The following is a 57,671-nucleotide window of genomic DNA, read 5'->3' as shown; positions in this document are numbered from 1 at the left end:
GCGTCAGGGGAGTTATCCACACTGGTCACGCTGCGGGCGCCACTTTTAAGAAGCATGACACTACTATGCCCACTCCCGCACCCTATTTCAAGGACATCATTATCTCGCATTAATTCGCGAGCAAATTTGTAACGGGCGCGTTGCTGCCCTTCACTATTGAGCCAACTATCCGAAACCTCAACAGTGGGTTGTTTCGGGGAGGCAAACTGGCTTCCCTGCCAGTAGGCTTGCTCAATTTTTGTAAACATCCATTATCCTAAAGCGCTAAATGGTGAAAATCTCAAGTTACTCCCAAAATATTATTAACATGCTACAATTGGGTAGCAAGTTTGTCAATGAATATTTGTTTTAATTTTTCACCAAATATTTACAAATAGTGAGAATTATAATTGTAGTCTAGGCTATATTCTGCTTGTAGTTCCACATGCTACAATCCCTTAGATAGAATCCGGTTAAGTAAGCCTGATACGAGGAGATATAATTTTATGATCGTACTTGACACTGCTTTTGTGACTGATCCTACCGCTGTAAGTTCAATAAGCAGCATTACTGTGATTGGCGCGTGGGTAGGTGGTCTAGGCATTATTTTTGCCGCGCTTTCCTTCAGCTTTGGAATGATTAACCCACGTTTATTTCGTGTTGGGTTGACTTGGCTAATTGCCGCCGATGCCGGAATTTTCACAATGTTGGCAACTCTAATCTTGTTAATTGAGAGTGCCACAATCTGGATATTTACTGTAGCAGGGGTAATTATACTAATTGCGCTCACTGTGTTTGTGGTGATGGTGTTGCGCTTGTATGCCAGCAAAGGCGCGGATGCTTTAGAGGATACCAGACGGCGCATCGAGTTCTAAGAATTGCCATAAAATTGCCCTAGATAGTCGATGACTGCCAGTTCGAGGTGTTCCATATCGTCAGGTGGTGTAGGGTGATTACCTGATTTGATATACCGATTTACAAATTCGCTCATCCCAGCGGTTGTGCCAGTCTCCACCAGATATTGGATGAACCGCATGATTGGACCAGCCTCATGTAGGCTGGTATTTTTTTTGATTGCTTTCAGGGCTGCGCTTCGGTTATATGCAACTCTCCTATGTTGTACCTCCCAATCCTCCCCATTCCACTCTGCTATGGCGTAGCATGAGCGGGTATCGCCATCAATCGGGTAGCCAACCGACCCGCAATTAACTATAGTCATGTCCCGCCAACGTATGAGAGTAGGACGATGTGTATGACCTGCTATAACTAATCGGCGAAGTTGCTTTTCGCCTTCAAACATTTCTTCAAGCAGTTCATCCGGTATATTCGGATATATTGGTTCGTTGTCCCGGCGCGGTGAGCCATGCACCACCAGCACATTTAGGGATTCCCCGTAATTTAATTCTACGCGAGTGGGGAGTTCGGCTAACCAATTTTTTTCCTCAGTATTAAGACACGCTGCCGCCCATTTACCCGGTGCATAGAGGGCGCGAAAGGGAGGGTGTTCGTATTTATCGCTGAAAATATTGTCCAATATATAGCCCTCATGATTGCCCCTGATTATTACAGGATTGAGGGCGCGTAACCTACGGATTGTTTCAGCCGGAAAAGGGCCACAATCTATGAAATCTCCTGCAACTATCAACCTGTCACAGTTCTGAATGGAAATATCTTCAAGAACTGCATCCAGCGCATGCAAGTTAGCGTGAATATCGGAAATAGCGGCAATTTTCATAAATTGTTATTGGTATGGAATTTCAGGCTTGTTTTCAGGTTCGACAAAGTGATAAATAGTTATACTTGATTGTCCGCCCGGCTTGGGAAAGGATTTTACAAGTTTAAGATAAGGGCGCAACATCTCATCGGGTTGGACAGTGGTAATGTAGTAAGTATTGCGCTCGCCTCTGAAATTGCGAGTTAGCCAGTTCACCTCAGTAGTACGTCCAAAGAAAACCCAGCCTTTAAGTTGGCTTAATTTGGTCATATAATAAATTTCAGGGGTTACGTTATCCTGATCTATGTATATCAAAATCGGGGCGGTGGCAGCTAAATCACGCAGGGTATTTAGTGATTCTTCTAGTCCGTAACCACTGGGCCAGCCTTCAATGTATTGCCAGCGGTCACGAGTGGCTAATTGTGCCTCAGCCGGGCGATTAATAATTTGGTCGTCCAGCTTGACCCAAGGTGCGATAGTTATTAGAACCAAACATATCCCGAAGGCTACTCCAACCGCTCCAGACCAACCCATTCTTTCGCGGCTTACCCTAATCAAATATCGCCCCAGCCGATAAATTGCGAAGGCTGCCAATAGAAGCATAGGTGGACCAAACGGCGTTATATAGCGGGAAAACCAGTGTTGCCTTGCCAGAATCATTTGTGCAATAATAGGAAGAATCGCCCAGCAAATCAAAACCAGTTCAGCATGCCCCCAGCGTGGACGTACAATCGCATAACCAAAAGCAGCCAGCGCCAGCACTAATAACGGTATATTGTAGTAGATTAGCCACCATTCCCAAGTTTGGCTAAAATTTGAATGCCATAAATCCAAAGGGAAGGCTAAAACCTCTTTAAACGTAAGCGCATAGCTAGTATCGGTGCTGCTCAAGTAGGCGGCATCTTTGCTGGTTTGCAGCGGTAAATAAGCTGCCCCTGCTATGGCAATTCCTAGAAATCCAATCAAAGCCATATACAGGAAACCGCGTAAATTTTGCGACCGCATTTTAAAAAGGCGTATTTTGTAAAGACGTGCAACCTTTAAGAAGTTCGCGCTTTTTCTTTCATTAATTAGTTGAGATGCTTGCATAGCAGAATTGAGGGCTATCTGTGGGAGATGTCGCACCCGCATTCGGTACCACCATAGCGAAAACTTTCTCAGAAAGCTTAGCTGAGGATTTTTTAACCGCTCCCATATATCCGGTCGGCGATGCAAAATAAAAGCTACAAGGGGAGCAAGACCAATCGCAAACAATGCCGTTTGTTTTACAAACATTCCCAATCCTAGAGCCGCTCCCAATCCCAAAGCGTAAAGAGCGCGGGGTTGCATTGCGATGGAGCATGCGAAGTATAGTGCCGCCATCCCTGCTGCCGACTCCCAACTGCTATGTACTGCCAATCGGTTATGCAATACCATGAGGGGGCATAGGATGTAAAACAGGGTAGCTATAAATCCTGCCACCGGAGACAAAACCCTTTTTCCTATTAGATATATAAAGATGCAAGTTACGCCACCCCCTATTACCGATAGCATTCTTGCTCCGGTCAAGGGGTCGTCAAACCAGTTCCAAACCCAGCTTAAAGCCCAGACAAACAGAGGCGGTTTGCCATCGCGTTCGGCAGAAATCAGCAGATTTCGCTGCGGGTCGAGAATATATTCACGGGCATAAGATAGGTAGATTGTTTCATCGTAGAAAACCGGAAGCGCCATCAGATTAGGCAAGCGCATCCACAGGTAAAGGGGTATCAGCATTAGCACGCCCAGCGTATTGCGAGCAGCCCAAAATAGAGGGATGGCTTTTTTCAGGGCATATATTCGCCCTGATTTGCTTGATAATTTACGTCCCTCCAAGACGCTGGCAGGGTTTATAAAGTGCTGTTGCATGCTTACTATTATATTTGGCAATTTACCAAAACGCAAAGTATTATGAAATGAAAGAACGCTGTCTGCTCTACAGCGTTCTTTGAGGAGTATTGAGAAGATTCTAGTGAGAGGATTTTTGAAGATTTTTGCAAGCATTAATGCTTACATCTCTATTAACCTATATAAAGCCGTTTTTCTCTATGCTATTATTCACTTTTTTGGAGTGTTGCTTATCACAGGGTTTGAGTTGATATATCCCTTATTATATTGCAATCTGTTTTCAATCTGCTATACTAAGTTTTGAGAAGTATTTTGTATTATGTAAATCAGGTATTGCATGGATAAATCTATTTGGCGTTTTTTTGATATTCCCCTATTCATCGGTGTAGTAATCACAGCCTTTTTCGGTGTATTGATGGTGTATAGCGCCACTCACACCGACCCAGCCCTTAGCCCCTTGAATATGCACATCAAGCAATTAACTGTTGGTGTTGGTCTAGGTGTAATTTTGCTATTTTTGATGGCTAGGTTGGATTATCATTTTTTTGAGTATGTTACCTTTCTGATATATGTACTTTGCGTGGGGTTGCTGTTTTTAGTACGTATAATAGGACAGACCACTTCCGGTTCTACTCGTTGGATTGATTTAGGTTTTACCGATATACAACCTTCAGAACCTGCTAAATTGCTTATTGTGATTGTGTTGGCGCGTTTCTATGCCACTAACGAGCATCGTATTCAACGCTTTCCAGTTTTTGCTACCTCCATGTTGGTGACTGCGCCCGCCGTGATTTTGGTATTTCTCCAGCCTGACCTTGGCACTACAATGGTTCTAATCGCTATTTGGTTTGGAATGGCGTGGGCGGGTGGCGCTAATCTGGTACATCTATTCGGGCTAATTTTTATAGCTATTCCTATTATTTTACTTATCTGGTTTGCCCCTGACCTTACCAATGGGAAAGTTCAAATCTTCTCCGATTATCAGTATGAACGTTTTCATAGTTTCTGGGATCCGAATTATTTCGACCCAAGCCAACGCCGAAACCTCGAAGTATCTAATAAAGCGGTGGTAGGTGGCGGTGTGTTGGGACAAGGGTATGCCAGTGGAGTTCAGAATACTATGAATTATCTGAGTATTAGGCACACTGACTTTATCTTTTCGGTGATAGCTGAGGAATTTGGCTTTGTGGGTTCAATCGCTTTGCTGGTATTACTGGCACTGATTCTGACAAGAATTTTGCATATTGCTCAGAAAAGTAATGATAGTTACGGGCGCATGATTTGCATAGGTGTGTTTACTATGCTCTTTTTTCAGGTATTTATTAATGTAGGTATGAACTTGGGACTATTCCCGGTGACAGGTATTCCATTGCCGCTGATTAGTAATGGTAATAGTGCAATGTGGACAATGTTTATTTCACTTGGTATGGTCGAAAGCGTTTCTATGCGTCACCAACGCGACACGACTTGGTATTATCGCAGTGGCGCTGTAGCAGATTAAAATTCCCCGGCTTATATAGTTGTAAGTAGTTGAGGTAAATGACATATGCGATGCCGATTCCTCAAAACGCGAGCTTTAATTATTTACCTTGCTGTGGTAGGCATATTGCTGGCTGGCGCGTATTATTCCCCTACCATACTGCGTTCATCCCTTGAAAGCTATTTGCCTTTGGATATACAGGTAACTGCCCCGCATTCTCTTACCGGAACCGATGTTGGTCCTGATTCTCGCCTGGCTGGAACAACCAAACCTCAGAGCGGTAGAGTTGTGCTGATTGTGGTCAACGGTTTGGGGGATGATGATTTCAGAGGCTTACCCGCGCTAAAACGGCTAAAAGATGGTGTAAATGGCTCTACTATTAGCGCCGGGGCGCGTCTTTTCTCCGGTTCTGTTCCGGCTGTAACACCGGGTCTGGTAACTTTACTAACAGGAGCATCTCCTGAAATAACGGGGGGTTACAATCTGGATTATCCCTCTCCGACCACAACTTCACCTTCTCCGGCATATCAACTTGAACAGGTGGATAATCTTTTTGCTGCCGCCTTGCGTAGCCGCAATACCACTGCCTTTTTCGGTTCCCCGCAGTGGCAAAGTGCGCTCAAGCCAGAATGGGGTTATCAAGCAGTTTTTCCGATTGAACAACCCTCAAATGATGTAGCCGATGCGGTTTTGAATTTTCTCAAAAAGAAATCGGCAAATTTTACGCTGGTGCAATTGAGCGCGATGGGTTATGCCGCCAATACTTTTAGCTCAAATTCTTCAGGTTTTTTACAAGCACGCGAAAGTTTAAATACCGCCCTTACCCGCCTTACTAGCGATGACCAAATTGACCTTAGCCGCACTACTGTACTTATTACGGGCGATTGGGATACGCTTATTAAAGCCGGAGATCGCTGGGCAATACCGCTTTTAATGGTTGGTCAGGCAGTTCAACCCGGTGATTGGATTTGGGGCAAACAGGAAGATGTAACCTCCACTATCGCTGCGCTGCTTGGTATCGAGATGCCCCGACAAAACATTGGGCGTATCCTGAGCGGGCTGCTGTCTATTCCGCCTGTAGATATGTCAGAGAAATTGCTCGCGTTAGTGGACCAACGTCAGAATCTGAGCCGAGCGTATCGCGCTAGATTAGGCTTGCCCCTGCCGATTGCGGTAAATGAGCCGTTAGCGGTTGATGCTGAAAAGAGCGTGAAGGTAGCATCTCAGGATTATCGGCTCGGACTATATGATGATATTGAAGGCGTAATTGACCCGGTTTTGCGCTATACCCGCAACGATATGGGTCAAGCACGAGAGGAATGGTATGCACAGGCACGTTTACAAAGGGGCATACTTTCACTGGTACTGGCGCTAATACCGCTGGTTTATCTTTTCTACAGGCGTAGTTTGCTACTTTGGCTTGCATTTGGCGCGGCTCTGGTAGCCACTGCTTTACCCTATCTTTTTTACGCTATTCAGGGTCGTTCCTTTAGCTTTAATACCGCACGGTTGGATGCTTTACGTGATAGCAGCATTTGGCGAGCCGGATTTAGTTTGCTGGTGGCGTTGGTGTTACTGTCTCTTGCTTTCGATTGGGTGGAAGGGCGGCAGCAAAAGTTGGTAGGGCGCGTTGATTTGGATTATACAGTTATAACCGGATTGAGAAAAGCTCCTTTCCCGATAGCGCGACTTTTCATGGTGTGTGTCTATTTGCTGGGCGGATTGCTGTTTTTTAGTGCATGGGTTTGGTGGGCATGGTATTATTGGCGCACCGGAATTTTCGGACCTTTTGGTCAGACTAACCCGCCTTTGCCGCCGGATTTATCTAGTAGTTTCCTACAATTTATGTCTTTGAACCATACTACCGGATTTTTGTTATGGATGTTGCTTGCTCCACCAATCTTTATTGTTATATTCTGGCTCAAGCGACGTTTGCTAGGTGATGGTAATAGCGATGATGAAGCTCAGGATATTCTGGTGAAGTCACGCGCTAGAAGCACCGGCAAAGATATTATAAAAACCTGATTGAAAAAATATAAGGGGGAGAAATGCGCTCCAATTTCGTCAAAGCAAAGTTAAAAAATGGCGAGCCTGCAATTGGTCTGTGGCATAATTTGCCGGGTCTTATCAATGCCCGTTTGCTGGCGCATGTTGGCTTTGATTGGATGGTAATAGATTTTGAACATTCTCCTCAAAATCCCACTCTGCTGACAGATACGGTTGCCGTTATTGCGGGTGCAGGGCTTAGTGCGCCGTTGGTTCGTCTGCCGTTCAATAGCGTAGAGTGGTTTAAATGGTCGTTGGATGCCGGAGCATGGGGCGTAATTGTGCCGATGGTAGAAACTCGTCAGGAAGCAGAACAGGCGGTAAGTTGGAGTAAATACCCTCCGCTTGGCACGCGCAGTTTTGGCGGTTCTATGGCATGTCTTAGCTTTGGTACGGCTGACCGCCAAGAGTATCTCACCAAAGCCAACGATGAAATTCTGGTAGGGTTACAAATCGAGAGCGCGAAAGGTTTGGCGAACGTGGAAGATATTTTAAGCGTTCCCGGCGTAGATGTAGCTTTTGTAGGACCAAATGATTTACATGGTTCGCTTGGTTTGCCGCCTAGCAATGAAGGTGCAGAACCTGAGTTTGTGGCAGCGTTGGAAAAAATTAAAGCAGCGGCGCGTAAGAATAACGTAGCATTGGGCATGTTTTGTAGCAACGGTGATACGGCGGCGCAACGCATTCGGGAAGGCTTTCAAATGGTAAATGCCACCAACGATGCTTCTAGCTTGCTAACTGCGGCAACTCAGAATCTTCAAAAAGCGCGAGGCTAAGCTAAATCAAGCAGGTGGGAGAAAGAGATGCCATTTTATAACCGACTAGCAGCACAGGCAGAGCAGTTATTGTTGTACCGCGATGTTTTCGATGATGCAATTGGGCGAAACTTTCTTAACTTATTGCGGCTTTATTCGTATGCTGACACCCTACCGGATGATGTTGGTACGGTTTATACCGAGCTTTTTGGACTTCTGACCAATGAAGCCGAGTTTTATGAGTGTGAGATTGTCGGGGATGTATGGCAGAATCACCTATTGGATCGAATACTGGACTCTAAAAATCCTTTCAGCCTTAAAGCAGGGCGTGAGATGGCGCATAGCACCCGCTACGCCGCTTTGCGCGATTTGGCTTTACTCCACAAGTTGTTTATTCTCAGTTCTACTGTTATTGCGGATGAAGCCCGCAGTAGTCTCGAAGAACCTTCGCTGCCATCATGGGATTACTTTAACCCGGCAAGCGCCAACCCTACCCACCAAGACTGCCCGCGCTTGGCTTTCAAAAAGAAGTTGGCGGTTAGTACGGATTGGGGCGCGTTGGTAGGCGAACTCGAAAATCATTATGTCCATCAGGGCGTGGATGATTTGGCGCGTTATTATGGCTTTCGCTGGCAACGTCCTCAAGCAACGCTTGAACCTGTCTCCGATATTGACCCGATTCGCCTTGAGGAACTGGTAGGCTATTCCGGTGAGCAGGCGGTGATTGTGCAAAACACGGCACAATTTTTAGCAGGGCTTCCCGCTAACAATGTGCTACTTTACGGGGCGAGGGGAACGGGAAAAAGCTCAACGGTGAAAGGTTTGCTCAATCGCTACGGTTCGCAAGGGTTGCGGTTAATCGAGGTTCATAAGGATTGGTTGAGCGACTATCCACAAATTGCTAAAATGGTGAGAGGTAGGCGCGAGAAATTTATCCTGTTTGTGGATGATTTATCCTTTGAGGAAGACGAAGTTTCATACAAAGACCTCAAGGCGTTGCTTGAGGGTACAATAGAGGCGCGTCCTTCCAATCTGCTGATATATGCTACCTCCAACCGTCGCCATCTTATCCGCGAGCAGTTTAGCGATAACCCCAGCGCCGGACAACAGGAAGAAATTGCAGCATGGGATACAGTGGAAGAAAAGCTCTCTTTGAGCGACCGCTTTGGCTTGATTGTCACTTTTGTAACGCCAAGCCAGCAAAAATATATTGAAATTGTTTTTTCGTTGGCAGCGCATGCTGGTATTGAAATGGAACGAGATGATTTGCGCCGCCGCGCCTTGCAATGGGAGTTGAGCCATAGCGGACGAAGTGGGCGCGTAGCTCGTCAGTTTATAGACCATCTCAATGGACAAATCGTACTATCGCGTCAGAACTTGAAGCAATAAAAAGCCTCTCAAGTGTTATCGGATGGGGTTGCTAAATTTGTTAAATCCCACAAATTCCATATAAATTTTGTAGAACTGTTTTCAATTCGACCTCACCAGTCCATATATGTATAATAAAATTGCTAATGCTGATTGGAAATCTGTTTATGTAAACTTATGGAAGATGCCAATGGAACCGCCGAATAACCAAAATCAAAACGATGAATTCTCGACCTCATCTAAATCTAACCCACAAGAATTCACTTTAAAACATGAAAATCTGCTGTCAGAAGAAGCCAACTATAAATGGCAGCCTTCACAGAATGGGGAACCTAGCATCTCCATTCGCCCTTTTCTAGTACCAGAAGAGCATGTTTCAGAACCAGTTTATAAAAAACCAGAAACCAGAAAATCTTCTGAAACGGAAGAAGCGCCAAAACCACCGGATTATAGCGCTCGTAATACCCGTCGTCTTTGGGTATTAGTTAGCATAGCTGTATTTGCAATCGTTATTGGTGTTGTCGTTCTACTAACTGTGCTGGCAGTACAAACTAAACAAACATTGGTTATTATAAATACCACTACTGCGGCGGTAACTACTACTACTACTACACCACAACCCAAGAGTACGATAATTGCACCCGCTTTAGGCGCCACAACTGCTATCCCCGCTATTGCGTCAACTGCCAGTTCACTTAAGCAAGCGCTTGCTATTAACTGTGGGGGTGGCGCAGATGGCTCTTACGTTACGGACGCATTTTTTACTTCTTCCGGTGTTAGCTATGTAGTTACCAATACAATTAATATGAGTAATGTGCCATTCCCCGCCCCAATTTCGGTTTACCAGAGTCAGCGTATTGGCATTACAAACTATATTATTCCAAACCTAAAGCCAAATTCTCCATATATCATCCGCCTACACTTTGCAGAACTCTATTTAAACAGTCCCGGTATGCGCCTTTTTGATGTGTTTATCAATCAAAGTCAGGTATTGTATAACTTTGACCTTTACAATGCGGCTGGAGGAATGTTTAAAGCGTTTGTTAAAGAATTTCCTGCTCAAGCCGATACCAATGGTCAGCTATTCATCGCTTTCAGGAGAGGGGCAGTAGAATATCCTGTGATAAACGGCATAGAAGTCCTTAGTAATCTAACTCCGACCCCTATTCCAATTACCGCTACTCCCTTCCCGGTGTTGCCGACTAGTACACCTGTTGCAACTCCGTTTCAACCGATTCCAACCCCTACTACTGCCAATTGAGTAAGCCAACTCTTTTGGTAACGGAAAAAGTAGTTTGGTTTGTCAGAAAACATCTATAGTAATCAAAAAAAGGCTACAGGCAGTAAATCTCCTGTAGCCCCACCCTTAATTTAGCGGTATCAGCTTAAACCTAATTCCTGACGGTAAAAGTTCAAATATTGTTGGGCTGAAGAAGTCCATGAATAGTCTCTCTGCATGTTCTTACTGATAAGGTTCTGCCAGAGGTTAGGTTGGTGGTACACTGCTAAAGCGCGATCAATTGCCGATAATAGGTGTATTGGTTCATAGGGACCAAAACTAAAGCCGTTACCTTCGTCAGAATCGGGGTAATACTCCTGCACTGTATCCGCCAAACCGCCAGTATGCCGGACGATTGGTACTGAACCGTAACGCATGGCTATCAGTTGCCCCAACCCGCAAGGTTCAAAGCGCGAAGGCATTAGAAACATATCACTTCCGGCGTAGATTTTTGGTGCAATATCGGCATGAAAGCCCAAAACCGCTCGCACCTGACTATTAAAGCGATGCGATAGCCAGTAAAGAAACTCATGATACCCATACTCACCGGTGCCAAGCACTATCAATTGCACACCTTTTTCAAGGATACGCTCTGCCGATGCGGCTACTAAGTCAAAACCCTTTTGGTCTGCCAAACGTGAGACCATTCCGATTATCGGAATATTGGGGTCAACTGGTAAGCCAAGTCGAGCTTGAAGCTCAGTTTTATTATCTATACGTTTCTCCACTGTAAGGGGAGTATATTGCGAAATTAGATAAGGGTCGGTAGCCGGATTAAAAATATTATAATCAATCCCGTTGAGGATACCCCACAAATGCCCCCAGCGATATTTCAGCAGCCAATCCAAACCCTCGCCGTAGTGGGGCGTGAGTATCTCAAGGGCATAAGTTGGGCTGACGGTGCTAACTGCATCGGCATAAGCTATACCCCGTCCCATCATATTCACCATACCATCTCGGTCACCCCAAACTAACCCTAAGTGTGAAAGACCGGCTTGCCCCAACCAGAACGGACTAAATACGCCCTGATAAGCCAAGTTATGGATTGTAAATACCGCTTTAACTCCGGCGAAGAACGGGTCATTGCTATATATAGTTTTCAGGTAATTAATGCACAGAGCAGTATGCCAATCATTCGCATGAATTACATCTGGTCGCCAACCCAAACTTTTAAGCATAGTCATCACGCCCCGGCAATACACCGCAAAGCGATCACCATCATCCTCGTAGCCGTAAACCTTATCGCGCTCAAAGTGATGCTGATTTTGAATAAAATAGACCGGTACACGCGCATTAGGTTTATCATTGGGCAATTCGCCTTCAAGAACCTGTATTGCGGTAGAGCCTATACCGATGGGTATATCTAGAGTTCCGATTATTTTTCGCAATCCCCATTTGGTAGGGTCAACTACATAGTAGCGTGGCATAGCTAACCGCACATCATGCCCTAACTCCGCCAGCGCTAACGGTAGCGAACCGGCAACATCCGCAAGCCCACCAACTTTAACAAACGGTGCAATTTCAGCTGCAAGAAAGAGAATTTTCATTTTTTTTTCGGTCTGATTTCTTCTTTTGGATAATTTACCTTAACAAGTTATAGTTAGTCTATTTTCTTGTTGTTTGCACTGCCGCAATTACCGTTTCTGCGCTCCCAAGCTCAAGAGATGGGAAATCTTCCGGCTTAACATCAGTTCCGATTTTGCAATTTCGCCCGATTCTGACATTAGCCGGCAATTGGGCGCGTTTGCCAATGATAGTGATGCCTGTATTCAGTTTATGCGGTTCAAACTTATTAGGCGTATTATCATTGCCATAACCGATAATGCTGCCCTCGCCAATAATTACTTCTTTATCAATTACGGTCTTGTCTATTACCGAGCCTTTGCCGATAACTGAATCTATCATAATAATAGAGTCGCGTACAATTGCCCCTTCTTCCACAATAACACCCGGTGATAATACGCTGTTGATAACCTGACCATGCACTTGGCAGCCATGCGAGATAAGGCTGTCTTTCACATTGGCATTTGCTTCAATTATCGCAGAAGGACGTTCTTCACTACGAGTATAAACCACCCAACTACGTTCGTATAGGTCAAGTTCAGGCGGTTCTTGTAACAATTCCATATTAGCTTCCCAGTATGAATGTACAGTCCCCACATCACGCCAGTAGCCCTCGAAAGTATAAGCATAGAGCTTATCTCCAGATGCGAGCATTTCAGGAAGTATGCTATGCCCAAAATCATGCTTGCTGCTAGAGTCCTGTGCATCTTTGGTAAGCTTTTCAATTAGGTGTTTTTTATTGAAAATATAAATACCCATCGAAACCAAGTTGCTCTTCGGTTGCTTGGGCTTTTCCTGAAATTCAATTACACGACCTTCTTCATTGGCTGCCACGATACCGAAACGATGCGCTTCTTCGATAGGTACTCGCATAACTCCTACCGTAGCTTCTGCGCCCTTTTCCCGGTGCAACTGTAGCATAGGGCGATAGTCCATTTTATAGATATGGTCACCGCCTAGGATAAGCACATATTCAGCATCAGTTTCTTCCAACTCGTTTATGTTCTGGTAAACAGCGTCAGCCGTGCCTTTATACCAGTCAGAGTCCTTGCGCCCCAGATAAGGCGATACCATACGAACACCGCCATGCAAACGATCCAAATCCCAAGGTTTGCCGTTACCGATATGGTCATGCAGGGAAAGAGGTCGGTATTGCGTCAATACCAGAATATCGAATAAGCCGGAATTAACGCAATTACTGAGGGCAAAATCTATAATTCGGTATTTTCCGGCGAAAGGCACGGCAGGTTTAGCGCGTTTCTCAGAAAAAATACTCAAGCGTTCGCCCTGACCACCCGCCAAAATGACGGTCAGCACATTTCTATTTGGTCGGCTCATTGTTTTTCCCTCAATTCAGCTATCGAGAATATTAATCAAGAGGTACGAGTTTGGATTTATACTTTATACTATTATAACCGGAAAAAGCTGACTACTCAAATAGGAAAAAGCCGATTTTATGGGTATAATAGCTGCATCCTTCACTAATTTTAATATTACAGTCGAGAGGTTCTACACTTAAATGAGCGATACTATAAAAAATAAAATAGGGATGGTAATAGTAGCTCATCCTGACGATGCTGAGTTTGGTTGTGCCGGTTCTGTGGCAAACTGGGTACTCGAAGGCTGGGAATTTTACTACGTTATTTGTTCGGACGGTTCCGGCGGTGGGTCTGATGATGCGCGACAGGTTGGAGAAGTAGAACGGCGTAAAATCTCCGAAATCCGCAAAAAAGAACAGCGTGAAGCCTGTCGGTTAATAGGAGTAAAAGAGGTTTTCTTTCTGGACTACCCGGACGGCAGAATTGAACCCAGCCTTGATTTGAGGCGTGATATAGTACGAATGTTACGCCACTTCCGCCCTAGCAGAGTTGTCATACAATCCCCTGAGCGTGCTTGGACACCTTTTTATTCTGTAGCGCGGCACCATCCCGACCATCTTGCTACCGGAGAAGCTGCAATTCGGGCAATTTATCCCGCCAGTCAGAACCCGTGGGATTTTCCCGAACTGCTCGATGAAGGGCTTGAGCCTCACAAGGTGCAGGAAATATTCTTCATGGGAGCGCCTACTCAGAACTTTATGGTTGATATTACCGGAACTATTGAGCTTAAACTAGCTGCGCTCAAAGCGCATGCCAGCCAACTTCCAGATTTTGCCCCAATTGAGGAACGAATTAGAAGTTGGGCTACCAGCACCGGCAAAAAATATGACGTATCATATGCGGAAGAATTTCATCGCACCGAAAATTGAGCAGCAAGGAGGTGTTACAATGCAGTATGAAATGATAGAACTGATTTATGATGGGGATTACGCCACTATTACCATGAACTCCCCAGAGCGTCGCAATGCTCTTTCTATGCAACATATGCTTGAGCTAACAGCGGCTTTTAATGAAGTAGGCGATAGCAATGTGCGGGGGGTGTATCTCGCCGCGAACGGGCATGCCTTTAGCGCAGGGCATGACTTCCGGGATATGGCTGGGCAAGACCTTGTTTTTATGCGTAAAATGATGAAAACTTGCGTCAACCTGATGGATACCATTCAGGCTATTCCCCAACCTGTGTTGGCGCGAGTGCATGCGCTGGCTACCGCTGCCGGCTGCCAGTTAGTCGCCACTTGCGATTTGGCGGTTGCCGCCGATACTGTCGGTTTTGCAACACCGGGCGGTAAGGGCGGGTGGTTCTGTTTTACTCCGATGGTAGCGGTAAGCCGTCAGATTGGGCGCAAGCGTGCCGCCGAAATGCTTTTCACCGGAGATGTAATTGACGCTAAAACCGCTTACGAATGGGGCTTGATTAATCGGGTAGTAACTGCTGACAAGCTGCTAGAAGAATCTGAAAAACTGATGCTGGCGGCTACGCGCGGAAGCTTTTGGTCAAAAGGTATCGGCAAACAGGCATTTTACGCCCAGATAGATTTGGAGCAGCCCAAAGCCTATTCTTATAGCATGGAGGTTATGGCGGCAACTTCGCAAACACCGGATGCACAAGAAGGCATGAGCGCTTTCCTTGAGAAGCGCAAGCCTAATTTCCAGCGTTAAGCTAAAACTCGATAGCATCGGGTCTCGCCTCTTGTGAGACCCTTATTTATTTGTTCGGCTGAACAACCAATGAGTAAAATAAGTTACATGAAAAAACTATTTCCCTTAATAATTCTCTTTCTACTACTGTCAGCCTGTGGCGATGCAGTCCTCCCAACTTCGCAAATTACCAAAAGCAGTGGCGGTTTGTTACCCTTTCCCACTCCTTCCTCAAATCTCAGAATCGGCTATGCTATTGGTGCTGTTGCTAAAGTTAATGGGACAGAAATCAGCGCGGACGAGTTTAATCAAGCGTTGGATCAGGCGCGTGTAACTAGCGAGGAACAAAACGGCGGCGTTATTGACTGGGACACCGAAACCAACAAAACTCGTCTGAAAGAATTACGCGACCAAATATTGCAGGGATTAATTAACTACACGGTAGTTGCCCTTGCAGCCCACAAAGAAAATACCACCGTTTCTGCTGAGGAAGTTACCAAGCAGCTTGAAAATTTCAAGAAGCAAATCGGCGGTGAGGAGACCTATAAAATCTGGTTATCGCGCCGCTTTATGAGCGATAACGATAACCGCCACACCATAGAGCAGGGCTTACTTTTCAGTAAAATGCTAGAGCAGCATGCTACCGTGCAAGATAAAGAAGAACAGGTAAAAGTTCGCCATATCCTGCTTGGCAGCGAAAAAGAGGCTAAGGATATTTTTGCGCGTTTGCAACAGGGCGCAGATTTTGCTGCATTGGCAACTCAATTTTCGCTCGATATTGCCAGCGCCAAAAAGGGAGGAGACCTAGATTGGGTTTTCAAAGGACAAACCGAACCAGCTTTCGAGCAAGCCGCTTTTGCTCTTAAAATTGGAACTTTCAGCGGTTCAATTAAAACCTCACTTGGCTGGCATATTATCAAAGTGGAAGCGCGGGAAGTGCGGCAACTTCCACTCGATTTGGTAGAGCAACGCCGCCAGGAGGCATTTGGAGCTTATATTAAAGTTTTGCGTGACCACGCTATAATCGAGGTTTTGCTCAATACGTGAAGTGAAAGTGTCTTGTAAGTATCTTTATCTCATTGACGTTTAGGCTATTATAACCCTGCTCTCTTAATTTAGGCACTTCCAAAAATTGCAATTTCTTGTTAGTTTGGTCTCTGGTCTTTTAACTTTCGGAAAAGCTCTTTTTCTTGAGCAGTAAGGTTGCTGGGTAGCACTACGTTAAGTTTGATATACAAATCTCCTCTGACACCGGGTTGGTTCAAAATGGGTATGCCCTGCCCACTGAGGCGGAAAACCTTGCCGTTTGGTGTTTCTTCGGGTATATTCAAAATGAATTTACCGCCTTTCAGCGAGGTAACTTCTGCTTCCCCACCAAGTATGGCAGTGTAAACCGCGATATTGATGTTAGTGTGAAGGTCATTGCCTTTGCGTTCAAATTGAGGGTGTGCCTGCAAGTGTACTTTGAGAAATAAATCACCACGTTGCCCACCGCTAATTCCAGTGCCACCTTCACCCGCAACTCTCACCCGGCTATTTTCTTCAACACCTGCCGGAATACGAACCTCTAGTCGCTTGGTACGTGGTACTATGCCTAATCCGGCACAATTAGAGCAACGTTGACCGCTTCTCAAGCCTGTACCGTTACACAGGTTGCATATATCGCTCGATTGAATTTGTAATTGGCGCAAAGTACCGTTATAGCATTCTTCGAGAGTCAATTCGATTTGTTGCTCTCGATCTTCTCCTTTTTGAGGACGGGCGGCGTAATTTCTAGGATTTGCACCTTGGCTGTAGGCTGAAGTATTTGCCCCCTGCCCCTGAGTAGTTTTGTTGCGGGTTTTGCCGAAGATTTGGTCGAAAATATCGCCGACCCCGCTATCTTTGGTGTTGTATCCGCTGCCACCCGACCAACCTGAATATGAACCGGCTCCGGCTTTATCATATTTTTCCCAATCAGCGCCCCACTGATCGTATTTGCGTCGTTTTTCGGCATTGCTTAATACTTCGTATGCTTCGCCTATTTCCTTGAAACGCTCCTCTGACTGGTTATCATTGGGGTTTACATCAGGGTGATATTTGCGAGCAAGCCGCCGATATGCACTTTTTATATCTGTTTCGGTAGCGGTGCGTTGTATTTCCAGAATTTTATAATAATCTTTCGATGCCATTCGACTGTGTTTTTACCCTTTGATACTAATCAAATTAATTATTGCTCAGTTTAGCATTTTACCATAATAACTGGTAATAAGCCTGTTTTATCTATGAGGGAAAATGCGTTTGAAAATGGATACTACCTGTGTGTTGCATTTACTTTGAACTCTTATGTATTCGTATTCGGTATAGACGGGATATTTTGTTGGTTTAATCGGGTATGGGTATGAAACCATACAAAGCCTCACAACAATCGACCGGGAAAGAGATTCAGGAAACCCGGTTATCTGAGCAGGCATTTTAGGATAATATCTATATAGTTGACCAAAATGGGGCTTCAGAGACTTTTGGAATTATTTCCCACTGAAAATTAGGGGTTCTGTAAAAACCCCCAAAATGCCAAAATTTACATCTTACGAAATCTTTACGCCTGCGGTTTTTTGGAGCTTTTGATTTGTTCCTGTATAAGTTGCTCAAAACCGCCTGTCACTACTAGCCTTTGTGCTACTGCGCCGAGTGGGGAAAAACCAAACTTGCGCTCCCCGCAATCAATTTCAGAATTTACAAAGTCAAGGCGCGTATTGATTCCGGTGCGAATAGTCAACATGTTTGAAGACTTGAATTTCTCTTTGAGCCAGTTTATCAGTTCGGGACATTCCAGCGCGATATAGCCGTTGTTGAAGGCGTTGCGTTTGTAGGTTTGCGAGTATGATCCGGCAATTACCAGTTGCAAGCCCCGATATTTCAGAGTTGTGGCTGCTTGCTCGCGGGACGAACCGCTTCCAAAATTCCACCCGCCCGCCAAAATATCGCCTTCATGAGCTAATTGCTGGAACTCTGGGTCGTAGTTAAGGAAGGCTTTAGTAGCCATTTCGGCGGGAAGCAGATTATCATTATAGGTATATTCTTTGCCGTAAATCGCATCGGTGTTCATGTTGTCTTTAGGTACGAAAAGCAACTCACCTTCAATAACGGTAGGGAAGCCCGGTAAAATATCCTGCGCGGCGGTGGCGGTTTGCGTTTGACGTTGGCGATTTTCAAGACGAGCCACCACAGGTTTGGAAGGCTGCTTTTGTGACCCACAAATAAAACCTTCCAGCGCGGAAGCGGCTACCACAGCCGGACTTGCTAGATAGACGTTTGCGCCCGGCGAACCCATACGCCCCTTGTAATTCCGGTTGGTAGCTGAAATCGCTACTTCGCCCGGTTCTAAAACGCCCTCGCCTAGTCCGATACAGGGTCCACAACCGGCGGTTAGCGTTTGTGCGCCTGCCTCAACCAGCGTTTGCCAGTAGCCCAATTCTTTTGCTTGTTGCTCAATATAGGCTGATGCTGCTGCCAGATAGAATTTTACACCTGCGGCAAACTTGCGACCCTTTACTACTGCCGCTGCTTCTTCAATATCATCCAAACGACTATTTACACAGCTTAAAAGGTAGGCTTTATCAATTTTGATGCGTTGTTGCTCAATCTCAGGCAAGAAAATCATTGCCTTAACCTCGTTTGGTCCTGCTACTGTTGGAGTAACCGAACCCAAATCAAAAATTATTTCTTTGGAGTAGTAAGCATCAGGGTCAGGCTTCATATCCATGTGGTCAACTTCGTCAATCATGGCGCGGGTGATTCGAGGATTTTGGTCGCCGCGTTTCTCGAAGAATTCAACCCGATTGAGCAAGTAATCGCGTACTCGGCTATCATAAGGGAAAACGCCTGCCAATGCGCCCCATTCGGTAGTCATATTGGCAATAGTTTTGCGTTGGCTCATAGTTAGGCTGGTGATACCCTCTCCGGTAAACTCAAGGCAAGCATTTAGCGCTTCATCATTGGCGAAAGTACCGATTAAGGCAAGAATTACATCTTTGCCGGTTACTCCCAACCCAAGTTTTCCGGTGATTTCAACCTTGATAATTTCGGGAATCTGCCACCAAGTTTGACCTGTCGCCCAAATAGCGGCAGCATCGGTGCGTACTACGGGCGTTCCCACACAGGCAAGCGCACCATACAAATTTGAATGGGAGTCACTTCCTACTACCACCGTACCGGGGAAAACAAACCCCTCTTCTGTTATAACCTGATGTGCAATCCCGGTTCCGGCAGGGAAAAAGGCAACTCCCTGCTTTTTGGCAAATGCTTCAATTTTGGTATATTTGCTGAGATTTTCCTTGCTCTTGTTCTGTACATCGTGGTCGAGCGCGAACACAGGTTGCGTGGAATCAAAAACACCGGATGCCCCCATGCTTTCAAATTTGGGAATAACCGCCCCGGTGTTATCGTGAGTCATGACATGACGGGGTTTTAACAAGACGAAGTCATTAGAGTAAACCTTTTGACCGGGTTTCAAGCCCACGGCGTAGCGTTGCACAATTTTTTCTATCAGGGTCTGACCCATTGATTAGTTTACCTACCTTGTGAAAATTTAAAATGGAATTAAGTTTCGCCTACCGAAAACGGTTAATAATTATAGCATAACCAATTATTTCTTGCGGACGGGCGCGGTTTTAGAAGGTAGCAAATCCTTGCTTTGTTAATCTGAATCGGTACTAGCTTGCTCCGAAATTTGAGGGAGCCACAGTGTAAAAGCGCTACCTTTGCCTTCTTCGCTTTCTAGGCTGATACGCCCACCATGTGCTTCGACTATATATTTTACAATCGGCAAACCAAGTCCAGTGCCTCCACTGGTGCGTGAACGGGCTTTATCCACCCGATAGAAGCGGGAGAAGATATGCGGTTGGTCTTTGGGGTCAATCCCTACTCCGGTATCGGTAACTGCTACTTGCGCCCACCGATTACCGCTATGCAAGCTGATTGTAACGATTCCTTCTTCGGGGGTATATTTAATGGCGTTATTTACTAGGTTTAGAATCGCTCGTTTCAATTGGTCAGCGTCTCCTAAGACCTTGATAATTTCAAAATTGCCTAGTTTGAAAGTCTGGTGACGAACTTGTGCAAGCACCTTCGCCTGTTTGTAAACTTCTAGCACTATTTCGTCCAGATTGGTTGGTGAAAACTCGATAGTCTGGTTGGCATCGGCTTTTGCCAGCAGTAATAAATCTTCTACCAGTTTTTGCATGCGCTTTACTTCGCGCTCAATTGCTTGAAGCGATTCGCTCTGGTTTAAGGGGTCAGGATTTCGCTTTAACAAATCAAGATTACCCCGAATTACGGTCAGGGGAGTACGCAATTCGTGTGAAGAATCGGCAATAAACTGGCGTTGCAACTTGAATTCTTTTTCAAGGCGATCTAGCATTCCGTCAAAAGCGCGTCCCAATCGGCTCACTTCATCATTAGAAAATTGGTCAACCTGAATACGTTGGGTGAGGTCGTTAGTTGCGCCGATGCGGAAAGCCGCGCCAGTTATGTTTTCAATTGGGTTGAAAGCGCGGCGTGTTACCCACCAGCCGAAAATAACTAAGGCGGCTACTGCCGCTATTCCACCGATTCCGAAAGGATAGATGAGGCTATTACTGACCGCCAGCGATTGTTTGATAGAGTTAACTGTCTGCACAAACCCGACAGTTGTGCCACGCAATGTAATACGCTCGGTATAGCCTCTTACCGGTTCATCGGTATCAGGCATTCGGAATGTGAAATAATCACCGGGAAAATATAAATTTTCCCGCAATATTTGTTGCGTCACAGGCTGAGTCATAAGCCGAATATCAGGGACGGAATGCAAGATATTACCTTTGGGGTCAGAGATTTGCACATAATTTAGGGAAGCATCCAAATCGAGACGACTGGAAAGAAAATTATTACTTAACTGAGTCTCAATGGAGGGTGTATCATAATTCGGCTCAATACCGCCAAGCAAAGCGCTTAATTCCAGCAAATCCTGCTCTGTAAAACTATTGCGCGAGGCAACATACTGGCTGATTTCAACGGCACGGTTCTTGAGGTCGTGATCAACCTCATAATTCAGGCTATTCACTACCGAACGATAAACGGACACGCTTAAAATGGCTAGGGTTATACAAACCACCACAGAGAATACTAGGGTTAGCCGTAGCCGTATCGAAAAATTTTGAATGAAATTGCCCAAGGTAATCCATTAAGGGTTGAGAACCGGATTAATCTTCGTGTGAGTTATCCGACTCTTTCATAACATAGCCAACACCGCGCACGGTGCGTATCAATTTGGGGTTGTCGCCTGTATCTAGTTTACTACGCAAATACCGGATGTAAACCTCGATTATATTCGACTCTCCGCCAAAATCATAGCCCCACACTTTATCATAGATTACTTCGCGAGACAGGACTTTGCGGGGGTTTTGCATAAAAAGCTGAAGTAGTTCGAATTCTTTGCTGGTAAGCTCAACTAATTGACCGTTTCGATGTACTTCGTGAGTAATCGTGTTAAGAATCACATCGGAAAATTGGATAAGCTGCTGGCTATCTCCGGGGGCAGTGCGTCGCAAATGCGCTCTGACCCGCGCCAGTAATTCGTCAAAGGCAAAAGGTTTGACGATATAATCATCCGCGCCGCTATCTAGCCCCGCTACTCGGTCGCTCACCGCATCTTTAGCGGTAAGCATTAACACCGGGGTATCGCGGATTTTACGCATTTCGCGGCAAACATCCAGACCATTTTTACCCGGCATCATCACATCAAGCAATACCAAATCGGGTACGGATTCTCTGAAAATCGTAAGGGCAGTGTCACCATCGAGGGCAGTGCGTACATTGTAACCTTCAAAGCGCAAGCCGCGTTCCAGCATATCAATTATTTCGGTATCATCATCTATGACCAGAATTTGCATTTCTACCTCCAAAATTCCCTAACTATTCACTCCCTAACCCCTTCAAGGGGGAAAAGAGAGGAAGTTGTAGCTCGTTGATATTATTACGATAAACCGACTTAATTGTTTCAACTACTCGGCGGGATTTACTGAGGGGGCCAAATGACCCGCCAGCCGTTATCCTGTTGTAATAATACCATTGCTTCAAATAGGTTGAGCTTCTGACCGCTTTGCAGCGTAATTTCAAGCTGGTAAGTAACGCTGGCACGTTTGCCTACAATTGTTGAGTCGCGATTTACCTTCAGGATTTCGGTACGTATAATTCCGCTATCTTGCTTGGCGCGAGCAAGGCGATCTCCAAAATCGCTTCGACTGATTTTCAATTGCGAGTCTCCGGTTAATAATTCATACGCTGAGCTATAATTCCCCTCACGCACCGTTTCGAGGTAGCGTTGGCATACCTCACTTGGTGTCAGGTTATCCGAGCATCCGGTCAAGAATAAGAGCAAAAGCGGTAAAAGCCAGATATTTTGACGAGATTTCATTTCAGCTTTCTTCCCAGCGCCCAACCCGGCGCGCCGATTACAATGTCTTCGGGTTTGAACCCAACCCAACCATCCCCGTTATAATCTTTTTCGCTCAAGGTTTCGGCTATTCTTCCACTAAAATCGGCTTCGCTCATTCGCTGATTGTAACCGTTCTCTCCCAAATAATCTACAATCAAACCGAGCGCAGTTTGTCCGGCATTCGGGAAGGTAGGAGTTGCGATAATTGCTGCCATATTGCCCTGAGCGTCCAGTTTTGCCACAATTTGTCGGTACAGCCCGAATATCCTATCTGAACTACTACTCACTACCTTGTTAGGTGTGCCAACCAAGAGTTGGACGGAATAGTCAAAAATAGCTCCGTTCAAGACAAGGCGCATACGTCCCCAATTAGTTTGCCCAGGCAGAATACCTGCCCCTTGCGCCGCATCGCGCTTAACGCTGATTGCCACTTTAAGTTCGCCATTACCCGAAAGATTTACAAAGCGATCGGGAATCGGCGATAGCCATAAAGGGCTTGAAAAGATGCGACCTTTAATACCGCCGTTTAGTTGTAAAGTTAAGGTTTTGGTCAGGGGCGTGCCGGTTGCTGCATCGGGCGAAGGGATTGTCCCCATCGAAATCAAGTCAAAGGAGGGCGAATTTCTGTCAAAATTGGGAGGCAAAACTTCTTCGGTTGAAAAGGAAGCAGGCAACGAGGGAAATAATAACTGGAGAGGTTGTGGCAAATAATCGCTGGTAGCAGGGTCGGTTTGAGTCTCCTGAGAATTAGAAAGGATAGGTGGTACAAATAATACAAGTAATATCAGTATCACCCATCCGGCGTATCTGGACATTCCTACCTGCTTGTGGTTGGAGTTGTGGACGGCGTTGTGCTGATTACCGGCACGCTACCGGATACAGTCGCCGCTGGCACTCGAAAAATGTAAAATTTTTGGTCGGTTACTACATAAAGTTTCTGGTTAGCTTCGTCCACCAACAGGTCTTTGATGCTATCAAACTCTTTGTTTTCAGCCCGGATTTGCTGAACAAACGCCCCGTTTGATTTCTGGTATTGCAGGATGCGCTTTTGGGTGTCTATCACGAAAATATAAGGATAATCGAAACTTCCGATTTGTAGCAGATAAGGGCTATTCAAAGCGGGACTGACCAATCCACCACTATTTAAATCAATCTGATTGGTAATTTCACCCTTGTTCTTACCGTTTGGTCTTTCCATTTGGTAAAGTACCCCCTCCGAGCTTAACCCGAAGATCCGTCCATCTACTTCCAGCGTGACAGCGCGATCCAGATTTGCGGTTTGCACTGTCTGTTCAGAAAGCCACTCGTCCGGTGTGTTACTGTATGCGCCCGATAGATAACGCAATATCTGACCGCTTCCCGGTGCAACTAGATACAGATTGCCCTGATAGGTAGCCGCCAATCTTGCCGGTTTCACCCACCCGCTTGTGCCGCCTAGCGCAACGGCGCTCCATGAATTGTGGGCGCGGTCATATATCCAAGCATTATTCGCGTCATCTATTATCAGGACGCTATCAAGGCGTTGCGTCATAAATACAGGCTTGGTTAGAGTCTTGCCGCTGGCAGTATCCCCTTGTTTCAGTATAGTTTTAATCTGACCTTGCATATCAAGTTGTAAAACCATATTGCGTCCGTTATCAAGGATAAAAACCACGTCATTTGTACTTGAAAAGAGTGCGCGGCTCATTTTAATGCCCGTCTGATTGCTCAAATCAAGGGTAACTCGAATATCTGCGGGAATGACAACTCGGTTGATGTTGTCCGATGTAACTTTCAGGGCGTTGGAGGTAATGGTAATATCTTTTAATTCAGGCTTTTCCTTACGGGCTTTATCTAGGTCAGCCTGTGCCTCGGTTATTAATTGCCTCGCTTTGGCTGGGTCGGTTATCGAAAAAGTTTGCGCTTGTATCCGCTTGGCTTCAGCTGAACGTACAAACCCTATCGCTTTGTCATTGTTACCACCCATCAAGTTGATTGCCGCAAAAACCAGAAATAAAGCTGCTACGCCCAATAATGCTATAAGCCCACCGATTATTAGGAAACGACTGAAGCGGACTTTACCCTGCCGTTCATCCTTGATATTCTCAAGAGGTGTTCCATAACCGGCTGATACGTCCAAAAATTCAGCGGGTTGTGGCGGGGTGACGGGCTGTTTACCACTTTTCTTTTTGCCGATTTCTCCAACTGGAGGTATAGCGGCGGCTTCCTCAGAGAAGGCAAAATGAGGTTTCGGCGCTTCCGGCGATTGGTAATTATGAGAGCTAAAGGCAGCTTTTTGTGTAGGCGGAACTATACCGGGCGCAGGAAATATGCCAGCTTGTTGTTTCTTAAAGTGGTCGGTTTCAGGGGAGTCGGGGCGATTTCTAAGATAGGGCGGTTTTTCCAGACCGTCCTCCTCACGTCGAATCCAAGGGTCGGCGGCAGGGTTATCATTAATCAAATTAACCAGTTCGGTTATGCTGCCCGGTTTTTGTTCGTCGGTAGGTTGCGCTTGACGTGGCGCGTTATCCACAAACTCGAAATCTTCGTTCCAGCGCACCGGAATCGCTTCAGTCGGCGATAAGCTTGATTCAAAAATATATTCTTCCTTAATCGGTTCATTTTTATCAGGGTTGAAGCGAGCGGCAAAGGCACTCATTGAAACCGCCATATTGTTCATTGCGCCTTTAATCCCGCCATCTTCGCTGCGTTTAGCGTTAGCTTCGATTCTTTCTTGCGCCGCTCGTTCCAGACTTCCCGCGCTATAATCGCCCTTCATTGAAACTGCTAGGGCATAGCCGTTCTCTATATAATGAACTCGCGCAAATTCCGAAAGATTATAAAGCGCTTCGCGGCTGTTGGAGTTGGTAAAATAGCGCTCTAGTTGGTCTTCTTCTAATGCTTGTGCCAACGAGGAGGAGCAAAGCACCAACAAGTCGCCATCGTCAAAGTAGGTGCGGTTAAAAATAGGGTCAATGGTAGCATAGCGACCTAGCGCAGGGGTATAGGAAGAATGCTTGCCGCCTATGCTAATGGGCAAAGGCTGAGTGTCACGCGGGTTTAGAGGGCGGGGACCTTTGCGATAATTATCCGGCATAGGGTAATAACTCATCTGCCCTTGATGTGCTACATAGCTCTGAGTGGGGGGCAATTGCGCTAGGAAAAGTTCGTTATTTCTCACCAAAGCCAAAGTAATACCCACTCCACGCCGTTCTGGCGGAAGTAGTGCGCTATTGCGGTTAAACAATAGTTGGTTTGCCACTTCCAGCGCATGTTTTAAGGCGCTAGTTACAGTGGCGTTCTGATTGAATTCGTAAAATTCCTTGATTATTGCCCTTTGCGTATCGCGAATTAGTTCGTAATCGCCTGAGCGCAAGGTTTGTGAAGGGTCGCGGGTTGCCTCAACTTCGGTCATTATGTAGAGCGTCCCTCGTTTTTGGATTATCGGGGGAGTCATCATAAGTTCAGCATCGAGAAGACCTTCCGCTCGGTCTCGCCGGATTCCACCGCTGATTTCTAGTTGAGTCGCTATTAACTGAAGATCACTCATTCGCCACCTACCGCAAAAACTATGTGACCGTAAAACAGGAAATAGAAAAACCCGACCCCAGCAATACTTATGTCATGTTATTAAGTGAATTATAATCAAATTTGCTAAACTTGACAACATATAAATGGGATAAATCGCGTTTTGGTATTAGATTCAATCGAATTGCTTACATTTTAGGCAAGAGCTTAGCAGGATTAATTTCAAATCTGGTTGTGGAGGAATATGAATCATCCAGATTATTGATTTAGCGCGAGGTTTTCAGGAAATCTGGTTGATTGATTCCCGCACCACTTCGAGCAAACGCTTTTCGGCGCTGGTAAGTTCTTTGTCACGCCGATATATGGCAGTAAAATTGCGGTAGCAAGCCAAGCCTTCAACCGGGATTATTTTTACCATTCCGGCTTTGATTTCGGGGGTGAGCGAAAAAATAGAAAGCATCCCCACGCCCAATCCTGTACAAACTGCCCGTTTTACAGCCTCGTTACCACCCAATTCGAGTGATATTTTTGGTTTGATACCGAGGTTTTGAAGCACCCTTTCAGCATTTAACCGAGTGGCAGAGCCTCGCTCACGCGCTACGAACAGTTGCTGTGCCAATTCTTCTGGTGTAATGCTTTTACGGTTTGCCAGTGGGTGATTTGTAGCTACAAAAACTCCGATTTCATCCTCACATAATGGCACTATCACCAACTCGTCTGACTCAATCTCGTTCCCTATGAAACCAAGGTCAAAATGGCGTTCGCTAACCCATTCTACTACTTTGGTGGAGTTGGCAATTTGCATTTCCAACTGGATAGCCGGATAGGCTGTTTTGAATAGTCCTAATGCATGCGGTAGGATACATTCTGCCACAGTAGTGCTGGAAGCAATGGTGAGACGACCAATCGCCAATCCCTTTAAATCTTCAATTGCACGTTCAAGCTCATTGGCTTGCGCGAAAATCTGTTGGGCGTAGCGTTGGATGAGCTTGCCTGCTTCGGTCAGATACATGATTTTGCTGCCACGCTCGAAAAGCTGGAGGGCAAGTTCCTTTTCAAATTCCTTGACTTGGGCTGAAACGGCAGGTTGGCTGATTGATAGCTTTTCTGCTGCTCTGGAGAAACTGCCACATTGAGCAACTACGTAAAAAAGACGAAGCTGGTGAAAGTTCAAGATTCAATTTCCCCCTACGTATTTTTGACGGTGAATAGCTATAATTATAATCTCTAGTTATAGCACATGCAAATTAATTTAATACACTTTATATTTGCATCTATTTTCAGGAGAAATTATGGTACAAAAAAGCGAGGGCTTGATTTGAAATTTCTTTTATCTTGCCTCTCGCCTTTTCATAAAAAGTCTCAATACGTGGTTTTAGATTCCATCCCGCCGCAAGTGCGCCAATTGCTGTTTGCGCCGTTGTGCCTCCTCGTGATTTTGCAAAACTAGCGCAACCGTACCGTACAAACCTACATCATCCCCTAAATCAGTTGGTACTATCGGCACATTCTCCCGGAAAGCGGGCATCGCTCGTCGGTTTACTTCGGCGCGTAACGGCTCGAATATAAGGTCGCCCACTTGTGAAACGCCCCCACCTATTACCACAATTTCGGGATTAAAGAGATGCAAAATGTTGGTAATACCTACTCCCAGATATACCGCCGTCTCGTGCAAGAGTTCAAGAGCGGCTTCATCACCCAGTTTGGCGGCTTTTTCCACCATTACGGCATTTACCGAGTCCAGCTTATGGTTGGCTAATTCCCGTAAAAGGGTTGGGCGATTGGTGGCAAGTAGGGCAAGCGCACGCTTGCGAATGGCAGTACCGCTGGCTAATGCTTCAAAGCAACCGATATTCCCGCAATTGCAAACGGGTCCATCAAGCTTGATGGTCATATGCCCGATTTCTCCGGCTGCTCCCCTTGACCCATGAATAATATTGCCATCTTCGATTATTCCACCGCCAATTCCGGTACTAACGGTGATATATACCAGATAGCGGTAATCTTTGCCTGCGCCAAAGGTGTATTCGCCCAATGCCGCCAGATTTGCGTCATTGCCGAGATAAACCGGCAAACCGAGTTTGGCTTCGATTAAATCGCGTAAAGGCACATCTGTCCAGCCCGGCAAGTTTGGAGGTGAAAATACCACCCCGATGCGAGGGTTTAGCGGTCCCGGCGCGCCGATTCCAATTGCTAGAACTTCTCCGGGGGTGGATTTGCTCATAACTTTATTTATTACCGCTACGATATTATCTATAACGGCATCTAGACCTTTATCTGCTTGTGTTGGGCGGTCAGTTCTAGCCAGTAGTTTCCCGGTTCCATCTGCCAGAACTGCTCTTACCTTAGTTCCACCCAAATCCACTCCAACAATATTCATGTTTATACACCACTTTTATGTAACTAATGAGAATTTTCGCTACCGGATTCAATTTGTGAGATGGCTATGTCTGTATGCGGGCTACCTGCACGTTTATTCGTGCCTAAGTAGGCATAGCATACCATAAACAAACTTAACAGAAAACATATTATTGCTCCATAACAGAAAACTTTTGCCATGCGCGTTGTTAAACCCAACTGATCCAGCGAAAGCGAGCGGATAACATTGTTATCAGGATTCCAAAATAGCTCAAAATGCGCTCTTATAGGCGAGTAAGCCGGAATAAAAATATAATTGGCATCCCAACCAGGTAGATAGTGGGTTATATTGCCTAGATGTGTATTGAAGTTTACCGTAACGCCAAGCATTTGCACAAATAGCGACAATGGAAACAAGCCTACAAAGAGAATAGCTACCCATTTACGGTTGTTTTCAAGCAACGTACCTAGACAGATTATAGCAAAGGGTAGAACCGGCACCATAAAGCGCGGTCCCCAGCTAAATCCGCCATACCACGCCCACCACGCCCCATAATATACCAGCGTTATCAGTATTATTGCGCCGAAGAAGAATGTTTCTGGGCGAAAACGTTTTGAAAACGGGCGCAGCGCAAAAGGAACAGCTATCAGTATCGGGGAATAGAGAAACACGCTTTTCCCGGTGCTGAATAATAAACCCCATAGTCCTTCCCAAATGGGTGTAGTGAAGCCTTCTCCCTCGTAGCCGCTGCTGAGAGGGTTGCCGAAACGCATCTGGTTAAAAATAGCGGTAAGAGCAAAGGAAGGAAATACCGCTACGCCGAATACCAGACCGTACTTTATAAAATCGCGGGGGCGTTTTGTGCAAATAAGCCATAGGTATAAAGCAAAAGCGGGCAGTAGCGCAATTCCTGAAACTCTTGTCAGGATAGCGTAGCCGAAAGCTAGTCCCGCTGTAATTAAATACAGGTATCTTTGCCAGTTATGCGTTGCTTCTTTGAACTGTAACAAGGTGTAGGCAGCCAATAAAGTACAGAAACAAAATAGCGGCTCGCTGAAAAAGAAATGTGAATAAGGCAATGCGCTCGTACCAAGCCCGTATAATAACGCCAAACCTATGCTAATTTTGACCGAACGATAGAGCTTTCGGGCGATGAGATAAACTAGCCATGCCGTGAGAGCGGTTGCCAGTAGCGGTAGCAATGTGACTGCAAAATGCGCGATTGGCTCATCCCACTTTTCGCGCATAAAGTTGAACCAGAGCCACTTGCCAAAACGGAAAAAGAGCGAAGCTAACAGCGGCTGTCCCAACCCGTATTTACTGTAATAAAGCCCATCGCTTCCCTGAATGATTTGGGAAAGACCGGGCGTAGCGGGTTGGTCTATGCGATTACGCAGGGCGATTTCGCGGGCGGTTTGGTACATCACCTCGCCATCGCTGATGAAGAAGTCAAATGCGTTTGTCAGGAAATAAAACGCGGAAATGCCGATTAATAACCACAAACCGGGAGAGGTCGCCCATTTCCAGAGCTTCAGAGCTAATTTTGAGTTAGGGGTAATAGTGGCTATCATTCCAACCGGAGAATCGCTTTAAAGGACATATTTTTCCATCTCTCCCCAGTTCAAGCCGTATTTGATGTCCACTTTTAGTGGTACGCTTAGTTGTACATCTTCTTCAACCGTTTCCATATGGGTGTGAACCAATGCCGCCAACTCTGATAATTCACTTTCAGGCGCTTCAAATACCAATTCGTCATGCACTTGAAGCAGCAATTTAGCGCGTAGCTTTTGGTTTTTCAGCGCGTCCCAGACACGCCGCATCGCAATTTTAACAATGTCCGCAGCCGTACCTTGTACCGGCATATTAATCGCAGCGCGTTCGGCTTCTTTTCTGAGAATAGGGTTTCCGGCGTTTAATTCGGGCATATAGCGCCGCCGTCCGAATAGGGTTTGCACAAAGCCGGTTTTGCGTGCCTCTTCGGGTGTACTTTCCAGATAATGCCATACGCTTGGATATTTCGCTTTATAATTCTCGATAAATGCGGCAGCTTCTTGGTATGTGATATTAATTTGCTGAGTGAGTCCGAACGCGCTCAACCCGTAGATTATGCCAAAGTTGACGGTTTTTGCAACCCTCCGCATATCGTCAGTAACCTGCTCTTCCGGTATTCCAAAAACATCGGCGGCAGTAGCGCGATGAATATCTTTGTTGGCAAGGAAGGCGCTAGTTAGACGCTCATCTCCGGTCAGATGCGCCAGCAAGCGCAGTTCGATTTGGCTGTAATCGGCAGAAACCAGAATAGCTTTGTCGTTGCCGAACAGTCGCTTATTGCTGAAGTTATCGGCAATAAAGGCGCGTCTTACTTCTCGCCCAATTTCGGTACGAATCGGGATATTTTGCAGGTTGGGGTTATTGCTACTCATGCGTCCGCTACTCGCCCCAATTTGCTGGAAAGAGGTATGCACCCGCCCGGTTTCCAAATTGAGCAACAAAGGCAGGCTGTCCACGTAGGTTGATTTCAGCTTGCCGAATTGCCGATACTCCAGCACCAAATCCACGACAGCATGCGCCCCACGCAACGTATCCAACGTTTTTTTATCGGTTGAGAACTTTTTAGTGGCGGTTTTCTTGCCTACTTGCAAACCCAATTCTTCAAATAAAACCTTGCCGAGTTGGTCAGGCGAATTGATATTGAACTGATGACCCACTTCGTTGTATATATTCTTTTCCAGTTCGCTAATTTTCTGGTAAAGGCTGGTGGAAAGTGTACCAAGACGAGCGGTATCCAGTGCGACTCCCACCAACTCCATTCCGGTCAGCACCGGAATCAGCGGCATCTCTATTTCGTGAAAGACTTTTCCCAGCTTGTTTAGGCTCAAATCCTTTTCAAAGACAGCTACTAATTTCAGGGTGTTATCCGCATCTGCGGCGGCATATTGCCCTGCGGTCTCAATCGGTATTCGATCCATCGTAGTTTGGTTCTTGCCGCTGCCTATCAGGGCATCAATACGGGTCATTTCCACGCCCAACTCTTCAAACGCTAGGTCTTTGAGGCGTGCGGAAGTTTTCCCTGCTACCTGCGCTGCCAGCATCGTATCGAAATTTATATCGAGTCTTTCCAACGCCATGCCATGCCGTTGCAAAACAGCCAAATCATACTTGGCGTGATGGGCAATCTTGCGGATGTGGCTATCGTTGAAAAGCTCTTCTAGTACAGGGCGCATTTCCTCCCATTCGAGTTGTTCAGGCAATAGCTCGAATACTGCGCTAGAAACCGCTTTTACATGTCCTATCGGGATGTAATAGCTTTCGTCAGGAGCAGGCGCGATAGATACGCCTACCAGATTTGCCCTCATAGGGTCTTCGCTGGTGGTTTCAGTATCAAAGGAAAGCACGCCGGTTTGCCTAACCCGCTCCACCAACTTTGCCAATGCGCCGCTATCTCTGACTAGCTTGTACTTCCCTTCTGTTTCGGGTTGAGTTTCCGGCGTTTCAGTCTTCACCTCAGCCATATCCCAAAGGTTTAGCTGCTCGTTTTTCTTTGAAACTTTCGCGCTGGGTTTTACAATAGCCGGAATATCAGGCAAACGGTTTAGCAGGCTACGAAACTCGACTTCCCGGAAAATAGCAACTACCCGGTCGCGATCCATTTGATGTGCTTGCGCCATATCAAGGTCAAGTTTTATCGGCACTTCGGTGACGATGGTTGCTAAATACTTGCTCTTTAGCGCTTGTTCCCGAAATGTCTCCAACGCTGTTTGTACTTTAGGCGGCTTTACCTCAGCTAGATGCTCATAGATATTTTCAAGATGCCCGTACAGGTTAATCAGTTTACGGGCGGTTACTTCACCTAGACCGGGGATACCCGGAATATTATCGCTTTTATCTCCGGTGATGGCTTTATAATCGGGAATATATTCCGGACCAAAAGTGTACTTTTCCCTAACCTTTTCTAGGTCAAAGTAACGTACATCGCTGAAGCGGGCTTTTGGACCTGCTCCCGGCAATGCAGCGTGGGTATGCTTGTTGACCAATTGCAGTAGGTCGTTATCTCCGGTGATAATCAGCACTTCCAAGCCCATCATTTCAGCCTGACGCGCCAAAGTACCGATAACATCGTCCGCCTCAAAACCTATAGCTTCGTAGATTGAAATGCCTAAAGCTTCGACAATTTCGCGGATACGGGCGAGTTGACCGCGCAAATCTTCCAGCATTTCGCTCCGATTTGCTTTATATTCGACATAATCATCGTGACGGAAAGTGCGTCCGGTATCAAAAGCCATCACGATATACTGGGGCAATTCGCGTCTTAGCACCTCCAGCAGCATCGAAGTGAAACCGAAGGTAGCATTGGTCAATTCACCCCGCGAAGTTACTAATCCGGGTGGTACCGCGTGATAAGCCCTGAATATCAAGCCGAAGCCGTCAATCAGCATCAAGCGGGGTTTATTACTCTGGCTGCTCATATATCTTTTCTTGCCTTTTTAGAAAGATTATTAGAAAGATTAAAGGAGCTTTTCAGGAAGCCTGATTATACCAGAAAAACTGGCATTTCTGTTCAGGCTTACTTGAATTAGGCATTGTGGCTATACCTAAATAGGTCTTTAGTCCAATAACAGATACTATATCTACTGATAAAATAAAAGTGGAAGCGAAATAAAAATATTTTGCAACCATAATTGAGAAAAGTTAAAATTTTGCGCGGCTCAACCGCCATCTTTTTCTTAATTAGTTATCCTCTCAAATCTCCTACTACTACTAACACTAACGAAACCAACCATCGAGCCGCTGCTGGCGAGCATAGCGGCTCGAAACATTTTATACTACTCTCTCGGAGAGAGCCAAAATAAAACAGGGTGTTAGATTTACCCCGTTTGTGCAACCTATTAAAAGACCGGCATTATTTGCTCAGAATTATTGCGGTAGTGGTGTATGCCGGGAAAACGTAGTTGAAAGCTGAACCGGATACCGCCAATGGTACGGGCTTTATATTCGCCACACTTCCCGCCACATTCATCGCATCTATAGATACTCCATTTATGGTAACAGGCGCTTTGAGGCTGTCTCCAGAAATATCTGTTGGCTTTGCGCTGTTCATATGGTAAACGCTGCCTGAGCTTGCGCTGAACCCGGCGATATTAATCGGAGCAGTAATATCCGAACCAGTTAGGTTGGTAACCATCAGTTTCAGCTTGGAAGGGTCAGCCGAGTCACGTGATGCCCAGATAGAAATATTTGCAGTATCAAAACTGCTCGATTCTACCATTTGATTCCCGAAATAGTTGGCGTACATTAAATAGGCGTAATATGCAGGGCGGACATAGATATGCGAAGGGCTATCGCCATTATCAGGATATATCATCGAATAGCCCTGAGTGGCATAGCCTTCCCATCGTGTGACAAAATTAACCCCGTTATAACTCAACCGTCCCAAAACGTCTGCTGTCCACAAAGCGTTAAGGAAATTACCGTTCATCGGGTTGTCGTAATTACAAGCGTCAAAGTTTAGCTCAGTTATTCCTTGCGGAATCGCGCCTTTGGTCAAATCTTTTGTAATACGTGGAGGAAAGACATCTGCTTGCTTTCTGGAGTAATTATTACGCCAAGAGTTCTCGGCTATGCCCGCCCAAGTATAGCGGGTCAAGTCTGCGAGGTCACTGCTGTTGCAAGCTTGATACCAATGGTATGACAAAGCCTGTATTTTCGCTCCTTTGGGGCTGGTCATCGCATAAGGCTTGGTCAAATATTCCGATAGGCTTGTTATTTTGTCACTATAGTTCTGGCGGGTGGCTTCATAGGGCGAAGCTACGCCGGAAGCAATTATCTGGATGGAGGGATCTACAGCCAGCATCGCATCGAGGTACTCGCCGGCATATTTTGAATACTCGTCGGGATTCGGACCATCTTTCGCCGCGTCAAGCTCATTGCCCAATTCCCAGTATTTAAATCCGTAGTTGTGTTCCACATTGGCGTACTTAACCATGTCTGCCCACATCGCCGGATCGCTGGTAAAAATATTAACTTCAATCATAACATCCGCGCCTACAGCTTTTGCCAGTTTTGCAACGCTATCAATTTCATCGGGGTTGTACTGGAAAGAATAGGGACCATTTTTCCCATCGGGCCAGTCGTTATATGGAGTTCGCTTTTGGTTGCGATCCCAGCCTACCGAATTACTCCAGTTACCACCGGCATAGCGAATAAGCCCAACATTGGCAGCTTTAAGCGCTTGCGCTAGTCCAGGCACTTCATTGGGATAGGGCTTGCCCCAGCTATGCTCCCAGTTTACGAAGTTTACGCCCAACATCTTGTTGGAAAAGGTGTTTTTATCTACTCCGAAATTTACGTTTAACGCTTTTCCAGCCGGAACTGCCTGTGTTGGTTGGGATGTGGCAGTAGCAGGAGGCGTAATTATGGGGCTGTTGTTGAGAGTGTAGCGCCATTTATAATAGTGCTGTCCTACGTTCCCCATCTCCACTTTAAAACCTACGGAATTGGTAGGAGTATAGGTTAGAACTCTGCGCTCAAATAATTGCACCAGCACTACTCTGTCAATGCCTGCTACCTGTGTCGAAACCCAATAAGGCTCGGTTACAGGGCGACCGAGAACGTAAGTTGGGTTTCCATAGAAAATAGAACCGTTTAGATACGCGCTACCGCTCCACACCTTCCCAACGCTTTTACCGTAATCCACAAAAACATCGGCGATAGTATGCTGTGTTACATCATCGTAACCGCTTATTGTACGAGTTTCCGGCGGGTTGATATTGCTAATATTTCCGGTTTTATCAATACTGGAGGTTATGGTACTACCGTTTGAAGAAGGCTTACCGTTCTGGTTTCCAAAAATAGTTATTACATTTCTAAAACTGGCATATGTTGGCGCATTTGGGTTAGCCGTACCATCGTTGGGGTCACCAGCAACCTGTACCATGCTGGGTGGAAGTTGGACAAAGGTTTCATCACCATCTTGGCGCAACCCTGTAACCAGTTCCTTTACCAGCAACCCGGTAGTTACGTAGAATAGGTCGTTCTTGTTACCCGCCGGATTATTGATTTCCATGCGGGCTTTTTCAAAATACGCAACTTTACGGAAGTTGCCATTATATGACTCGCCTGTAATAGACTCGCTGCCTACAACCACAGGTCCCCAAGTATAACCGCGCCCTGTCTCGGCTTGCTCAAATATGGCTTTATCCAAGGCGTTCCAAGATTTTTCAAAAGCTGGATCAGTGAAAGATAACGTGGCTAAAACAGGTTTCCACAAAAGCAAGCCCACTAGCAGCGCAATAACCACAAATCCTAGACCAAATACCCCCGGTATTAACAGTTTTTTCATTTTGCTCCTATAGTATCCCAAAGTTAAATACTCATTTCTTTTCAAGTATTTACCGCATGCAACATGGTACTAAATGTAGGTTACAAATGAATTAATGCCGGGTAATTTAAACCTGTTATTACCTTATTTCCTATTTAAAATATGCGTGCTAAAAAATGCAAGGGTGCGTTGCCAAGCATCATTGGCGGCTTCTGAGTTGTAATTGTGCCATGTGTCGTTAAAGAAAGCGTGGTCGGCATCTTCATATACCTTTACATCGTGCGGAATACCAAATTCTTTCAACTTCTTTTCAAGTTTCAAGCCCTGTTTGGCAAAAAACTCATCTTTGCTGCCATAACTTGCCATTACCGGGCAAGCCTGCGCCACCGAATCTAACGGACGCGGGTTCATACCATAGAAGGCGCTTACCGCTTTTAGTTGCTTGCTGCTGACTGCAAAAGCCAGCGCGTAGCCCCCGCCCATACAAAAGCCGATAACCCCTAATTTTTCGGGGCTAACAACGGGCAGGCTTTTGAGCCAATTTACCGCTTCATCCAGCGCGCCCATATGGGCGGTTTTACGGGCGCTAATAATCATCCCTGCTACCGTTTTGAAAATGCAGAGTTGCCGAATATTTTCTTTTGAGTACAAATCAACTGCCAGCGCAACGTAACCCTCACGCGCAAAACGCCGAGCAATATCCCGAATGTTTTCATTTAAGCCAAAAATCTCATGAATAATCAAAACACCGGGCAGGTTTTCGCCGCTTTGGGGACGCGCCAAATAAGCCTCATAAACTCCGGCTTTTACGTCTTCGGTAATCAGTTCTTCCTGTTCGTGCATAGCGCTTGCCTCTATTCTTGAGCTAAAATTGGTCGGAATTTATTTGTCGCGGTTATTGTATCAAAGATACGAAGTAGTGTTTGAAATAGCAGGTCTGCTAATGCTGGCGAACTATAGATATTCAGGAAAAGATTTAGAAAAAAGACTTGACAGAAAGGCACAAAAAAAGCATACCGCACTTGCTCACAATGACCAAAAAGTAAACAAATGAGATAAATCTTGGGGATAAGAATACAATAGAAATTAGCTTTGGGCTGCTATTTCTGAGACTTCCTCATAGATATGTTCGTTCTCGCTAGGTTCATAACTAACCCATTTGTTCGCCCAATCTTGGAGCGCATCTAATACTTGCTCCATTGAGCGACCTTTAGGGGTTAGCATATACTCGATTCGAACGGGGGAGTCGGGATGAACAAGGCGTTCTAACAAACCTTCTGTTTCCAGTTCGCGGAGTCGTTCGGTTAGAACCCGATCGCTGACAGTACCCACGATTTTCAACAGTTCATTGAAGCGCAAAGAACCATCCATTAGAGCCTTAATAATAAGTCCAGTCCAACGTTTTCCTAATATAGAAATGGCTTTTTCATATTTAGGGCAAATATGTACATGCTCTGCTGCGTTTATTTTCTGAGTCATAGTATTACCGCTGATCTACTTCAGAACCTTTTTATACAACCTACTTTATACAAGTGAAGATATTTTAGCAACAAAAACCGCTTAAAGCAATAATTTGATAATAGAATGTCGCTTTGCATCTGCTATATAAAGATTACCATCCTTGCCAATCGCTAAACCCACCGGATTTAAAAGGGCGCTATCGTTTATAATTGCTATCTCATGGTCATCTTTCCCAATACGATAAATTGTAGCATTGGCTGAATCGCTGATGTAGGCATTTCCTACTTTATCCAACGTTATATACGGCTCGCTAAGTGGTTGTTCGTGCCAGTAGGGAATTGTAATTTCACTTAGATATTTGCCATCCAAATCAAGAACCTGAACTCGCTTGTTGCGTAGGTCAGTAACATACACTTTACCATCGTCGGATACTGCCACGCTGGTAGGTTCATTGAACTGACCGGGTTCTGTGCCGGACGTACCAAATTGCCTAAGTGGGATTCCATTTTTATCGAAAACCACGATTCGGCGGTTTCCGGTATCTGCCACATAGAGTTCTTTGCGGTTACGGTCATAAAAGAGTCCACGCGGACCGTAAAAGCCTTTGGGATTTCGAAGAGCTTGCGCGGGGTCGTTGCGCGAATCCAAACCCTCTCCCCATTTGAGCAGGAAATTGCCGTTAGCGTCAAACTTCTCAATTCTGTAGCCCCATGTATCGGCTACATAAATATTTCCGTCCTCATCTACAGCAATACCACCGGGACCGCCATCGTTCTGTCCATTGGTAGTAGGCGCACCGGTACTCAACTGAATCAGTGTGAATTGCCCATCGCCAGCACCAGCTTTCCCGAATTTAGAGAGAAATTTCCCATCTGCGGAGAAACGCTGAACCCGCCCATTCCCGCTATCCAGCACCAGAAAATCGCCATTGGGTGCGACTGTAAGGGTGCGCGGCAAACGGTATTGCCCATTATTCGTTCCGGCTTGTTTGGAGGCGGTCATATCGAAAACGCCGCTTGTTGCCGTTTCGGTTGGTTGAGGGCTTGCCGTAGCAGGGGTGGTACTGCTTACTAGCGGCAAATCAGGCTCAAGCTCATTGCGAATGTAATACACCATATTCACTTGACCGGGGGTTGTTGCTAATTCCCGGTACATAATGTAGCGCCACATTTGACCGACGCTGGGCTGTTTGGTGAAAGTGTTCCATAGCTTACCCCAGTCAGTGTTCTGAATTTTTTTCTTATCCAATTCAGGAGTGGTACTTTCCAGTGGGGCTTTGCCTATACTTCCGTAACCGTTATCATCTTCAGGAAACCACCAGCGAAAACGAATCTGGTATCGGGTATATTGACCTTTTAGCGCAGCCTGAAGTTTGGGTTGGTCTTCCGATAGCTGAATCGCAATTACCGCATAAGGATTGCCGCGACTGTCTTTTAAGGGCAACGCTACAACATCGGGTTGAGTGGCATCATCATTGGGAGTAAAATAACCCACGTTGTTATAGCTTCGCAAATACCAAACCAGCGGCCACGACACCTCATTTGAAACTAGGATAGGCAAACCTTTTATACCGGCAGGGTCAGGGGCTTGTGTGGTTGTGCCGGGCGTAGGAGGTGTAATACGGAATTGGTCGCGGGCATCTCGCGCCAGTTTCTCCAATCGTTTGGTGAAAAGTACCACGTCCGGCGCAGTTTGCACCTGCACTAACGGTTCTACTGCAATATCTGGGTGGTCATAAGTAGCCCCAATGCTGGACTTTAACCCATAGCCACCGAGCGTTAAAACCACGAGAGTTAAGATTACCGCCCGCATAGTTTTACCTGTAACACGCCCGCTACGCCAAAGTTTCAGCGAGAAATAGAATAAAAGCGTCAGCACAATCAGTACCAATATAGTTTCTAGGGTACGGTAAAGGCGTGCGCTTTCTATGGTTGTGCCATCTGGTGGGACAATGGTAATACCTAATTCCCCGATGCCGATAAGTTGCCCGATTATCACTGCTACGCCCGCAAACATTAGGATGAAAAGCGCCCCGAATAGTAAGCCCTGCGAAGGTTTGACCACGCTACGCCAGTCAACCCGTTGCGCCGTTCGTTGCACTAATACACTTGCGGCGAGGATAGCAGGTAAAGTAACCTGCATATTAAGCCATGGTACTTTTTCTCCGGCGATTGAATACAGCACCATTGCCAACGCGCTCCACCATAGCGTATAACCTGCGAACAATCCCTTTACACTGAATATAGGTTGTCCTTTGCTCATAGCGCGTCTGAACCACGCCACCGGAATTATAACCAGTGCGACTAGGCTTAACAGAAAAGGCAAAGTTTCATACAACATCATCAACAGCGGGTAATAGAACCAAGGTTGGTCGAGGCGGCGGCTATTATGTACGCTCGCCCAATATTCCACGCCTCGATAGATGCCATCAGCAAGACCCGGAATATAGGTAAAGAAGTTTCCAAATAAAGGTATATATAGTAGAGCAAAGGCGATAAAGAAAGCGGCGATGGCTTTTGGGTGGCGGAAAATGCGGATTGCTCCACGCAACGCTGCGCTACCGGCAAATTTGTCGTCCTCTGCTACGTCCGCCAGCGAAACCAACCAACCCGCAACCAATCCCAACGCGATGCCAAGTAACGCGCCGTTGAAGACATACGCCAGCCACTTATCTACTTCTGGTCCTATTAGCAAAAGATTCCCTTTTGGTATGCCGTTATTAGGCAGGATAGGGTTTTTTGACATAAGCGCAAAGCGTAGGCTTACAAGTGTAGCAAGCAGTAAAGTTCCGGCGAAGGTATAAGAAAAGCCAAACCAACCTGCCTTAGTATAAATCAGCAGAGCTTTCCACCACGAGCGTGTGGCATGCGCGGGAATTTCTTGCTCTACGGACGGTTCGGCAGTGAGCGGTTCAAGTATATGGACTTCTTCAGAAACTGCTAATTCTTGGGGCGGTATTTCAGGCTCATCCAGTTCGCCATCGGTGATGATAGCGCGTTTAGATTGCTCAGGAAACGGCTTATTTTTGATTTCTTGCAATCGTTCGGTAATACGTTTGGCGATGCGGTTTTTAACCACTTTTGGGAGTGTTACCAATTCCACTACAAATGCCAAACCTAGCCACGTTACAAGAATAACAGTATTTAGGAAAACCATTTCGTGGCTGGCATAGGTGATAGCCAAGCCTAGACCAGCCCATGCCATCCAGAGCCATTTGCGGCTTTGTAGAAAGCGGAAAACGCCTATAGCAAAAAGCAACTCACCGAAAAGCGCAAAAGAGTCATGACGTAGGGAGCGATTGAAATACAGAATAGTTGGGGAAATTAGCACCAGCGTTCCGGCAAACAATGCGCCGAAGCGTCCCAAAAGGGGGCGCAGAAACCAACATATAGCGACAGTGGCTACTCCGAAAAGAGCAGGCATCAAACGGGCGGTTGTTTCGTTATCGCCGCCGAAAAGCATGAAAGATGCGCTGACTAAATAATAGAGCAAAGGGCCATGCCAAGTGGGGTCGTAGCGATAAATAAATGTCCCCTTGAACATATCATAGCTCCACTTTGCATGGATGGATTCATCGTGGTGTATGGCTTTCAGATCAAGTGAAGCCAATCGGCTTGCTATCGCCAGCACAATAATTGCTATCCACAGGATACTTTCCCAGTTAAGCCAGCCAAACGCTAATACTCGGTCTAGGGCGCTTTCCGGCTGTAGCTTTTCTTCGGTATCGCCATCAGATTGTTCAGTGGTATCTATTCTGTTTGCGTAAGATTTCGCCATATCCTGCTTCATGAACGGTCTAACGGTCTTTCAACCAAATTACCATACTGGCGGTAAAACGCCAGAATATCCTTACTGATGTATAAATCAAAATTGAGGCTGCCAATTGGTTGTACCACTTCGCGGAAAACCACATAACGCCACAAACGGGAGAAATCATCTCCCTGCAATTCTTTGCTAACACCTGAAACTAACAGGCTGGTGTTTAGAATCCAGCTATTGCCGCCATTACCGTTGTAGAGTTTATCCAGTAACCCTTTGGTGGAACTCAAGGCTTGCAATTTGTCGGCGTTCATCACTTCGCCTTTAGTCAAGGCGACCTGCCCTTCGTTGTCACGCACTGTAGTTTGGTTGATTTTCCCGGTCAGAAACTCGATTTCCTTATCAGCGACAGGAATAAAGTTGCGATAGGTTTCCTCACCAAACCATGCGCGGAAAGAATAGGTGTATCGTTCATAACGACCGCCAAGTTGTGGTTCTAGCGCGGTACGCTTATCGGTCAAAGCGATAATTATCGGATAAGTTGAGAGCGTATCAATTTCAGAAGATGAAAGCGACTGTGCGCTAAAATCTTTTACAGCCTTACGATTGGTAAAATCCCGCAAGTAAAAATCGAGCGGAGTACGAGTCTCATTGTCATACATAATCGGGGTGCTATAACGCTGCGGTAAGACATTTGCGACAGTGTTAATCTCATTGACCACCCGTGCTACATCCGGCGAAGTCTGGGTATAAACTCCGATTTCCTGTGGAACATCCGCATATACATAAGCATAGGCAAAAGCAGTGTGAAGGGTGAAATATGACATTAAACCAAAGGCTACTAAACCCATCGCGTAAAAGGCTATTCGACTGCCTAGCAATATGCTCCCGCTGATGAGCAGAAATATAGAGAGAATTAGCGGAACCCATAGTAGGGCTTGGCTGCTGCGGGGCTGTGAAATTGCCGGGTTCACATTCACATTCATAGTGATTGTGTAACCAAGCACACCTATGAACAAAAGTAAGCCCGTTAATATCCAGAAGAAATGAACGCTGCGAAATTTGTAAATTACCAGTTCGCGCGATTCTGCTCCACTAAGATATTTATCTATTCCACCAAACATACGTTGGCACAAATAGGCGGTTAAAAGAATCAATGGCAATGCTAGATGCAAAGTTAGCCATGGCATTTTTTCCCCTGCCCAGCTTAAAAAGAAGAAATTCCCAACAGCCCATGTCAGCAAAAATAGAGGGGCAAAATAAGGGTGGGGAAGTCTTTGTCTTTCTCCCGGTAAGAGGCTATTACCCTTGATACTGGAACTGGTTTCACGGACTTGCCAACGTGGGCGTGAAACTGCTTCAGTTACTGTGCCAACCGGTGCGTCCAGTTCGTCATCATTTTCTAATTCGGAGAAGTCGGGCGTTGGGATTAATTCTCGCCGGATTTTACGCCGAGTTCCAAAGCGTACCGTTTGCCAAAGGATGAATATGCCACTGACAGAGCCAAATATCAATGCCAGCGGTTCATATAGAGGCAGGGTAAGCATATAATAATACCAAGGTTGCGAGCCACGCTCTACCCCTTGCTGTGCCATCCAATAGAACAGTGTGGATAATAGCCCAACCTCGCCTTGTGCAGGGCTACTGAAAAAGCCAGTATAAAACGCGCTGTAGATACCGAAAGCCAGCGCGAAGCCTACGCCTACTACTTTCCAGCGCCGCCCCAACCAACCCACCGCATAAGCAACTGTACCCGGTTCATAGGGCATGAAAAGAGCAGTGGAAGCTCTATAGGTTGAATTTACCAACCCCATACGGGCGAAATAATTCCGCCGATTTACCGCTACTTCTCTGAAGGCATAATAGACTAGTATCAGACCAATTACTCCTAGTATCAAGGCAGCCCAGATTAAGGGATGTGACAAAACTTGATACAAATAGGTTTTCAAAGCATCGGGGTTAGGATTATCCGTGGGGATTGGAGGCAATCGATAAAAACCTGCCAGAAAACTAAAACTTGCCAGCGCCGCCAGCAAATATATTCCGATTATGACTAACAAGCGCGGGGCGAGTTGCCAGCAGAGCCAAGCGAATAAAAAGCCGCCAAACAAGGCGAGATAAAAGAAGCTGATTGCTTTAGTGCAAAATAGTAATGCTAAGGAAGCCATTAATAGGTAGAAGTGGGATGGGGCGGGCTTACTAATAAAACGGAATATAAAACCTACCAGCAATAATGAGATTACTGCTACGAAAATATCCTCACGAATAAAGCGGCTGTAATACAGGAATAATGGCGAAATCGCCAGCAGAAAAGATGCGCTCAATGCCCCCCAACGTCCCAACTCACGCCGTATAAGTAGGGGTAGCAGCGCCATTATTACGCCTAGAGCGGCGGCAGGGAAACGCGCCGTTGTTACCGAGTCGCCAAAAAGCCAGAAAGTCGCCGCCGTAACATGATAAAGTAGTGGCCCATGTTTCCAAGGTTCTTGTTCGTAGCCCCCGCCAGTATAATATTGATAGGAATAGTAGGCGTGAACGCCTTCGTCATGGTGTAGGGCGCGGCTATCGAGGTCGGCGAAGCGGGTGAACAGGGCGAAAATAATTATTATGAGATACAGCAATACCTCAAGATTTAGCTTGAAGCCAAAGCCACCAAAGCGGCTGGAATAAAATCGCTTAGAGGGTTGGCGGACTTTAGAATAGCCGCTCTCCAGTTTAGATTTTATGGCAGATTCCGCTGGTAATTCGTCGGTCTGCGTGTAGGGGGGGTTATGCTCGTCTATTGCCATTTTTTGCTTGAGTAATTTTCAAACTCGGTTTCAATTAAAACGTTTTTACTCCAGTATTTGTTTCAGCGGATTTTACTATATAAGTAGAGGCTAGTCCAATTTCTGCTAAAAGTATGGGTTAAAGACAAGGATATAAGGCTTGACATTCTATTCCTGTGAGATATAATAAAATTAACTGGTATATACATCTAGTCCACATAATTAAGAATCGACCCAATACATGGGATTGAATATTTCCAAAACTGGTACTATGCCGCGCTATTACCAACTGCGTGAGATTATCCGAGAACGTATTGTCTCAGGGCAGTGGAAAGAGGATGATGAGATACCATCCGAGCGTGAGCTTTCTGAAAAATATGGTTTAAGCCGTATGACGGTACGGCAATCCCTCTCCGAGTTGGTTAAGGAAGGCTTATTATACCGCAAACAGGGCAGGGGTACTTTCGTTTCACGCCCTAAAATTACTCAGCAATTGATACGTTTGACCGGGTTTACCCAAGATATGCAAACCCGCTCTCAGCGTCCCGGCGCAAAGGTGTTAAGCGCAGAAATGTATGTTGCTGACCAGATTGTGGCGGATAAGTTGCGGATAAATCTAGGTCGTCAGGTTTTTAAACTACGAAGGTTGCGCCTTGCCGATGGTGAGCCATTGGCGGTGGAGTTAGCCTATATCAGCTTTATCGGCTGTGAGAAGTTGCTGGAAGAAGATTTTGAGCGCGATTCATTGTACCAAGTTCTTGAAACCAAATACGGATTGCTACCACTTGAGGCGGAACAGGAACTAGAAGCGGGTATCGCCAGAGAAGCGGAATGCCGTTTGCTCAATATTGCGCCCGGTAGCCCGGTGTTATTGATTCGCCGGTTTACTTATACCGAACGCGCTCAACCGTTTGAATACGCTGAGTCGGTTTATCGGGGCGATAAGTACAAGTTTTATGCTCGCTTGGTAAGGGAATGACTGTTAGAAGTGGGCTAGATGCGCTAGATGCGCCAATGGTGCAAGGCAAGCGGCTTGGCTTGGTTACTAACCAGACCGGAGTTGATTGCAATTTACGCCGCTCTGCCGAAGTAATAACCGCGCTCGGCGGGAAAATAGCCGCTATTTTTGGTCCTGAACACGGCTATTATGGGCTAGAACAGGATGCGCTGCCGGTAACGGGGCAAGAATTTGATTGCTTTAGCGGTGCGCCTATGTATAGCTTGTATCGTCAGCACGATTATGAATTGGGGAGCGTTACCGACCCGTTTGCGCCACCTTCTGGAAGTTTGGAGGGGTTGGATGCGCTGATTTTCGATATTCAGGACGTGGGAACGCGCTATTACACCTACCCGACTACTTTAGGGATTTTGATGGAGCAAGTGGCGTTGCCGCTGTTGGTGATTGACCGCCCTAATCCGTTGAGTGGCGCTATAGTAGAAGGACCGCTTTTGGAAGAGCAGTTTAGCTCTTTTGTAGGACGCTATCCGCTACCTGTGAGACATGGACTGACCATAGGAGAGTGGGCTTTTCTGGTCAATGCGCTGTATCTGAAGAGTAAGGCGCAATTGGCGTTGGTCAGAATGAAAGGGTGGCAGCGAGGTATGCTCTTTGCTGATACCGGGCTTCCGTGGGTAATGCCCTCGCCCAATCTGCCTACACCGGATACTGCACTGCTTTACCCGGGTACTTGTTTGCTGGAAGGTATAAATGTATCAACCGGGCGCGGCACTACTAGACCTTTTGAAATCTTTGGAGCGCCATGGGTTGACCCACTTTTGCTGGCACGGGAATTAAATTCCCGCAATTTAGCTGGGTTATATTTCAGGGAAACCTATTTCAAACCAACCTTTGACCGTTTTGCGGGGCAAGTATGCGGAGGTGTACAGGCTCATCTGACAAAGAGCAACGCCTTTGTACAGATAGTACGAGCGGGGTTGGAGATAATCGCCGCATTATTACGACTTTACCCGACCTATTTTGAATGGCAACCCGCGCACTTTGACAGGCTAATCGGCAGTGAAAAACCGCGTTTAGTTTTGAATAAAAGCGCCGGAGATTTTTCAGCTTTGCGCCTACTCTTTCAAGAGTGGGAAGAACAAGAACAATCCTTTATTGCGCTTCGGCGCAACTTTCTGGTTTATTAACCAAATCTAGAGCATCTTGACAATGCTGTATGGTGTCTTGTTGTTGACAAATTATCTCTTAAGGAGGGGAAAATGACCAAACGTTTGTTCCCGCAGTATCAACGCTTCGGGCTGTTTATGGCGATGGCGTTGTTTATGACTCTAATGCTGGCTGCTTGCGGTGATAATACCGCGACCCCAGTTCCGGCAACTACCGCCGCCGCTACCAAAGCTGCAACTACCGCTGCGGCTACTACTACAAGTGCGGCTACTACAAGTGCGGCTGCAACTACTGCTGTTGCCACAACCGCAGGCGCAACTACCGCTGCGACTGCTGGTGGCGCGTCTGTTAGCAAGAGCGGTTTCAAGGGTACTTTGAGCTACTGGGCGTTGGGTTATGCACCGGGCGCGAACACCGGTTTCAGCAAATCCACCGATGCTGCCGTAGCCGCTTTCACAAAAGCCAATCCTGATATTAAAGTGGAAGTGGTTGGTTATACCGCTGACCAAGCCGGTTTTGCCAAAATCGTAAACGCGGTACAGGCTGGTTCTGGCGTGGATGCTTTCCGCATTCCTAACGACAGCCTTCCGGTACTGGTAAAGCAGGGCGCGGTTGCCCCGATTGATGAATATATTACCGATGCAGATCGCTCCGATATTCTGCCCGGTTTGCTCGATACCGTGAAATTTGACGGCAAGTATTATGCTTGGCCCTTGTGGGTTCCTCCGGTTGCTATGTATCTGAACGTGGATATTTTCAAGGAAAAAGGCGTAGATTTGCCTAAAGAAGGCTGGACTTATGACCAATTCGTTGAAATTGCCAAGAAGCTAACTTTCACCCGCGCAAACGGTGAGAAGGTTTATGGCTATAGCGCTCTGGTTGACCCCGGTCTAGTTGACACTTGGCCCTTCATCTTGTCTGATGGCGCTCGCCCGCTTTCCGCCGACAATACCAAGTACACTTTCAATACACCTGAAGGTATTAGCGGCTTGAAGAAGGTAACTGATTTGGCTTTGGTACACAAAGTAACTCCGCCTGACTTCGGCACTCAGAAATTGGATGATATTTTGACCGCGATGCAGAAGAAATTGCAAGCGATGTGGAGCCGCCCCAGCGGTGACTCTGCTACCCTCAAGGCGAATGGATTGAACTTCCAGATTATCCATATGCCTATCGGTAAGAGCGGCAAGGCGGTATCGGCTGGCGGTATCGGCTTAATTGCAGTAGCCGCTAACAAGGATAAAGCTCGCCTTTCTGCCAGCATGGATTTGGTCAAGTATTTGACTAGCGCTGGAGTTGAGAAAGACGTGCCGGGCTATTATCTGGCGCCTGCCGCACGCAAAGCTGTGACTGTACAGGAGCCATTCAGCTTCTTTGCTCCGATTGCGCCCACCGCTTGGATTACGCCTAGCCTTCCGGCTTGGACTCAAATCCGCACGCTGATTCACCCGAATTTGCAAAACGCTATTTTCGGTAAGATGACGGCGGAGGATGCGCTTGGTCAACCAACTGTTGAAGTCAATAAGCTTTTGGCTGCTCAGTAATTTCATCTAATCTCTTCTCGCGAATTTAGTAATCAAACCCATATCTCCTCTTATGCAGGGGAGATATGGGCTTTAAGTGACAGGCTGGTAATGCACCGATGGCACAATTTGATGTAGGTAAAATTCCGGTTCGTCAGGTCAGTACGGGACAACGCATCGTGCTGTTCTTTAGAAAAAATAGTTGGGGCTATGCTTTTGTATTGCCCAGCATGCTAACTTTTGCTATTTTTACGTTTTTTCCGGTGATTTGGTCTTTCATTATTAGCTTTCAGGATTTCAGACCGCGCGGTGGCACTACGTGGAACGGCTTTGACAATTACGTAAAAGCTTTCACTACCCAGAATAATGTCTTTGTTACTGCTCTTAAGAATACTGCTTATTATGCTATTCTTACTGTTACCGCCAATATATTAATTGCTTTGATACTTGCCAGCCTGATTCAGCCGTTGAATAAGTATGCCCAAACTTTTTTCCGGGCAGCCTATTACCTACCAGCCGTAACTAGCGCGGTCATAATCGCCGTGATATGGCGCTGGATGTTCAATACTCAGTGGGGCTTTCTGAACTACCTGTTGAGCTTGTTTGGCGCAGACGCGGTGCGCTGGCTCTCCGACCCCGATATAGCGTTGAACAGTATCGTACTTTCCACCGTTTTTACTGCTCCTGCTACGGGCGTGGTGTTATTCAGCGCGGCAATGGGCAGCGTTCCCAAAGATTTGTATGAAGCGGCAGAACTTGAAGGGGCGGGTCCTGTGCGAAAATGGTGGAGCATTACTCTACCCTTGATTAAATCAACTACTTTGTATGTGGTGGTGCTGTACACAATTGCCAGCTTTGAAGTTTTTGAAAAAGTGTATGTAATGGTTCCAAGCGGTGTGGGCGATAGTACCCAGACAATCGTGACCCAAATTTACCAAATGCTTTATAGCAATCTGAATTACGGGGTGGCTTCGGCTCAGGCGATTGTGCTGTTTCTGATTATTGCCACTATTTCGGTGTTCCAGTTCAAGTTCTTGCGAAGCGATGTGGAGTATTAAAATGGCGGCAGAATTGGTTAATGTAAAAGGTAGGACAAAAGCGGTTTCGAGCATTTGGTGGAAAGTGCCGCTTTGGCTGGCATTGATTATTACCACTATAATCTCGCTGTTTCCAATGTACTGGCTTTTTGTGACGGCTTTGACTCCTACAAAAGATACCATTAAAATCCCACCTGATATTATCCCGGTGAACGCCAGCCTAGATAATTTCAACCGTCTATTCTCGCAAGCTAAATATTACTCGAATTGGGCTATAAACAGCTTTGTTATAACCATCACGATTACCGTATTCCATGTGGCGTTTGATACCTTATCCGGCTATGCTTTTGCCAAGAAAAAGTTTTTCGGGCGCAACGTGTTGTTTTGGTTGGTTCTCAGCACCTTGATGATACCACCGCATGTGACGCTTACCCCGCTCTACTTTGTAGTGCAGAACTTTGGGCTGCGGGATAATTTACTGGCAGTTATTATGCCCGGTACCGCTAGTGTTTTTGGTATCTTTCTGATGCGTCAGTTTATTCAGACATTGCCGACCGAATTGGAAGAGGCAGGACGTATAGATGGATGCAGCGAATGGGGCGTGTTCTGGCGTATTATTGCGCCGTTAAGCAAACCCGCTATCGGTGCGCTGGCAATTTTCACCTTTGTGCGCTACTGGAATGACTACTTGTGGCCCTCGATGGTATTGATTAAAGCGCCTTCTCAGACTTTGCCGGTGGGAGTAGCCAGTCTGCAAACCGAGTTTTCAACCGATTACGGTTTGATTTTCTCCGGTGCGTCTCTTGCTGCTCTACCCATGATTATTTTCTTTTTGCTATTCCAGCGCTACTTCCTAGAAGGGGTACGCATGGGCGCGTTAAAAGGTTAACCAAATGGAACTAAACGCCAGAGTAATCGGTTTGATGAGTGGTACTAGCGTGGATGGAATTGATGCCGCTTTGGTGGAGTTCCATGAGAATGAGACCGGAGAGTTAGGTTTTAAGGTACTCGGTCACTATGAACATTCTCTGGAAGCGAGTTTAAGGAAATTGACGCTGGATGCTTGCGCTTCAAAAACCACTACCCAAGAATTGTGCATGCTAAACTTTGCGCTGGGCGAGGCTTTTGCCGAAGCGGTTAACAATCTTTTAGAAAAACTTGGTATGAAAGCGAGCGAAGTTGACCTAATCGCTTCCCATGGGCAAACCGTCTGGCATCAAGTAGAACCTAATAGGCCGCTTTCTACTCTCCAAATTGCCGAACCAGCGGTAATTGCGGCGAGAACAGGCATTACCACCTCATCAAATTTCAGAGTGGCAGATGTGGCGGCAAATGGGCAAGGTGCGCCTTTAGCTTCGTTCTTCGATTACGTCTTTTTCTCTGACAAGCACAAAACCCGCGCCTTGCAAAACATCGGCGGCATCGGCAATGTTACTTTCTTGCCTGCGGGAGGCGGACATAAAAGCGCGACCGCTTTTGATACAGGACCCGGTAATGTGCTAATTGATTTCGCCGCCGCTTATTATTCATCTGGGACATTGAGTTATGATATTGATGGGCAGATAGGGGCAAGCGGTAAGATTGATTATGAGTGGCTGGAAAAGTTGCTGGCACACCCTTTCTATGCAATGCAACCGCCCAAATCCACCGGGCGCGAATTGTTCAGCGAAAGTTACTGGCTGCAATTAAAAGAGGAAGCGACTGAGCGCAACCTGAGCGGCGCGGATGTTATTGCTACCCTTACCGCGCTTACCGCCCATAGCATCGCGTTGTCGGTGCAGCGTTTCGCACCGGAAGGTGGCTTGGCTGAGCTTATCGTAAGCGGAGGCGGGGGGCGCAACCCCTTTCTGATGAGGCTTTTAGACGAGTCGTTAGGTGGGAAAGTAGCAGTAAGACTACACGATGAGTTTGGGCTACCCGCTAAGCAAAAAGAAGCGGCTTTCTTTGCCCTTTTTGGCTACGAGCTTTTGCGTGGAAGACCTGCCAATTTACCGGCATGTACTGGAGCAACCCACCCTGTTATATTGGGTCAGCTTACGCCGGGGCAAAATTTTTCCGCTTTGCTTGCGCGTTTTGCGGTTACTATGCTACCCACACCGTCAGCGCCATTACAACATTTATATTTGCTGCCCTTGCAATAAAGAAAAATTGAAATTGACATAAATTTGCCCACTTTTCCTATTGCAATCTTTTGTTAAAATAGACATAATATATGCAGATTAACATAACCAAAATTATGTGCTTACTATATTATTAAAAAAGGTACTAAGTGGGGTAACCTATTCCTCCTGTAATTGACAAACGGAAAGGAAAAGGGGCAGATTTATGAGAAGGCGTGGACCGCTAGTTCTACTCTTGATACTCTTGATTGGTCTGGTGGCGGCAGGCGCTATTTTCCTGCTTCTTCGCAGTAGCCAGAATAATAACCCGACTCCAGATGCTGGAGTGGTTGCTACTACCTTACCGGGTGGTGCAACAGCCGTGACTCCCGGCGCAGGCTTGCCTACAACTGCGGCAGGTCCGACTCCCACCCCTGTTACAGCTAACGTAAAAGTGGTAGTGGTAACTCGCAACCTGTCAGCCGGAACTCAGCTATTGCCGGATGATTTGGATACGATTGATAAGTCACGGGCAGAATTTGACCCAGATAATGACCTTATCAGCAAAGAACAGGCTTATGGGCGTATCATCAAAAACCCGATACTTGCGCGACAGCAATTGAAACGCGGCGATTTGGTGGATGGCAACTTCTCTGCCTATATGAAACAACTGGTATCTGAGAAGCGCTTAGAACCCGGCAAGAAAGCCTTTGCCTATGCCACCAATGACCTCTCGGCTGCTGCCGGCTTGATTGCGGAAGGCGATTTGGTGGATGTAATCGCTACTTACGTGTTTGAGCGCAAAGGCGATGAAAACAACGCAGTTACCAATACCTCTTATTCTGAAAACAACCAAGGTAACCAGACTAATGCACAATTGAATCAAACTTCTAGTCGTCCAATTATCTTGGAAATCAGCACTAAAACCGTGTTGCAAAACGTTCGTATTCTGAAAGTAATTCGCTTTGGACCTCCGCTTGAACCGTATAGGGGTGATGCCATACGTTCTACTCCTACTGCTGGTATGGGTATAGATCAGGGTCCAGCGCCACAGCCTACTTCAATTGCGGTAGGTCCCGGTACGCCTACTCCGATGCCGACAGCTCCGCCTTACGAGGAAAGCGGTAGGCAATTCGGCACTACTATGATTTTGGTGTTAGCGGTGACCGACCAAGAAGCCGAAGTGTTAAAGTTCACCCGTGAAGCGCGGGTGGCGCTTTCAACTTCGGTTTTAGCTGGTATAAACGGAGCGAAACCCGAAATACAGGCTCAGGTTAGCGCTGACCGCAATATTTTGGCGACTATTCCGGTGGTTCATTTCACTTTGCGCTCTCGCCCACAAGACCCGACAAACCCGCAAGACCCTTCTATCACCATTGATAAAACCAGCGGTGTGACTTATAGAACACTGGTCAGGGACTACGGGTTGCCCATTCCAGAGGCAGTCTTTGCTACAAATCTCAACCAGCGATAATAACTGAAAGGGAAGCGGTGGAAACCAATGCTACAGCTTCCCATTTAAAAGTTGAGGAAGTATCGAGGAAAAGCGGAAACGTTATTAAGGGCAGGCGCGAGCAGCATAGCTTCGCCTGTCCTAATGGGTTTAAATGCTAATGGTAAAAAAGTCACATAGGCAAGTGTCTGAAAAGCAAATCTATTGCTTTGGAATATTAAAGGCGCTAAAATTTCACTTAAGGCTACAAAACCCTTTTTAATTTTTAAGGGGAATTTTTGTTGTGTTTTGCTGGGGACCTTGCTTAAGACCTCAATTGAGCAAGAGCGTGTAGATCAGCCAAATAAATTTTTTAAGGGAAACTACTAATGAGTGACTCGCAACAGAAAATACGTCTGTTGGTGGTTGACGATATAGTCGAAACTCGCAATAACCTAATCAATCTGCTCTATTTTGAGAAGGATATTGAGGTAATCGGGTCTGCAACCAGCGGTATTGAAGGTATTGAAACAGCCAAGAAGCTCCAGCCTGATATAGTTCTAATGGATATAAATATGCCGGATATGGACGGCATAACCGCAACAGAGCGCATCAAGCAAACCTTGCCAAACATAGCAGTAATAATGATGTCGGTTCAAGGTGAGCAGGATTACCTGCGAAGGGCGATGCGGGCAGGCGCAAGCGAGTTTTTGGTAAAGCCCTTCTCCGGTGATGAGTTAATCGGCAGTATTAGGCACGTTTACAGTAGCGAAGTCTCGCGCCGCCGCTTCCCAACTGCGCCTATTTATCCGGTAGCCGGAACGCCAAGCGCGGATGGCGGCTCTCAAGAAGAACTGGGTAAGGTAATCAGTATTTTCAGCCCTAAAGGTGGCGTTGGTCGCACCGTTATCATTTCTAATCTGGCGGTAGCAGTCAAACAAATTAGCAAAAAGCGTGTCGCGCTGGTTGATGGTAGCCTTTTCTTTGGTGATGTCAGTATGATGCTCGACGTGCGCCCCGTGAAAACCATCAGCGATTTGCAAGGTAGGGCTGACCAATTAGACTCTCAATTGCTTAATGATGTGATGATGTCACATAGCAGTCAGGTAAGGGTATTGCTTGCTCCGCCTAAACCCGATCAAGCCGAATTGATTACCGCTGATGAAATTACTCGCATTTTACAAGAATTAAGGCGCAATTTCGATTATATTTTTGTGGATACTTTTCCTTCACTAAAGGATGAAACCCAACTGGCGATTCTTGACACTAGTGATACAATCCTTACGATTATGACACTGGAAATGCCCGCAATTAAAGATATACGCCTTTTTCTTGAAGTCGCCGAGATTCTTGAATATTCGCGAGACAAAATTGTACTGGTGCTAAACCGGGTTGATTCGAAACATGGCTTGAAAATAGAAAGCATTGAGTCTACGATTCAGCATCCGGTAGCTGCCACAATACCAAGCAGTGGCATTACTGTGACTCTTTCTATAAATCAGGGTACGCCCCTAGTGTTAGACGACCCTAATAATCCTTTTTCAAAAGGCATTGAGGCTATAGCTCATCGTGTTATTGATCAGACTCTCAATGTTCGAGCGGATAAGGCGGCAGCTAAAAATGGCGCTATAGCTCCGAAACGTGGCTTATTCGGTTTATTTAGCGGAAAAAAATAACACTCCTAATAACTCTCGATTTTGAGTCAAATGAAGTTGTTAAAGGTCTTTATGAGGTGGTTCAGTGTTACTAAGGCGTATTGGTATTGGAGATAACAATGATAAAGGCACTTCGGGGAACACTGGTAGCGCTTCCACACCTTCGAGCAATAGTGCGACTCCAGTTCAGCAAGAACAAAAATCAGCCTCTAGGTTTGATCGTACTGCCGTTGTACAGGATTCAAAACAGGATAAGATAACCTACGAGCTTAAGGGTAAGGTTCAGGAACGTTTGGTGGCTGAACTGGAGCGCCGAAAGATTTCGCCTACAGAGGAACGCCAAGTAAGAACGATTACCGATGATATTTTCCAAGAAGTGTTACTTGAAACGCAGGGTGTTACATTAAGCCGGGCTGAAAAATCCCTGCTTCTGGATGTAATCCTTGCTGAGATTTTAGGCTATGGTCCTCTGGAAATTTTGCTAAGAGATGAAACCGTTAGTGAAGTAATGATAAATGGGCCCAAATCGGTTTATGTTGAGCGCAAAGGTAAGTTGGTTAAAAGCGAGGTAAAGTTCAAGGACGACCAACATTTGATGCGTATTATTGAGCGTATCGTTTCCCCGATTGGTCGGCGTGTTGATGAAAGCTCGCCAATGGTAGATGCGCGTTTGCCCGATGGTAGCCGTGTTAACATTATTATTCCGCCTCTTTCACTAATAGGACCGGTAGTTACCATCCGAAAATTTAGCAAAAAGCCTTTAACAATTGAAGACTTGGTGCGTTATGGCTCTTTGACTACACGTATTGCCGATTTCTTAAGAGCAGCAGTGTTGTCACGCATGAATATAGTAGTGTCAGGTGGTACTGGTTCAGGTAAAACGACGCTATTGAATGTGCTTTCAGGTTTTATTCCAGATGATGAACGCATAGTTACAGTGGAAAACGCCGCTGAATTGCAGTTGCGGCAAGATCATGTGATTACACTTGAATCTAAGGCAGCAAATATTGAAGGTAAAGGGGAAGTAACCATACGTGACTTGGTAATTAACTGCCTCCGAATGCGCCCCGACCGAATAGTGGTAGGGGAGTGTCGTAGCGGTGAAACACTGGATATGCTTCAGGCGATGAATACCGGTCATGATGGTTCGCTGACAACTTTGCACGCAAACAGCCCGAAAGATGCTCTGAGTCGTACCGAAACAATGTGCTTAATGGCTGGTATGGATTTGCCGGTACGCGCAATTCGTGAGCAAGTTGCCTCGGCTGTAAATATGATTGTACAGCAGGAGCGTTTAAAGGACGGCACCCGCAAAATTACCAGTATCGCCGAAGTGGATGGCATGGAAGGCGATATTATCAAATTACAGGAAATTTTCCGCTTCGAACAAACAGGCGTGGATGAAAACGGGAAAATTATCGGGCAATTGAAGCCAACCGGAGTTCAACCGCGTTGTGTTGAAAAATTTGAACAACATAACATCTTCTTACCACCTGATACTTTTGGTTCGGCGAGTCAGTTGCGGGCATTCTAATTAGCGCCCAAAACTAGCCTAAATCTGATAGGGAAGTGATAATGAACCAGACCACAATCCTGGTAATAGTTTTAGTGATAGTTGTGGTAGCGATTGTCTTGATTTTCATGGCGCTTCGTCTTAGAGGCTCTAAGAAGAGCAATCTGAAAGAGCGCCTCGATAGTTTTACCAATACCAATGTTGCTGAGACTGTTAAAGATGAAGCCCAATTGGAGGGGGGCGCGTCTGCCACTCGCGCTCTTGTTGCGGAAAGAATAGATAAAGTTTTAAAAGGCAGAAATTTTGCCGACAATATTGCCCGTAATCTTGCAAGAGCCGATTTGAAAATAACCGTTGGAGAGTTTTTACTTTTCAAGGTGGCAAGCACAGGCGCTGGAGTTCTTTTGGGCTGGTATTTAGGGCGGGGGTTTGGTGTATTTGCGCTTATAGTAGGGTTGCTTGTTGGCATTTTGGGGTTATATATACCTGATATGTATGTCAAAAGACGTTCCAAGAAGCGTATGAAAACCTTTAATAACCAACTTGGTGATACTATCACCTTGATGGCAAACTCATTGCGCTCCGGTTACAGTCTTTTGCAATCAATGGATTTGATTGCCCGCGAAGCTCCGGCACCAATGGCGGATGAGTACAAACGGGTTACTCGTGAAGTAGGTTTAGGTCTGAGTAGTCGCGAGGCGTTGGCAAATATGCTTCGCCGTGTACCTAGCGATGACCTAGATTTATTGATTACTGCTATAAATATTCAAAGTGAGGTCGGCGGCAACCTTTCCCAAATTCTAGATAATATCGGTCATACCATTCGTGAGCGGGTACGTATTAAAGGTGAAATTACCGTTTTAACCGCGCAGCAACAATATTCTGGTTATATTCTGTCTGGATTACCGCTTGCCTTGGCTGGGGTGTTAATGTTGATAAATTCAGATTATATTACCAGAATGTTTAAGTGGCCATGGCTTTGTATGCCTATCTGCGGTATTATAATGATTATCGCAGGCTTTTTCGCAATCAAGAAAATTACCGATATAGAGGTTTAAGAGGTAAAGATATGCAGGGAATACTACCTGTAATAATAGTTGTACTGATTATAGGTATTGCGATGGCATTAGCGGCTTATTTTATACTACGCCGTAATCGCCCTGACCTAGTGGAACAACGCCTCGCTGAGTATATTGAAAAACCGATTTCTCTTGAAAAGCTTGAATTGGAACAACCTTTCAGGGATCGTATTATAAGACCGATAATAGCGTTATTTGCCCGTATTGTTAGCTCGTTTACTCCTAACGCCACTCAGGATAGGTTGCGCCAGAATCTGGCTATTGCCGGCAACCCTAATAATATGACTCCTGCCGATTTTCTGGGGATACGGTTACTGTCAGCGTTCTTGGTGGGCGGTTTAATAGGAATATTGCTCTTTCTTGCAAATACGCCGATGACTTGGCGTATTCTAGGACCGGTAATTTTCTTCCTATTAGGTTTTATGCTTCCGGTTTATTGGCTAGGCGGTAAGATGAAAAAGCGCCGCCGTGCCATTTTGAGAGCATTGCCCGATGCGATTGATTTGCTTACTATTTGCGTTGAGGCTGGTCTTGGTTTTGACCAAGCGTTGTTGCGTGTTACTGAGAAATGGGACAACGAACTTGGCAAAGAGTTCAAACGTATGCTGGCAGAACAACGTGTCGGTAAAACACGCCGAGATGCTCTTAAAGAACTGGCAATACGTTGTGATGTGCAGGAATTAAGTGTTTTCGTAGCTTCGATTGTGCAAGCCGACCAATTAGGCGTAAGTATGACCAAAGTATTGCGGATTCAAGCCGATCAGATGCGTATCCGCCGCCGCCAACTGGCAGAAGAACTAGCCCATAAAGCGCCTATCAAAATGCTTTTCCCAATGGCTTTTCTGATATTGCCGACTATATATATTGTAATTCTTGGTCCGGTAATACCAACTGTAGCTAAAGCTATGGGCTTAAATTTTGAATAATTTAACTTATACTTGCCCGGTCCGCTCAATACGGTCCGGGCTAATTTTTTGCCAGAAAGTTTATGAAAGTAATTAATAAAACTCGAAATGTTACGTTGATGAGCAATGGGCAAGTTGCCAATACTATCTGGACTCGTTTTGTGGGGTTGTTGGGGCGTAAAACGCTTGCACCGGGCGATGGGCTAATTATCATTCCTAACAATAGTGTCCACTGTTTTTTTATGCAGTTTCCTATTGATGTGATTTTTGCCGACAAAGCGCATAAGGTGGTGCATATTTCGCATAACCTCAAGCCATGGCGACTCAGCAAGATAGTGCCAAAAGCGCATTATGTAGTGGAGTTGCCCGCGCACACTGCAACCCAAACCGGTACGCAACTTGGCGATTTGCTAGAATGGCAGGAAAATTAGCATGAAGCTGACAGGCATACTGGTGGATTTTTTCTTTCCTCCACGCTGCTTTGTTTGCGGTAAAATCGGTCAATGGCTTCACCCAGATTGTCGAAAATCACTCCCCTATATTACACAATCTTATTGTTTGGTTTGTGGAGCGCCCTTTAACGGTGTACGTTGTTATAGCCCTCTGTGCAG

General features: G+C 46.0%; 43 protein-coding genes (2 of these 43 cut by a window edge). 22 read left to right on the top strand and 21 right to left on the bottom strand.

Going from position 1 to position 57,671, the window contains the following annotated elements; translation table 11 throughout:
* A protein-coding gene (locus WCK19_RS04095) for a class I SAM-dependent methyltransferase (protein ID WP_342396091.1) crosses the window boundary here: on the bottom strand, positions 1-248 show its 5' end (the start). Its footprint begins 523 nt before the window's first position; 248 of the gene's 771 nt are visible here — the first part of the coding sequence; the start codon lies at positions 246-248; its stop codon lies beyond the left edge, outside the window.
* A gap of 237 nt (positions 249-485) precedes the next feature.
* Between WCK19_RS04095 and WCK19_RS04090 the strand changes: the two genes are divergently transcribed.
* Positions 486-854 carry a hypothetical protein gene (locus tag WCK19_RS04090; protein ID WP_342396090.1) on the top strand — a complete coding sequence of 123 codons (369 nt, stop codon included), beginning with the start codon at positions 486-488 and terminating at the stop codon, positions 852-854.
* Here WCK19_RS04090 and WCK19_RS04085 read toward each other — a convergent pair.
* Entirely contained in the window at positions 851-1,714 is an 864-nt protein-coding gene (locus tag WCK19_RS04085) for a metallophosphoesterase family protein (protein WP_342396089.1), read from the bottom strand. The two genes, WCK19_RS04090 and WCK19_RS04085, sit on opposite strands and share 4 nt — an antisense overlap.
* Before the next feature lie 6 nt (positions 1,715-1,720).
* A complete protein-coding gene (locus tag WCK19_RS04080; protein WP_342396088.1) occupies positions 1,721-3,577 on the bottom strand; it encodes a glycosyltransferase family 39 protein in 1,857 nt (618 codons plus the stop codon).
* A 316-nt stretch (positions 3,578-3,893) separates the two neighbouring features.
* On the opposite strand from WCK19_RS04080, the gene WCK19_RS04075 reads away from it, so the two are divergent.
* The 5 genes from WCK19_RS04075 to WCK19_RS04055 all read left to right on the top strand — a co-directional run bounded on the left by WCK19_RS04075 (position 3,894) and on the right by WCK19_RS04055 (position 10,466).
* Positions 3,894-5,057 carry an FtsW/RodA/SpoVE family cell cycle protein gene (locus tag WCK19_RS04075; RefSeq protein ID WP_342396087.1) on the top strand — a complete coding sequence of 388 codons (1,164 nt, stop codon included), beginning with the start codon at positions 3,894-3,896 and terminating at the stop codon, positions 5,055-5,057.
* 45 nt (positions 5,058-5,102) lie between these two features.
* Positions 5,103-7,061: a hypothetical protein gene (locus tag WCK19_RS04070; protein WP_342396086.1), complete on the top strand. Its 1,959-nt coding sequence runs from the start codon at positions 5,103-5,105 to the stop codon at positions 7,059-7,061.
* Positions 7,062-7,084: 23 nt separating this feature from the next.
* Positions 7,085-7,858, top strand: a complete 774-nt coding sequence (locus WCK19_RS04065) for an aldolase/citrate lyase family protein (RefSeq protein ID WP_342396085.1) — start codon at positions 7,085-7,087, stop codon at positions 7,856-7,858.
* Positions 7,859-7,885: 27 nt separating this feature from the next.
* Positions 7,886-9,226 carry an ATP-binding protein gene (locus WCK19_RS04060; protein ID WP_342396084.1) on the top strand — a complete coding sequence of 447 codons (1,341 nt, stop codon included), beginning with the start codon at positions 7,886-7,888 and terminating at the stop codon, positions 9,224-9,226.
* A gap of 169 nt (positions 9,227-9,395) precedes the next feature.
* Positions 9,396-10,466: a malectin domain-containing carbohydrate-binding protein gene (locus tag WCK19_RS04055; RefSeq protein ID WP_342396083.1), complete on the top strand. Its 1,071-nt coding sequence runs from the start codon at positions 9,396-9,398 to the stop codon at positions 10,464-10,466.
* Positions 10,467-10,585: 119 nt separating this feature from the next.
* Here WCK19_RS04055 and WCK19_RS04050 read toward each other — a convergent pair whose 3' ends face one another.
* Positions 10,586-12,031, bottom strand: coding sequence for a glycogen synthase (locus WCK19_RS04050; protein ID WP_342396082.1), 1,446 nt, complete (start codon positions 12,029-12,031; stop codon positions 10,586-10,588).
* Positions 12,032-12,089: 58 nt separating this feature from the next.
* The gene (locus tag WCK19_RS04045; protein WP_342396081.1) at positions 12,090-13,385 is read right to left on the bottom strand and encodes a glucose-1-phosphate adenylyltransferase; all 1,296 of its coding nucleotides are present in this window, start codon (positions 13,383-13,385) and stop codon (positions 12,090-12,092) included.
* Between the two features lie 181 nt (positions 13,386-13,566).
* On the opposite strand from WCK19_RS04045, the gene WCK19_RS04040 reads away from it, so the two are divergent.
* The 3 genes from WCK19_RS04040 (at position 13,567) to WCK19_RS04030 (ending at position 16,111) form a co-directional block, all read left to right on the top strand.
* Entirely contained in the window at positions 13,567-14,295 is a 729-nt protein-coding gene (locus WCK19_RS04040; protein ID WP_342396080.1) for a PIG-L deacetylase family protein, read from the top strand.
* A gap of 19 nt (positions 14,296-14,314) precedes the next feature.
* Positions 14,315-15,085, top strand: coding sequence for an enoyl-CoA hydratase-related protein (locus tag WCK19_RS04035; RefSeq protein WP_342396079.1), 771 nt, complete (start codon positions 14,315-14,317; stop codon positions 15,083-15,085).
* Positions 15,086-15,172: 87 nt separating this feature from the next.
* A complete protein-coding gene (locus tag WCK19_RS04030) occupies positions 15,173-16,111 on the top strand; it encodes a peptidylprolyl isomerase (protein WP_342396078.1) in 939 nt (312 codons plus the stop codon).
* Positions 16,112-16,209: 98 nt separating this feature from the next.
* On the opposite strand, the gene WCK19_RS04025 is transcribed toward WCK19_RS04030, so the two are convergent.
* The 16 genes from WCK19_RS04025 to WCK19_RS03950 form a co-directional block, all read right to left on the bottom strand.
* Positions 16,210-17,235 carry a J domain-containing protein gene (locus WCK19_RS04025; protein WP_342396077.1) on the bottom strand — a complete coding sequence of 342 codons (1,026 nt, stop codon included), beginning with the start codon at positions 17,233-17,235 and terminating at the stop codon, positions 16,210-16,212.
* A 407-nt stretch (positions 17,236-17,642) separates the two neighbouring features.
* Positions 17,643-19,607: a homoaconitase gene (lysF, locus tag WCK19_RS04020; RefSeq protein ID WP_342396076.1), complete on the bottom strand. Its 1,965-nt coding sequence runs from the start codon at positions 19,605-19,607 to the stop codon at positions 17,643-17,645.
* Between the two features lie 135 nt (positions 19,608-19,742).
* Positions 19,743-21,167 carry an ATP-binding protein gene (locus tag WCK19_RS04015; RefSeq protein ID WP_342396075.1) on the bottom strand — a complete coding sequence of 475 codons (1,425 nt, stop codon included), beginning with the start codon at positions 21,165-21,167 and terminating at the stop codon, positions 19,743-19,745.
* A gap of 118 nt (positions 21,168-21,285) precedes the next feature.
* Positions 21,286-21,975 carry a response regulator transcription factor gene (locus tag WCK19_RS04010; protein WP_342396074.1) on the bottom strand — a complete coding sequence of 230 codons (690 nt, stop codon included), beginning with the start codon at positions 21,973-21,975 and terminating at the stop codon, positions 21,286-21,288.
* 125 nt (positions 21,976-22,100) lie between these two features.
* Positions 22,101-22,499, bottom strand: a complete 399-nt coding sequence (locus WCK19_RS04005) for an NTF2-like N-terminal transpeptidase domain-containing protein (RefSeq protein ID WP_342396073.1) — start codon at positions 22,497-22,499, stop codon at positions 22,101-22,103.
* Complete coding sequence (locus WCK19_RS04000) at positions 22,496-23,335, bottom strand: hypothetical protein (RefSeq protein ID WP_342396072.1); 840 nt, start codon at positions 23,333-23,335, stop codon at positions 22,496-22,498. The genes WCK19_RS04005 and WCK19_RS04000 overlap by 4 nt, the downstream gene beginning before the upstream one ends.
* 2 nt (positions 23,336-23,337) lie before the next feature.
* Positions 23,338-26,049 carry a hypothetical protein gene (locus WCK19_RS03995; protein WP_342396071.1) on the bottom strand — a complete coding sequence of 904 codons (2,712 nt, stop codon included), beginning with the start codon at positions 26,047-26,049 and terminating at the stop codon, positions 23,338-23,340.
* A 258-nt stretch (positions 26,050-26,307) separates the two neighbouring features.
* On the bottom strand, positions 26,308-27,201 hold the full coding sequence (locus WCK19_RS03990; protein ID WP_342396070.1) for a LysR family transcriptional regulator: 894 nt from the start codon (positions 27,199-27,201) through the stop codon (positions 26,308-26,310).
* 201 nt (positions 27,202-27,402) lie between these two features.
* Complete coding sequence (locus WCK19_RS03985; RefSeq protein ID WP_342396069.1) at positions 27,403-28,407, bottom strand: ROK family protein; 1,005 nt, start codon at positions 28,405-28,407, stop codon at positions 27,403-27,405.
* A gap of 23 nt (positions 28,408-28,430) precedes the next feature.
* Complete coding sequence (locus WCK19_RS03980; protein ID WP_342396068.1) at positions 28,431-29,957, bottom strand: phospholipid carrier-dependent glycosyltransferase; 1,527 nt, start codon at positions 29,955-29,957, stop codon at positions 28,431-28,433.
* An 18-nt stretch (positions 29,958-29,975) separates the two neighbouring features.
* Complete coding sequence (gene polA / locus WCK19_RS03975) at positions 29,976-32,852, bottom strand: DNA polymerase I (protein WP_342396067.1); 2,877 nt, start codon at positions 32,850-32,852, stop codon at positions 29,976-29,978.
* A gap of 434 nt (positions 32,853-33,286) precedes the next feature.
* A complete protein-coding gene (locus WCK19_RS03970) occupies positions 33,287-35,725 on the bottom strand; it encodes a hypothetical protein (protein ID WP_342396066.1) in 2,439 nt (812 codons plus the stop codon).
* 123 nt (positions 35,726-35,848) lie between these two features.
* Positions 35,849-36,547, bottom strand: coding sequence for a dienelactone hydrolase family protein (locus tag WCK19_RS03965; RefSeq protein ID WP_342396065.1), 699 nt, complete (start codon positions 36,545-36,547; stop codon positions 35,849-35,851).
* A gap of 243 nt (positions 36,548-36,790) precedes the next feature.
* Positions 36,791-37,183 (bottom strand): helix-turn-helix domain-containing protein, encoded by a 393-nt coding sequence (locus WCK19_RS03960; protein ID WP_342396064.1) that lies wholly within the window; start codon positions 37,181-37,183, stop codon positions 36,791-36,793.
* An 81-nt stretch (positions 37,184-37,264) separates the two neighbouring features.
* Positions 37,265-40,942, bottom strand: a complete 3,678-nt coding sequence (locus WCK19_RS03955; RefSeq protein ID WP_342396063.1) for a flippase activity-associated protein Agl23 — start codon at positions 40,940-40,942, stop codon at positions 37,265-37,267.
* 8 nt (positions 40,943-40,950) lie between these two features.
* On the bottom strand, positions 40,951-43,713 hold the full coding sequence (locus WCK19_RS03950) for a flippase activity-associated protein Agl23 (RefSeq protein ID WP_342396062.1): 2,763 nt from the start codon (positions 43,711-43,713) through the stop codon (positions 40,951-40,953).
* Between the two features lie 220 nt (positions 43,714-43,933).
* Here WCK19_RS03950 and WCK19_RS03945 point away from each other — a divergent pair, with 220 nt between their 5' ends.
* From WCK19_RS03945 to WCK19_RS03885, 13 genes are all read left to right on the top strand, one after another.
* Positions 43,934-44,671: a GntR family transcriptional regulator gene (locus WCK19_RS03945; RefSeq protein ID WP_342396061.1), complete on the top strand. Its 738-nt coding sequence runs from the start codon at positions 43,934-43,936 to the stop codon at positions 44,669-44,671.
* Positions 44,668-45,837, top strand: coding sequence for a DUF1343 domain-containing protein (locus WCK19_RS03940; RefSeq protein WP_342396060.1), 1,170 nt, complete (start codon positions 44,668-44,670; stop codon positions 45,835-45,837). The genes WCK19_RS03945 and WCK19_RS03940 overlap by 4 nt, the downstream gene beginning before the upstream one ends.
* A 72-nt stretch (positions 45,838-45,909) precedes the next feature.
* Positions 45,910-47,361, top strand: coding sequence for a sugar ABC transporter substrate-binding protein (locus WCK19_RS03935; RefSeq protein WP_342396059.1), 1,452 nt, complete (start codon positions 45,910-45,912; stop codon positions 47,359-47,361).
* 98 nt (positions 47,362-47,459) lie between these two features.
* The gene (locus WCK19_RS03930) at positions 47,460-48,398 is read left to right on the top strand and encodes a sugar ABC transporter permease (RefSeq protein WP_342396058.1); all 939 of its coding nucleotides are present in this window, start codon (positions 47,460-47,462) and stop codon (positions 48,396-48,398) included.
* Between the two features lies 1 nt (position 48,399).
* The gene (locus WCK19_RS03925; protein WP_342396057.1) at positions 48,400-49,266 is read left to right on the top strand and encodes a carbohydrate ABC transporter permease; all 867 of its coding nucleotides are present in this window, start codon (positions 48,400-48,402) and stop codon (positions 49,264-49,266) included.
* A gap of 4 nt (positions 49,267-49,270) precedes the next feature.
* Positions 49,271-50,518 (top strand): anhydro-N-acetylmuramic acid kinase, encoded by a 1,248-nt coding sequence (locus WCK19_RS03920; RefSeq protein WP_342396056.1) that lies wholly within the window; start codon positions 49,271-49,273, stop codon positions 50,516-50,518.
* Between the two features lie 184 nt (positions 50,519-50,702).
* Positions 50,703-51,950, top strand: a complete 1,248-nt coding sequence (gene cpaB, locus WCK19_RS03915; protein WP_342396055.1) for a Flp pilus assembly protein CpaB — start codon at positions 50,703-50,705, stop codon at positions 51,948-51,950.
* 347 nt (positions 51,951-52,297) lie between these two features.
* The gene (locus WCK19_RS03910) at positions 52,298-53,584 is read left to right on the top strand and encodes a response regulator (RefSeq protein WP_342396054.1); all 1,287 of its coding nucleotides are present in this window, start codon (positions 52,298-52,300) and stop codon (positions 53,582-53,584) included.
* Positions 53,585-53,648: 64 nt separating this feature from the next.
* The gene (locus tag WCK19_RS03905; RefSeq protein WP_342396053.1) at positions 53,649-55,097 is read left to right on the top strand and encodes a CpaF family protein; all 1,449 of its coding nucleotides are present in this window, start codon (positions 53,649-53,651) and stop codon (positions 55,095-55,097) included.
* A gap of 41 nt (positions 55,098-55,138) precedes the next feature.
* On the top strand, positions 55,139-56,134 hold the full coding sequence (locus tag WCK19_RS03900; protein ID WP_342396052.1) for a type II secretion system F family protein: 996 nt from the start codon (positions 55,139-55,141) through the stop codon (positions 56,132-56,134).
* Positions 56,135-56,145: 11 nt separating this feature from the next.
* Positions 56,146-57,081 (top strand): type II secretion system F family protein, encoded by a 936-nt coding sequence (locus tag WCK19_RS03895; RefSeq protein WP_342396051.1) that lies wholly within the window; start codon positions 56,146-56,148, stop codon positions 57,079-57,081.
* 62 nt (positions 57,082-57,143) lie between these two features.
* On the top strand, positions 57,144-57,491 hold the full coding sequence (locus tag WCK19_RS03890; RefSeq protein WP_342396050.1) for a DUF192 domain-containing protein: 348 nt from the start codon (positions 57,144-57,146) through the stop codon (positions 57,489-57,491).
* A 1-nt stretch (position 57,492) separates the two neighbouring features.
* Positions 57,493-57,671: the 5' end (the start) of a ComF family protein gene (locus tag WCK19_RS03885; RefSeq protein ID WP_342396049.1), read on the top strand. Its footprint extends 508 nt past the window's final position; the window shows 179 of its 687 coding nt (coding positions 1-179); the start codon lies at positions 57,493-57,495; the stop codon falls past the right edge of the window.

The sequence above is a fragment of the Candidatus Chlorohelix sp. genome, from assembly GCF_037138995.1.
GTDB lineage: Bacteria > Chloroflexota > Chloroflexia > Chloroheliales > Chloroheliaceae > Chlorohelix.
The sequence above is the reverse complement of the archived record's forward strand: the minus strand, read 5'-3'. Positions and strand labels throughout refer to the sequence as shown.

Bases quoted from the DNA above. Each gene is read 5' to 3' on its own strand.
- lysF (WP_342396076.1), bottom strand. From the start codon at position 19,607: ATGGGTCAGACCCTGATAGAAAAAATTGTGCAACGCTACGCCGTGGGC.
- WCK19_RS04045 (WP_342396081.1), bottom strand. From the start codon at position 13,385: ATGAGCCGACCAAATAGAAATGTGCTGACCGTCATTTTGGCGGGTGGT.
- WCK19_RS03900 (WP_342396052.1), top strand. From the start codon at position 55,139: ATGAACCAGACCACAATCCTGGTAATAGTTTTAGTGATAGTTGTGGTA.
- WCK19_RS04010 (WP_342396074.1), bottom strand. From the start codon at position 21,975: ATGCAAATTCTGGTCATAGATGATGATACCGAAATAATTGATATGCTG.
- WCK19_RS04060 (WP_342396084.1), top strand. From the start codon at position 7,886: ATGCCATTTTATAACCGACTAGCAGCACAGGCAGAGCAGTTATTGTTG.
- WCK19_RS04075 (WP_342396087.1), top strand. From the start codon at position 3,894: ATGGATAAATCTATTTGGCGTTTTTTTGATATTCCCCTATTCATCGGT.
- polA (WP_342396067.1), bottom strand. From the start codon at position 32,852: ATGAGCAGCCAGAGTAATAAACCCCGCTTGATGCTGATTGACGGCTTC.
- WCK19_RS04085 (WP_342396089.1), bottom strand. From the start codon at position 1,714: ATGAAAATTGCCGCTATTTCCGATATTCACGCTAACTTGCATGCGCTG.
- WCK19_RS03980 (WP_342396068.1), bottom strand. From the start codon at position 29,957: ATGATAGCCACTATTACCCCTAACTCAAAATTAGCTCTGAAGCTCTGG.
- cpaB (WP_342396055.1), top strand. From the start codon at position 50,703: ATGAGAAGGCGTGGACCGCTAGTTCTACTCTTGATACTCTTGATTGGT.
- WCK19_RS04040 (WP_342396080.1), top strand. From the start codon at position 13,567: ATGAGCGATACTATAAAAAATAAAATAGGGATGGTAATAGTAGCTCAT.
- WCK19_RS03890 (WP_342396050.1), top strand. From the start codon at position 57,144: ATGAAAGTAATTAATAAAACTCGAAATGTTACGTTGATGAGCAATGGG.
- WCK19_RS03970 (WP_342396066.1), bottom strand. From the start codon at position 35,725: ATGAAAAAACTGTTAATACCGGGGGTATTTGGTCTAGGATTTGTGGTT.
- WCK19_RS04050 (WP_342396082.1), bottom strand. From the start codon at position 12,031: ATGAAAATTCTCTTTCTTGCAGCTGAAATTGCACCGTTTGTTAAAGTT.
- WCK19_RS04030 (WP_342396078.1), top strand. From the start codon at position 15,173: ATGAAAAAACTATTTCCCTTAATAATTCTCTTTCTACTACTGTCAGCC.
- WCK19_RS03965 (WP_342396065.1), bottom strand. From the start codon at position 36,547: ATGCACGAACAGGAAGAACTGATTACCGAAGACGTAAAAGCCGGAGTT.
- WCK19_RS03935 (WP_342396059.1), top strand. From the start codon at position 45,910: ATGACCAAACGTTTGTTCCCGCAGTATCAACGCTTCGGGCTGTTTATG.
- WCK19_RS04005 (WP_342396073.1), bottom strand. From the start codon at position 22,499: ATGAAATCTCGTCAAAATATCTGGCTTTTACCGCTTTTGCTCTTATTC.
- WCK19_RS03925 (WP_342396057.1), top strand. From the start codon at position 48,400: ATGGCGGCAGAATTGGTTAATGTAAAAGGTAGGACAAAAGCGGTTTCG.
- WCK19_RS04080 (WP_342396088.1), bottom strand. From the start codon at position 3,577: ATGCAACAGCACTTTATAAACCCTGCCAGCGTCTTGGAGGGACGTAAA.
- WCK19_RS03985 (WP_342396069.1), bottom strand. From the start codon at position 28,407: ATGAATATTGTTGGAGTGGATTTGGGTGGAACTAAGGTAAGAGCAGTT.
- WCK19_RS03960 (WP_342396064.1), bottom strand. From the start codon at position 37,183: ATGACTCAGAAAATAAACGCAGCAGAGCATGTACATATTTGCCCTAAA.
- WCK19_RS03940 (WP_342396060.1), top strand. From the start codon at position 44,668: ATGACTGTTAGAAGTGGGCTAGATGCGCTAGATGCGCCAATGGTGCAA.
- WCK19_RS03895 (WP_342396051.1), top strand. From the start codon at position 56,146: ATGCAGGGAATACTACCTGTAATAATAGTTGTACTGATTATAGGTATT.
- WCK19_RS04000 (WP_342396072.1), bottom strand. From the start codon at position 23,335: ATGTCCAGATACGCCGGATGGGTGATACTGATATTACTTGTATTATTT.
- WCK19_RS04065 (WP_342396085.1), top strand. From the start codon at position 7,085: ATGCGCTCCAATTTCGTCAAAGCAAAGTTAAAAAATGGCGAGCCTGCA.
- WCK19_RS03910 (WP_342396054.1), top strand. From the start codon at position 52,298: ATGAGTGACTCGCAACAGAAAATACGTCTGTTGGTGGTTGACGATATA.
- WCK19_RS03930 (WP_342396058.1), top strand. From the start codon at position 47,460: ATGGCACAATTTGATGTAGGTAAAATTCCGGTTCGTCAGGTCAGTACG.
- WCK19_RS03995 (WP_342396071.1), bottom strand. From the start codon at position 26,049: ATGAGTGATCTTCAGTTAATAGCGACTCAACTAGAAATCAGCGGTGGA.
- WCK19_RS03920 (WP_342396056.1), top strand. From the start codon at position 49,271: ATGGAACTAAACGCCAGAGTAATCGGTTTGATGAGTGGTACTAGCGTG.
- WCK19_RS04035 (WP_342396079.1), top strand. From the start codon at position 14,315: ATGCAGTATGAAATGATAGAACTGATTTATGATGGGGATTACGCCACT.
- WCK19_RS04025 (WP_342396077.1), bottom strand. From the start codon at position 17,235: ATGGCATCGAAAGATTATTATAAAATTCTGGAAATACAACGCACCGCT.
- WCK19_RS03955 (WP_342396063.1), bottom strand. From the start codon at position 40,942: ATGGCGAAATCTTACGCAAACAGAATAGATACCACTGAACAATCTGAT.
- WCK19_RS04055 (WP_342396083.1), top strand. From the start codon at position 9,396: ATGGAACCGCCGAATAACCAAAATCAAAACGATGAATTCTCGACCTCA.
- WCK19_RS04070 (WP_342396086.1), top strand. From the start codon at position 5,103: ATGCGATGCCGATTCCTCAAAACGCGAGCTTTAATTATTTACCTTGCT.
- WCK19_RS04090 (WP_342396090.1), top strand. From the start codon at position 486: ATGATCGTACTTGACACTGCTTTTGTGACTGATCCTACCGCTGTAAGT.
- WCK19_RS03945 (WP_342396061.1), top strand. From the start codon at position 43,934: ATGGGATTGAATATTTCCAAAACTGGTACTATGCCGCGCTATTACCAA.
- WCK19_RS03950 (WP_342396062.1), bottom strand. From the start codon at position 43,713: ATGGCAATAGACGAGCATAACCCCCCCTACACGCAGACCGACGAATTA.